Below are 57671 nucleotides of genomic sequence, written 5' to 3'. Positions count from 1 at the left end.
GCTGTGGCGGCCTTGACCACCAATCAGGCGCGCCGTCGCGAGAATCATCTGCCCGCGCTCTATCAGCAGCTGTTCCTGCTGCTCAATCTGTTCCCCGGCGATATCGACAAATACCGCATCGCGCTGACGCTGATTATCGGTCATCAGCGACTGCGTAATGCTGAAGTCCCGGTTAACGCGGAGCTTTCGGCTTATCACCGTCAGTTGCGATACACCGCCGATCGCGTGATTTCAGCCACTAGCGATGACAAGCGGCGCTACTACTTTGAGCGTTTGTTGAAGGAACTGGAGATTTATCAGGAAAAGCTCCATCACTATTCGGCACCGGAGAGCGTTACCGAACCGGTGAAACGGCTCTCGTTGATGCTGGATAAATACCAAAACACCCTCATCCAAATCTGAAATCGGCCGCTGCACGTTGCAGCGGCCTTTTTGATCCCACGCTGACACAAAACCCGATGATATTGGCATCTATACTTTCCTGACAGGATGCAAACTAGCAGGAGAAGAATAATGTCCACCTCTCTACAACAACACGCGCTGTTTAAAACCGGCTATTTCGCTGCGGGCCAGTGGCACAACGCCAGTGCCACCTTTGACGTCACTAATCCGGCAACCGGCGAAGTGCTGGCAAAAGTCGCACGCGCGGGTAAGGCGGAAACCGAGCGGGCCATCGCTGCCGCTCAGCAGGCTTTTCCGGCATGGCGTGATAAAACCGCGAAACAGCGCGCAGAGATTCTTAATCGCTGGTATCAACTGATGATTGAGAACAAAAGCTGGCTCGGGCAACTGATGACCGCCGAGCAGGGCAAACCCCTGAAAGAAGCCGAAGGCGAAGTCGAGTACGCCGCCAGCTTTATTCAATGGTTTGCCGAGCAAGCTAAACGTGCCAACGGCGAAATCATCCCGCCAGCAAAACCCGGATCACGCATTTTGGCAACACGTGAACCGATTGGTGTGGTGGCGGCTATCACGCCGTGGAATTTCCCGATGGCGATGCTGACACGCAAGCTTGGCCCGGCGCTGGCAGCAGGCTGCACCGGCATCATCAAACCGGCCAATAACACTCCGCTGTGTGCCTTTGCGTTAGCCGCGCTGGCGCAGGAAGCCGGTGTGCCCGACGGCGTATTGAATGCGGTGGCGGGCGATACTCATGCCATCAGCGACGCCATTATGTCGAGCCCGGCTGTACGTAAAATCTCGTTCACCGGTTCAACCGCCGTGGGCAAAACGCTGATGCGCAATGCCGCGGACACCATGAAGAAAGTCTCGATGGAGCTGGGTGGCAATGCACCCTATATCGTGTTTGAGGATGCGGATATTGAGGCGGCGGTACAGGGCGCAATAGCCAACAAATTCCGCAATGCGGGCCAGGTCTGTGTCAGCGTTAACCGCTTTTATGTACACAACGCGGTCTACGATCGTTTCGTCAATCAACTGGCCGATGCCGTGGGCAAGCTGAAAGTGGGTAATGGCGTAGAGGAAGGCGTGATAGTCGGCCCGCTGATCGAGCAGTCGGCGCTGGAAAAAGTAGAAGAGCACGTTAAGGATGCGCTGAGCAAAGGCGGTAAGTTGCTGATTGGCGGCGAGCGTCATCCGCTGGGAGGCAACTTCTGGCAGCCGACGGTGATTGCCGAGGCGCATGAGGGGATGAAGCTGGCCCAGGAAGAGACCTTTGGTCCGGTCGCCGCCTGCTTCCGCTTTGATGATGAAGCCGATGTCATTCAGCGCGCCAATAACACGGAATACGGATTAGCCGCCTATTTCTATACGCAAAATCTGCAACGGGTGTTCCGCGTCTCGGCGGCGCTGGAGGCCGGGATGATTGGCATTAATGAGTGCGCCGTATCCACTGAACTGGCACCGTTTGGCGGTGTAAAAGAGTCCGGTTTGGGACGTGAAGGATCGGTGCTGGGAATGGAAGAGTACCTGGAAGTGAAAGCGCTGCATATTGGTGGGCTTGCCTGACGGGCGGCCCTGCCTGCAAGAGGGAATCACAATGAGAACCGAGCGTTTTGATTTTGACGAAATCGTCGATCAAGCCCATTTCTATCGCCAGTTCAGCGATCGTTTTGCGCTGGCGGATCTGGCCATCAGCGATCTTGACGATCTCTGGGATGCGATACTTGGGGAGCAGTTGCCGTTGCCGCTGGAAATTGAGTTTGTGAATCTGGGGACAGGGCAGAAACGCCGGTATGGCGCATTAATCCTGCTGTTTGATGAAGCAGAAGAGGAGCTGGAAGGCCAGCTCCGCTTTAATGTGAAGTGACAAGCCGAAAAAGGGCCCCGGCGAGCGGGGCCAAAGGGTTCGTCAGAATTGACGAGGAATTATTTATACAGCTCGGCGGTCACGTGATAGCTGTCGCCGGTTTTCGCTTCAATCACTTTATAAGCACTGGCACCTTGTGCATCGGCTTTCTGAGAAAGCTCAGAACGGTAATCCATTGGCGAACCGCCGGTACCGCTGATGGTGATAGTGCTGCCGGTAGGTTGCAGATTTTGCGCCTGCTCATCCGTTACCAGTTGGGCTGCCGATGCACCAAAGGCAAACAAGGAAAGAAGGCTGGCGGCTGCGATGGTTACTTTGATTTTCATGATTTTTTCTCCTCGTTGTAATCAACAACCTGCGGCAAAAGGTGGGTGAGGCGGGTCGTCGATCAATTGTCTGGCGCCGTTCAGGCGCCCGACGTTCGATGTAATCTTATTTGTACAGTTCTGCAGTCACGTGGAAGGTGTCGCCACGATTATTCTCAATGATGCGGTAATGGCTGGCACTCTGAGCATCGGCTTTCTGCGACAGTTCCTGACGGACGTTGGTCTGATCACCGTCAACACCGCTTACGCTGATGGTCTGATTCAACGGTTGCAGTTGCTCGGCTTGTTCGTTAGAAACCAGGCTGGCAGCACTGGCACCGAAGGACAATACGGAAGCCAGACCTACGATGGCGATAGCTAATTTGGTTTTCATGATTCACTCTCCTGAAATGGGGTTTGGCAACCTGAGAGGCAAATGCGTCTCAAACGGGTCGCCGTTCACACTGCGTCTTGTTCAGTCAACTTATTTATAAAGCTCAGCGGTGGCGTGATAGCTGTCGCCGGTATTCGCTTCGATCACACGGTAGGCTTTAGCACCTTCCTGATCGGCTTTTGCATTCAGCTGCTCATGGATATCCATCGGAGAACCGCCCACGCCGCTCACACTGATGGTGCCGGCAGGTTGCAGATTCGCTGCCTGTTGGGCATTGATAGAATCTGCTGCAAAAGCACCAAATGACAGGGCAGATAGAACACTCAGGGTTGCGATAGTAGTTTTAACGTTCATGGTATTTTTCCTCGTCTTCTGTTTTTATCTTTTTCTTTCGTGTGATTTGCATCACAAAAACAAGTATAGATCTAATCACCCATGAAATTAATGTCTGGCTAATAATGTTTGGTTGTTATTCTTTATCCTTATGGCACCTTTTTAGAACTGGAAGTTATTAAAACCGGTTGATTCTTAACCATTGGCTGTTATTTATTCGTAAAAACAAGGATCTGCATCAAATTATCTTTTCGTGCGAAAGATCATGGTCGATCCCGCTGGCTGATACGCCATAAGAAGCTATAACCACTGAGCATAATATGTAAAGCAGTGTAAAATAGCGCGAATGGTTAAGAAGGGGAAAAGGTCGTACCAATATTTTGTCGGATGCAGAACCGGCAGCTATATCGATAACTTATTATTAAAAAAGGATTTTGTAACAAGCGTGGCGGGTAACGGATCATCAGGAAGGATGTTACCGGCAGATGATCTGCCGGTTAAGACCAGGGTTTTATAGTTCCTGTTCGAATAAAACCAGCACGGCATCGTGCAGCTGTTTTACGGAGAAACTACGCGCAGGGGTAATAAAGATGGTGTCATCCCCCGCGATAGTACCGAGAATGCCTTCCGCTTTACCGAGTGAATCCAGCAGGCGTGCAATCAGCTGCGCAGCACCCGGGCTGGTGTGAATCACCACTAAGGCATCGTTGTAATCGATATCCAGCACCAGATTCTTCAATGGGCTGGTGGTGGTCGGCACGCCAAGTTCGGCTGGCAAACAATAAACCATTTCCATTTTGGCATTACGGGTGCGCACGGCACCAAACTTTGTCAGCATACGAGAAACTTTTGACTGGTTGATGTTCTCGAAGCCGTCTTCCTGCAGCGCCTGTACGATTTCGCCCTGAGAGCTGAATTTTTCTTCTTTTAATAACGCTTTGAACGCTTTGATCAAGTCGTCTTGTTTTGATGGGTTTCGCATAAGCTACCAATAAAAGAGGGGTGCAGCAGGCAACAGGCCAGCAGCAGATAAATTATTATGCATTTAGATGAATTTTTATGCAATAAGCGTAGTGAGCGAATCGCGCTAATCAACTGCGGACAGGCATCATAGCAGAGTTTTGTGTTGCGCCAAAATCGCGGGCTGACGCGCAAAGCGAAGGTTGCAATGTTGTTATAGTATTGAAGTGGTAACAACTATATCGATGATCATTGCCGTCCATTGTCTTCTGGCTGCGATTGTATCATTCAGGCGACTTCTGAAGTGGAGATGTCTCGGGAGCCGATTGCGGCGTCATGTTATTGCGCGACAGGTTTGTCGCTATCGCCTGAGAAGTTGATTAAACTCGTAACCTGATGGATTTTCGGCATATCTCTGCCCCACCTTCATAAGGAGTTCAGGATGAAAGTTGCCGTTCTCGGTGCAGCCGGTGGTATTGGCCAGGCGCTCGCACTGCTGCTCAAAACTCAATTACCCGCAGGTTCCGCTCTCTCACTTTATGATATCGCCCCGGTCACGCCCGGGGTGGCGGTTGATCTCAGCCATATTCCTACCTCTGTGAAGGTGGAAGGGTTTAGTGGCGAAGACGCGACACCTGCGCTGCAGGGAGCCGATATTGTGCTGATTTCTGCGGGTGTGGCACGTAAACCCGGCATGGATCGCGCCGACCTGTTTAACGTTAACGCGGGCATTGTACGTAACCTGATCGAGCAGGTTGCCAGCACCGCGCCGAAAGCGCTGATTGGCGTGATCACTAATCCGGTTAACACCACGGTGGCCATTGCGGCTGAAGTGCTGAAGAAAGCCGGCGTGTATGACAAGAACCGTCTGTTTGGTGTCTCAACCCTCGACATTATCCGCGCCAACACCTTTGTTGCAGCGTTGAAAGGCAAGCAGCCCACCGAGATCGAGGTCCCGGTGGTGGGGGGGCACTCAGGCGTGACAATTTTGCCGCTGCTGTCGCAGGTTAAAGGCATCAGCTTCAGCGAACAGGAAGTGGCTGACCTCACTAAGCGTATTCAGAACGCCGGCACCGAAGTGGTGGAAGCGAAAGCCGGTGGTGGATCGGCGACCTTGTCAATGGGGCAGGCTGCTGCGCGCTTTGGTCTCTCACTGGTGCGTGCGCTACAGGGCGAAGCCAATGTAGTCGAATGCGCTTATGTTGAGGGAGATGGCGAATATGCGCGCTTCTTCTCCCAGCCGCTGCTGATCGGCAAGAACGGTATCGTGGAACGTCGCCCGTTGGGTTCTTTGAGTGCGTTTGAACAGCAAGCGCTCAGCGGCATGCTGGATACGCTGAAGAAAGATATCGCGCAGGGCGAAGAGTTTGTGAAGTAACGCTCAGCAGAAAAAACAGCGCCCGGTGATTGCCGGGCGTTGTCATTTATAAGCCGCCAGATTTAAAGGTTTGGCTGGACGGTGAGCCATTGCTGGCCGGCGTTTTACGTCCCAGCGTTTCCATACGCACCTGGAACGGTGGGAACGGCATCTCAATACCGTGCTCTTCAAAGCCACGCAGAATCAACTGATGCAGCTCATGACGCAGTGGCATGCGGTGACCCATCTCGGCAGCGTGCACACGCAGTTCAAACAGCTGAATACCTTGCTGCAAGTCTACCAGGAACACATCCGGTGTGGGCATATCCAGCACGTAGGTACAGCGCTCGGCCGCCTGCTTGAGAATGTTGGTGACTTCATCACTGTTGACGTGTGCCGGAGCCGGGATGGTCAGCACCACACGCGTGACAGAATCCGACAACGACCAGTTAACGAACTGCTCAGTGATAAAGGCCTTGTTAGGCACGATGATCTCTTTACGGTCCCAATCGGTAATCGTGGTGGCGCGGGTATTGATGCGGGTAATGCTGCCGGTCAGATCGCGAATGGTGACGGTATCGCCGATGCGAATTGGCTTTTCGAACAAGATAATCAGACCAGAAATAAAGTTGGCGAAGATCTCCTGCATACCAAAGCCCAACCCCAGACCTAACGCCGCCACCAGCCACTGCAGTTTTGCCCACTCAACGCCAATGATCGAGAAGCCGACTAATCCGCCAATCAGCATCAGCACGTATTTGGTCAGGGTAGTGATGGCATAACCGGTGCCAGGTGACAGGCTGATGTGTTGCAGCAACGCCAGTTCCAGCAGGGCAGGCATGTTACGCACCAGCTGAGTGGTGATAATGAACACCAGGATGGCAATCAGCACCGCGCCCAGCGTAATCGGCTGCACGCTCTCCACGCCCTGCACCGTGGTGCTGGCATCCCACAGTGGGATGTTGTCGAGGAAACTAAAGGCCGAGTGAATTTCTGACCACAGTACGATAACGGACACCAGCGCGATCAGCGTCAGAATGGATCGCACCAGGCGCAATGACTGCGCACTAATCTCATCCAAATCCAGGCTCGGCTCTTCAATTTCGATGGTATCGGCGTTGGCGGGCGTTTGTTGATCTTTCTCATCCTCACTGCGCGCACGGTTGGCCAGCATATCCGCGCGGCGTTGACGGGCGCGGTCGAAGGCGATGCGACGGCGTTGGATCAGCATCCAGCGGCGAATGATGTGATAAATCACCAGCAGGAAGAACCAAATGCCCACCGAGGTTTCCAGACGCGCCAGCAGTGCCTGTGCGGTCGCCAGATAGCCGATGCAGGAAGCCAATGCCGCTACCAGCGGGATGGCAATCATCAGGTTCCACAGAATACGGTTAACGAAGTTGTCGCCGTTGCCCTCTTTATCCAGATACAGCGGAATGCCTGCACGTTTAAGGCTGACGGTGACAATACTTAACGCACCGCAAATCAAAATGAAGCACAGGCGACCGAGCGTGCCGGAGAACTGCGGATCGTCGAGATTGGCAAAGGCAATCAGCAGCATGATCAGCGGCACAATCAGGCCAACCGTCAGCGAGTAGTAACGCATAGCACGCGCTACCCGCGCCTGCGGCCAGCGGAAGTGCACCACAAATAGCCCATCATGACGCGCAAAAGCAGCACTGATCATAAAGGCCCACAGCAGCGGCAGCGTGGCAGTGATGCCATCTCCAATCGCAACGGCAAACGGATAAGGCCAGGCGTGCTGTAAGCCAAAGCCCAGCGCGGCCCACAATACCGGCAGCGGCACCGCCACCAGAATCGACCAAAATACGGTGCGGAGCGTCAGGCTAAAGCGATCCTGAGTGACTTTTCCAACCTTGCTGGCGGAGCGTGCCATAAAGTCATTGAAATGACGGCGAGAGCTGATGCTAAAGCCCACCAACAGCACTGCGCAGATGATTGGCATCACGGTTTCTTTGCTGGTAAACATCATCGCCAGCGCTTTACCGAGTTGCCCCAGTGTATCCAGCGACAGCAGCCGGGTTAAGTCACGCGCCACGTCAATCGGATACTTCAAATCGATGGCGCTGACATCCGCCGTCCAGAACAGATAGCGGTGGGTGGCTTCTTTCACTTCCCCCAGCGCGTCCTGCAACTGGGTATTCGACACCTTCAGCTTGGTGATTTCCAGAATCAGCGTATCGCAGCCGGAGATCAGTGAATTGAGCAGTTCGCGCTGGGTTTTCAGCTGGGCATCGAGAATTCGGGTTTGCTCGCTGGTAAACGGCGTGCCATCGTCCTGCTTCTCCTTGCGCAGATCCTTTTGCCGCTCCAGTAAATCTTCATAATGCAGCCGTTGCACACGCAGTTGGCCCATCTCGCTATCAATCTGCTGCGACTTAGGCATATCCGGCAGTCTGGCGACCTGCGCACGTAGAGCTTCACCCAACAGATTCGATGCGCCCAGCCATTGTGATTGCTCGCGCAGGGTGCTGAGCGCCTGACGCACCTGCAGCGTCTGATTGGTGGCCAGGCGTTGTTGCGAGGCGACCAAATCCATACGCTGAGCTTGCGCATTCAGGTCGGCTGAAAGTTCACGGTTCACGCGGAATTGATCGCTGATCGAAGCCGGTAAATCGCCGCTGTTTTCCGCCAGCTGTTCAGTGCGTTCGAGCGCCAGTTCCGCTTCTCGCTGACGCTGATTATTCAGCTGATTGCGCAACGATTGCAGATAGTTATCCAGCTGCGTCACTTTACGCTGATGCACTTCCGCCCGCATACGCGCCAGCTCCTGGCGATTATTGGCGGAGAGCTGTGCCAGTTCTAACTCATCCACACGGGCTTTATTGGCGGCATTCTCGGCCAGGCGGGCATAAATCTGCGCCTGAGCCAGCGGCGTAGCGGCCGCAGAAAAGCCCTGAGCACGGCGATCGCTTTCGGTCATCGCCCGGCGTGCGTCAGTCTGCTGCTGCGGTAACTGTGAAAGTGAATCGCTAATCTCACGTGCGCGATCCTGCTCCTGTTGCGCCTGACGCCCTTCTTCCAGTAGCTGGCTGCTGATTTGCAGGATTTCCTGATCCAGTTCGGCGCTGCTCATGTTATTGCGCACCGTTTTACTGCCGTCGGTCAGTGTGGCGATCTGCTGACGCAGTTCACGTGCCAGCCGCGGAAAATCATCAATCACCTGCTGATACTGTTTAGCGCGCTCCAGCGATTCATCGCGCTCAGAGAGGAAATTGATGGCTGCTTCAATGGCCTGAACTTGCTCAGCTTGAGCAGGAGAGGCTTTGGCGGATTTGGCCGCATCCAGTTCCTGCTTCAACTGACTCGCGGGGGGAACGGTGGCTGCCAATACAGAACTGCTGAGCACCAGGCTCAGCAGTAGAGAGAGAAGAACGCGCACGGGAGAGGTTCCGGTTATTCAGCGAGCGGGGCGCTGTCGCCGGGCTGCGGCAGGGCAATCGCCAGCGGTTGGCCAAGGCGGGTTTTGCTCTCAGCTTCGAGACTCTCCGCCAGCTTCACGCGGCCCGGTGCGAACAGGTTAATCACCGTCGAACCGAGTTTGAAACGTCCCATTTCCTGACCTTTCAACAACACAACGGCCCCGTCATGATCCGCTGAAGGATAACGCCAGCGTTTAATCACCCCTTCGCGCGGTGGCGTAATGGTGCCCGCCCACACGGTTTCGATGCTGCCCACAATGGTTGCCCCTACCAGGATCTGCACCATCGGGCCATGATCGGTATCGAAGACGCAGATCACACGCTCATTGCGTGCAAACAGGTTCGGGATATTACGTGCTGTCAGCGGGTTGACGGAGTAAAGATCGCCCGGCACATAAATCATTTCGCGCAGAATACCGTTACAGGGCATGTGCACACGGTGATAATCGCGCGGGGCAAGATAGGTGGTGATGAACTCACCATCGACGAACTTTTCTGCCAGATCGTCGTTACCGGCCAGCAAGGCCTGCAACGAATAGTAATGGCCTTTCGCCTGGAAGATCTGATCGCCTTCAATGCGGCCTAACTGGCTCACCGCGCCATCAGCCGGCAGCGCCAGCAGGGTCGCATCGGGATCAATCGGGCGCGCACCCTCTTTTAGCGGACGCACGAAGAAGTCATTAAAGGTGCGATAGCTACCAGTATGGGGTTTGCTGGCTTCGGCCATATCCACTTTGTAGTACCAGACAAACATGTCGATGACCGCTTTGGTCAGCCAGCCACCGCGACGACTGGCGCCCCAGCCGGCAAGTTCGGTCAGCCCTTTTTTAGGCAGAATATGATTCAGGCCGAGTTTAAAACGATCAAACACCGTTGCCTCCTGGCTTAATTACGCTTGGTTTACACAAAAGGGGGCGGATTGTAGCAGCGCCCCGGTCAGTTGGCGAATGTGCCGTTGTACCCGTTAATCTTCGCTGGCGGAAAAGTTTTTACGCGTTTTTACCTGCGCCATACTCTCCAGAATCCGGTGGTAGTTATCGAAGCGCGAGATGTTGATTGTTCCTTCCTCTACCGCTTCGCGAATGGCGCAGCCGGGATCGGTATCATGCTTGCAGTCGCGGAAACGGCAACCGCCGATAAACTCACGGAATTCGACAAATCCACGGGTGATTTGTTCCGGCTCCAGATGCCATAAACCGAATTCACGTACGCCTGGAGAATCAATCACGTCGCCGCCGTGCGGGAAGTGATACAGGCGTGAGGCGGTGGTGGTGTGTTGGCCCAGACCGGAGTTATCAGACACATCGTTGGTCAGAATCTCATCGCCCGCCAATTCCAGTCCCAGCAAATTGTTTAGCAAACTGGATTTACCCACACCAGATTGACCCGCAAAAATACTCACGCGATCGGTTAAGGCCTGTTCCAGCTCCGCCAGGCCATCTTTGGCACGGCTGGATACCATCAACACGCGATAGCCAATTTTGCGATAGATATCCATCTGCTCATCCACAAACGCGCGGGCTTCCGCGTCGAGCAGATCGGTTTTGTTCAGGACCAGCAGTGGCTCAACGCCCAGGGTTTCACTGGCCACCAGATAACGATCGATGATATTGAGCGACAGCTCCGGCAGGATCGCCGACACAATGATGATCTGATCGATGTTGGCCGCGATCGGTTTGACGCCATCATAGAAATCCGGACGCGTCAGCACCGTTTTACGTTCGTGAACTGCTTCCACAATGCCTTTACCGCCGCCAATCGCCGCACGCCACAGCACACGGTCACCGGTGACCAGTGAGCGAATGGTGCGACGGATATTGCAGCGATGCACTTCGCCCACGCCATCTTCCACATCTGCGTGCATGCCGAAACGGCTGATCACCACGCCTTCGCTCGCTTCTCCAAACAGGTTGTCATCCGGTTCCGGCTTTTCATTCCGTTGCTGCAGACGACGCTGATGGTTAGCGCTTACGCGACGTTGTTGACCCTTCGACAGTTTATTTTTGCTCACGCATCCTCTCACGGCTTTCGCCAGGCTTCGCCCCGCTGGGCAAAACGTCTATGATACACCTGAAACGAGTGTAATGACGACTTTGGCAACAGGCGGGAAACGCATGACAGCTGGAAATGAAAATAATCTGATTTGGATCGACCTGGAAATGACCGGATTGGATCCGGAGCAGGATCGCATTATTGAGATCGCCACGATCGTCACCGATGCCAACCTGAATATCCTGGCAGAAGGCCCGGTGTTTGCGGTGCATCAGTCTGATGAGCAATTGGCATTGATGGATGAGTGGAATGTGCGTACGCACACCAACAGTGGCCTGGTAGAACGTGTGAAAGCCAGCCAATACGACGACCGTGCTGCAGAGCTGGCGACCATCGAATTTCTCAAGCAGTGGGTTCCGGCTAACACTTCTCCGATTTGCGGCAATAGCATCGGCCAGGATCGCCGCTTCCTTTTCAAATACATGCCGGAGCTGGAAGCCTACTTCCACTACCGTTATCTGGATGTCAGCACGCTGAAAGAACTGGCGCGTCGCTGGAAACCCGATATCCTGCCGGGCTTCAAAAAAGCGGGCAGTCACCAGGCGCTGGATGATATCCGCGAGTCCGTTGCCGAGTTGGCCTACTACCGCGAACACTTCTTGCAGCTTTAATCGCCTAAGGGTGCGCAGGAAATCATCAGGTTGCTGATTAAATCAGCAAACGCACTGAAAGCGCAAAATTTTGCTTTTAGACTCTTGCGACTGAAAGGATTTCTCGTATAATGCGCACCCCGTACCGGTGAAGAATTTATTACGGTGCGCAGCAGTAACACGAAGTTCCAGAATCAAGTATTTCGGTTTGCGGCAAGGCAGCAACTGAACGAATCACAGAGAGCTTACGTCAGTAAGTGACCTGTGTGAGTGAAGGAAGCTAACGCGGCAGCAAATTGAAAGACGAAGATTATGCGGGAATAGCTCAGTTGGTAGAGCACGACCTTGCCAAGGTCGGGGTCGCGAGTTCGAGTCTCGTTTCCCGCTCCAAATTTCGTTAGCAGTAACCTCTTTGCGGGAATAGCTCAGTTGGTAGAGCACGACCTTGCCAAGGTCGGGGTCGCGAGTTCGAGTCTCGTTTCCCGCTCCAAAATCTGTTTTAGTTAGTAGTAACCTCTTTGCGGGAATAGCTCAGTTGGTAGAGCACGACCTTGCCAAGGTCGGGGTCGCGAGTTCGAGTCTCGTTTCCCGCTCCAGATTTTCATATTCACTAATGTTATTTGCTCTCGGGCGTAATCAGACTTAAAACTGCTGCAGTCTTTATCGATCTCATGCGGCCTGGTTTTCTTTCTGGAAATTTTACGTACCGCATTAGCACCAACGATGCCTGTAGTCTGTTGCAGTTATCTTACAGGTTATCCACAATGCGCCTGCAACGTACCGACGGCGTTTTACCCTATCTGCAAAATTGTTTTGAACAGAGTTATCCACAAGCTCTGGACAAGCCCCTGCGCGCAATATTCTACTTAAATGTTTACAATAATCATTTAACTCATTGATTGTTAATGAATTAAAGGTATTTCAGTCTGTGAATAGTCTTGGTAGACGATATAATGATCCTCGTCACTATTCGGCTTTATAATTTTATTCACAGCATGTGGAAAAGGATTTTATCCTGCGTGATTGGTTAATCACGCATCACGGACCAGGCCTTTCTCGACGGCGCGCACTAAGCGCTGTTTCTTCGCGGGCTGAACATCCACGCTCTGTGCCGCACGCCTCTGTAATTGCTGCGTGATGGCCCAGTCAATATGCTCATCCAGCATGGCGTTTTCACCGCTACGCATTTGCAACGCCGCCAGATTTTCTTCTGCCCAGGGCGCATTGCCCAATGCTACTGCGATATTCCTCAGCCAGCGTAAGTGGCCGATGCGGCGAATCGCAGAGCCTTCAGTGACTCGCAAGAATTTCGCTTCATCCCACTTGAAGAGATCCACCAACGGCGGCGCGTGCAGCACCGCGCGCGGCGAGAAATCATCTTCATCGGTCAACTGACCATAACGATTCCACGGACAGATAAGCTGGCAATCGTCACATCCATAGATGCGGTTACCAATCAGCGGACGGAATTCTTCCGGTATCGCACCTTCCAGCTCAATAGTGAGATAGGAAATACAGCGCCGCGCGTCAACCACATAAGGCTCAACGATAGCGGAAGTCGGGCAAATAGTGATGCAGGCGACGCAGCGACCGCACTGTTCTTCCTGTGGCTGATCGACGGGCAACGGCAAATCAATCAGCAACTCGCCGAGAAAGAACCAGGAACCGGCTTCGCGATTGAGAATGAGCGAGTGTTTACCGGTCCAGCCCAAGCCTGCTTTGGCGGCAATCGGCCGTTCAAGGATGGGGGCGGAATCGACAAATGGGCGAAAGTTGAGTTCGCCACAATGCGCCTGAATCATTTCTCCAAGCTTTTTCAGGCGATTGCGCAATACTTTGTGATAATCGCGGCCCAGCGCATAGCGGCTGACATAGCCCAGCTGAGGATTTTTTAAGGTGCTGGCAAACGCCGCTTTGGCCGGAAGGTAGTTCATGCGCACGCTGATCACGCGCAGTGTGCCGGGCAGGAGTTCATGCGGACGCGCACGCATCATGCCGTGGCGCGCCATCCAGTCCATCTCTCCGTGATACTGCTTCTCCAGCCAATCCTGTAATTTGGGCTCTTCAGCGCTAAGATCGGTATCGCAAATACCAACCTGCTGAAAGCCGAGTTCGCGCCCCCACTGTTTAATTTGGTGGGCAAGCTGTTGAAGATCGAGAGGGTATGACATGAGAAACCAGGCAATTGAAGCAAACCCGCGCAGTTTACCACACTCTGTCTGGCCTGCGCAGGCGATAGGGCAACTGGAGCGCGATGCGGCGGATAGCCTGGGTTTAACCTTGTATGAATTGATGCTGCGCGCCGGACAGGCGAGCTACGAACGGGTGCGGGCGCAATGGCCGCAGGCGCAGCATTGGCTGATTCTGTGCGGACAGGGTAATAACGGGGGCGATGGCTATGTGGTGGCGCGGTTGGCACAGGCTGCGGGGCTAGAGGTGACACTGCTGGCATGTACCGGTAATAAGCCGCTGCCGGAAGAAGCGCAGCAGGCGCAAGAAGCCTGGCTGGCGGCGGGCGGGGTGATACATGCCCCGGATGCGTCATGGCCGCAAAACATTGATGTGATCATCGATGCATTGCTCGGTACCGGCATCAATCGTGCACCAGCCGCGCCTTACGCTGAATTGATTGATCTGGCCAATGCACATGCCGCGCCCATCTTCGCGATAGATATTCCATCGGGGTTGAATGCTGCCACTGGCACCACGCCGGGCAATGCCATCAACGCGGATGTCACCCTGAGTATGATTGTGTTGAAACCGGGATTGTTGACTGGTAAAGCTCGCGATCACGTGGGTCGATTACATTGTGATGCGCTAGGCCTGAACGCATTCCTCGCGGGCGAGACGGATCCCATTCAACGCTACGATGCGGCTGATCTGGTGCACTGGCTGAAACCACGAAAAGCCACTTCGCACAAAGGTGACCATGGACGTTTAGTGGTAGTGGGAGGGGATACTGGCACCGCCGGGGCGATTCGAATGACGGCGGAAGCGGCGCTGCGCAGTGGTGCTGGGCTTGTGCGCGTGCTCACGCATGAAGATAATATCGGCCCGATTCTGACCGCGCGACCGGAGCTTATGGTCGATGCGCTAAATGATGAAACGCTGGAACAGGCCCTGCAATGGGCAGACGTGATCGCTATCGGGCCCGGACTGGGACAACGTGAGTGGGCTCAGAAGGCACTGAAAAAAGTCGCGTCTAGTGAAAAGCCGATGCTTTGGGATGCTGATGCGCTTAACCTGCTGGCAATCAAGCCGGATTACCGTCAGAATCGCATCATTACTCCGCATCCTGGCGAGGCCGCACGGCTGTTAGGCGTGAAGACCAGTGAGGTCGAGCGCGACCGCTTACAGGCGGCGCAAACACTCGCTAAACGCTACGGCGGTGTGGTGGTGCTGAAAGGCGCAGGCACGATCGTGGCCAGCGCGGCAGGTGACATCGCGATTGCGGATGTAGGCAATGCAGGGATGGCATCCGGCGGCATGGGCGATGTCCTGAGCGGTATCATTGCGGCCATGCTGGGCCAGAAACTGACTTTACTTGAGGCAGCCTGCGCGGGCTGTGTCGCACACGGTGCAGCGGCAGATGCGGTTGCCCGGCAGCGCGGTACGCGCGGCATGTTAGCCACTGATTTGTTCGAACTGCTGTGGCAGTTTGTTAATCCAGAGATGATCCAACAATAAAGCATGAAAACCTGTGTTATCCCTTTGCCCGATGAGGCGGCAACCCTAAATCTGGGTGCGCAACTTGCCCGCGTTTGCAGCAGCGCGTTGGTGATCTATCTTTATGGCGATCTCGGCGCCGGTAAAACCACGTTTAGCCGCGGCTTTTTGCAGGCGCTTGGCCATCAGGGCAATGTGAAAAGCCCAACCTATACGCTGGTGGAGCCCTACGAACTCGGCTCACGCACGCTGTATCACTTCGATCTTTATCGCCTGGCCGATCCTGAAGAGCTGGAGTTTATGGGTATCCGCGATTACTTCAGCGGGGATGCATTGTGCCTGGTCGAATGGCCGCAGCAGGGCGCTGGCGTATTACCCGAGCCCGATCTGGCATTGACGCTGCGCTACGTGGACGCGGCGCGAGAAGCGGAGATCAGCGCGGTTTCTGCAGTGGGTGAAACGCTGCTGGCCCAGTTCCAGCAAGGCAGGGAGTCGGCATGACCGCATGGATGAAAGGGATTCTGCTGGCTGCGCTCTGTATCGTTTCTGCTTCTGCGTTATCTGCCACCTTGTCAGATATCAAAGTCGAAAACGGCGACAGTCAGGCAACCGTCACGCTGAGTTTTAATGGTCAACCCGTGTATGGTTTCTTCCCGCTGCATAACCCCAATCGTGTGGTGCTGGATATTCGGCAAAGTGGCGCGATTAAGGGCTTGCCGCTGAACTTTAGCGGCGAAAACATCGTACAACGCATTCGCAATAGCCAGCCGAAAGATAAACAGAGTATTCGTTTGGTGTTCGAACTGACGCAGGCGGCACACACGCGTGCCAGCACCCAACGTGACGGCAATCAGTATCGCGTGGTGTTTACCATTCGCGGTACGCAACCGGCAAAACGCAGCACTGCTGCCGCACCGGTGACCACCGCTCGCCAGAGCGAGAGTGCGGCGAATCCCTTTAATGCCAATCCGGTGACCACCGTCACCAACAGCAACACCACGGTACGTCCGGGTGGCGCCGTTTCACGCAATGACACGGTGATTGTGGCGATTGATGCCGGCCACGGTGGTCAGGATCCCGGCGCATCGGGCCAGCATGGCCTGCACGAGAAGAACGTCACCATTGCCATTGCGCGCAAACTGAAAGCGCTGATGGATCAGGACCCGATGTTTAAGCCCGTGCTGACGCGAAACGGCGATTACTTTATCTCGGTGATGGGGCGTTCCGAGGTGGCGCGAAAAGAGAATGCCAATTTACTGGTATCGATTCACGCCGACGCCGCGCCCAACCATTCGGCGACCGGCGCATCCGTTTGGGTGTTATCAAACCGCCGCGCCAATAACGAAATGGCGAACTGGCTGGAACAGAAAGAGAAGCAGTCCGAATTGCTGGGCGGTGCTGGTGATTTACTGGCAAACAGCCAGGCTGATCCTTACTTAAGCCAGGCGGTACTGGATCTGCAATTCGGGCATTCACAGCGCGTTGGTTATGATGTCGCGGTGAAAGTGCTGCAGCAACTGCGCGGAGTGACGCCGTTGCACAAACGTTTACCGGAGCATGCCAGCTTAGGCGTGTTGCGTTCACCGGATATCCCTTCTTTACTGGTTGAGACTGGCTTTATCAGTAACGCGGCGGAGGAGCGGCTGCTTGGCAGCAGCGCGTATCAGGAGAAAATTGCTCAGTCGATCTATAAAGGACTGCGCAACTATTTCCTCGCGCATCCGCTGCAATCCATCCCAAAGGAGGAAAACCGGCCGCTGGACAGCGCACCAGCGGTTAGCGTTGCCAGCAACCCGGCAACCGGTACCGTGCAATACACTGGCGCGACGCAGCGCCATACGGTGACGCGCGGTGAGACGTTGTCAGGTATTGCCGCCAAATACGGTGTCAGCATGGCAACTCTGCGTGACCTCAATAGCCTGAAACGCGATGTGGTGTGGGTCGGGCAACACTTGAAAGTCCCGGCAAAATCGGGCGTGAGCGTGACCGCTGCGAGTCGTCCTACCCGACACAAAGTGGTACGCGGTGATTCACTCACTGGGATCGCCGCTCATTATGGTGTCAGCCCCAAAGCCATCATGCAGGCGAATAATATGAAGTCGAGCAACGTGATGCTGGGGCAAAACTTAAAGATTCCACAATCCTGATTGCTGGCGCTGCGGCGCCAGTCTGCTTAAAGGATCACCACCATGCCAATACAGATTTTACCGCCGCAGCTGGCGAACCAGATTGCCGCCGGCGAAGTGGTTGAGCGCCCGGCATCGGTCGTAAAAGAGCTGGTGGAAAACAGTCTTGATGCCGGCGCGACGCGCATTGACGTTGATATCGAAAAAGGCGGCGCGAAGTTGATTCGCATCCGCGATAACGGTTGTGGCATCGCCAAAGCCGAACTGGCCATGGCATTGGCTCGCCATGCCACCAGTAAAATTGCTTCGCTGGATGATCTTGAGGCGATTATGAGCCTCGGTTTTCGCGGCGAAGCCCTCGCCAGTATCAGTTCGGTTTCACGCCTCACGCTAACCTCTCGCACCGCGGATCAACACGAAGCCTGGCAAGCCTATGCGGAAGGACGAGATATGGATGTCACGGTGAAACCTGCAGCACATCCTGTCGGGACGTCGCTGGAAGTGCTCGATCTGTTTTACAACACCCCGGCGCGGCGCAAGTTCATGCGCACTGAGAAGACCGAATTTACCCATATTGATGAAGTGATTCGCCGTATCGCGCTGGCGCGCTTTGACGTGGCAATTTCGCTGACCCACAACGGCAAGATGATTCGCCAGTATCGCGCGGTGGATCAGGAAGCGCAGCGTGAACGCCGTCTTGGCGCTATCTGTGGCACCCCCTTTATGCAACATGCTCTGCGCATTGACTGGCAGCATGACGATTTGGCGTTGCGTGGATGGGTGGCCGATCCCGCCGGGTCACGTCAGGTGACGGATCTGCAATATTGTTACGTCAATGGCCGCATGATGCGTGACAAGCTGATCAACCATGCGATTCGGCAGGCGTATCAGACGCAGTTGGGGGAAGATCAACAACCCGCTTATGTGCTGTATCTGGAGATCGATCCCCATCAGGTGGATGTCAATGTTCATCCCGCCAAGCACGAAGTCCGTTTTCACCAGTCACGGCTGGTGCATGATTTCATCTGGCAGGGCGTCATGAGTGCGTTGCAGGCGAGCCGTGCCGCAGAGTTGCCCATCGCGCATGCGGAAGAGCCCGCGCCAAAGTGGCAGCCAGAGAACCGACAGGCCGCGGGTGCGAATCACTTTGCGCAACCCGTGAGCCCATCACGCAATAGCACCAGCTCCAGCTCCAGCAGCAGCGGTGCGGCTGCGGCTGCGGCGGGAACGCACGCGGGTTGGCAGAATAAAGAGCCGGTGTATCGTGCACGTGAAGGGGCCGCCTACCAGCAGTTAATGAAAACGCCTGTGGCCGAAGCCCCTCGCGCCGCCGCGCCGCAACCGGCTCCCGTGCGTCAGCCTGAAGCACGCGAAGCGCCGTTGGCTGCACATGCGCAAAGTTTTGGTCGTGTGCTGAGCGTGATGCATGAGCAATATGCGCTGCTGGAACGGGGTCATCAATTACAGTTGTTGTCACTGAATGTGGCCTCACGCTGGCTGAAACAGGCCCAGTTACAACCGGGAGAAGAGGGCTTGAAACCTCAACCTTTACTGATCCCGGTCCGGCTGAAAATTGCCAAAGAAGAGTTGAATGTGATCGATGTTCAGGGCGCGTTATTGAGGCTGATGGGCATTGATTTACAACGAGAAGGTCAGCACGTCACCTTACGCGCCGTCCCTTTACCGTTACGCACACAAAATTTACAAATCTTGATTCCAGAACTGTTAGGCTACTTGGCCCGGCAGCAAGAGGTTTCTGCATCTGCGTTGGCCCAATGGCTGGCACGTCGTGATGATGCAGAACACGCTCACTGGAATCACTCGCAGGCGATTGCACTGCTGGCAGAGCTGGAAAGGCTATGCCCGCATCTGCTCAAGTCGCCGCCTTCAGGTCTGTTACAGACCATTGAGATTGAGAGCGCGATTAACGCGTTGAAGCATGAGTGAACTAAACCAGGCTAGCCGGCCAAAGGCAATTTTTTTGATGGGGCCTACCGCCTCCGGTAAGACGGCATTAGCGATTTCGCTGCGTCAGCAACTTCCGGTGGAACTTATCAGCGTTGACTCTGCCTTAATCTATCGCGGGATGGATATTGGCACGGCGAAACCGTCGGCAGAAGAGTTAGCACTGGCGCCCCATCGTTTGCTGAACATTCGCGATCCGGCGGAAGCGTATTCCGCCGCTGAGTTTCGTCGCGATGCGCTGGCAGAAATGGCGGAGATTACCCAAAAGGGTAAGATTCCGTTGCTTGTTGGTGGAACCATGCTCTACTTCAAGGCGTTGCTTGAAGGATTGTCGCCGTTGCCCTCGGCCGATCCCGAGGTGCGTCAGCGGATAGAGCAAATGGCGGCGGAGAAAGGGTGGGAAGCCCTACACCGCCAGCTGTGTGAAATCGATCCGGTCGCCGGTAGTCGTATTCATCCGAATGATCCGCAGAGACTTTCGCGAGCACTGGAAGTTTTTTTTATTTCGGGTAAAACTTTAACGGAACTGACAAAAACATCCGGCGAAGCGTTACCCTACGACGTGTACCAGTTTGCTATCGCTCCGGCAAATCGTGAACTGATACATCAACGCATTGCGTTGCGTTACGACCAGATGCTAGCGTCAGGATTTGAAGCGGAGGCTCGTGAACTGTTTGCACGAGGTGATTTGCATACGGATATGCCTTCCATTCGTTGTGTAGGTTATCGCCAGATGTGGTCTTATCTCTCTGGTGAAATCGATTACGACGAAATGGTTTATCGGGGAATTTGCGCCACCCGGCAGCTCGCTAAACGCCAGATGACCTGGTTACGTGGCTGGCCAAACGTCCATTGGTTAGACAGTGACGAGCCAGAATTAGCCCGTAATGCGGTGCTTCAGGTAGTTAGTGCGTAGCAGGGATGATTGTGTACAATTGGTCCGTTATCGTGCGCAAATTTTTACGCAGTTTTTCTGAACCACGGTTCTTAAAGTAACAAACAACAAGCATATAAGGAAAAGATAGAATGGCTAAGGGGCAATCATTACAAGACCCGTTTTTGAACGCATTGCGTCGTGAACGTGTACCGGTTTCGATCTATTTGGTGAATGGTATTAAGCTGCAAGGACAAATTGAATCCTTTGATCAATTCGTCATTCTGTTGAAAAACACGGTTAGCCAGATGGTGTACAAGCACGCCATCTCTACAGTGGTTCCTTCTCGTCCGGTTTCGCACCATAGCAACAACCCGGGCGGTAGCGGTGGCAGCAGCAATTACCACCATAGCGGAAGCAACCAGGGCGCTCAGTCGCAGCCACAACAAGACGGCGATAACGCAGAATAATTTTGCGCTGCCGTAAAGCCAGGGCTGGGGAGCGAAAGCGTTTTCCCGTCCTGGTTATTTTATTTTAGCGAGGTTATAGCTTGTTTGACCGTTATGATGCCGGTGAGCAGGCCGTACTGGTACACATCTGGTTCTCCCAAGACAAAGAGCTGGAAGATTTGCAGGAGTTCGAAACTCTTGTCTCTTCTGCGGGCGTCGAAGCGCTGCATGTGATTACTGGCAGCCGTAAAGCGCCACATCCCAAATATTTTGTCGGTGAAGGAAAGGCAGTTGAAATTGCCGATGCGGTGAAAGCGAGTGGAGCATCGGTCGTATTATTCGATCATGCCTTATCGCCTGCCCAGGAACGTAATCTCGAGCGAGTGTGTGAATGTCGCGTTGTCGACCGCACTGGCTTAATTCTCGATATTTTTGCTCAGCGCGCCCGTACCCATGAGGGTAAATTACAGGTCGAGCTGGCACAGTTACGCCACATGGCAACCCGTTTGGTGCGTGGATGGACGCACCTTGAGCGCCAAAAAGGCGGTATTGGTTTACGTGGTCCCGGTGAAACGCAGCTGGAAACGGACCGCCGCTTACTGCGTAATCGCATTAGTCTCATCCTTTCTCGCCTTGAGCGTGTGGAGAAGCAGCGCGAACAGGGCCGACAAGCACGCGCCAAAGCCGATGTGCCGACCGTTTCGCTGGTGGGATACACCAACGCCGGCAAATCTACCCTGTTCAATGCGGTGACGTCAGCCAATGTATATGCGGCCGATCAGCTGTTTGCGACTCTCGATCCGACACTGCGTCGCCTGAATGTGGCAGACGTGGGTGAGGTGGTTTTAGCGGATACCGTTGGGTTTATTCGCCACTTACCGCATGACTTAGTGGCGGCCTTTAAAGCCACACTGCAGGAAACACGTCAGGCGACGCTCTTGCTGCACGTGATTGACGCTGCCGATTTGCGCGTCAACGACAACATCGACGCCGTTAATGAAGTATTGGCAGAAATCGAATCGGATGAAATTCCCATGCTGTTGATTATGAATAAAATCGACATGCTGGACGGTTTTGTGCCGCGTATTGATCGTGATGAAGAGAATAAGCCGACACGCGTCTGGCTTTCTGCTCAGAGCGGTGAAGGTCTACCCTTACTTTGGCAGGCGCTGTCTGAACGCTTAGCCGGTGAAATTGCGCAGTATGATTTACGTCTGCCGCCAGAAGCGGGCCGTTTGCGCAGCCGCTTCTACCAACTGCAGGCGATTGAGAAAGAATGGAATGAAGATGATGGTTCTGTAGGTATGCACGTGCGAATGCCAATCGTTGACTGGCGTCGTTTGTGCAAACAGGAACCGTCATTAGCCAGTTATATTGTTTGATATTGCCCTAACGCCTTTACCTAACTTGTTGAAAATTGCTGCAATTATTTCTCTGGGCCGCAATTCGAAAGAGGAAGGGTAAAAAACGTAAATACAATAAATGGAGTAGAAACATGGCGTGGAATCAGCCCGGAAATAACGGACAGGACCGCGACCCGTGGGGAAGCAGCAATAATCAAGGCGGCAACTCTGGGGGAAATAAGGGAGGGCGCGATCAGGGGCCTCCTGATCTGGATGATATCTTCCGTAAGTTGAGTAAAAAACTCGGCGGACTGGGCGGTGGCAAACAGAGTGACAACAATGGCCAGCGCGGCGGCGGTAGCGGTGGCAAACTGGTTGGCATCGTTGCCGTAGCCGCAGTGGTCATCTGGGCTGCCAGCGGTTTCTACACCATCAAAGAAGCAGAACGTGGCGTTGTGACTCGTTTTGGTAAGTTCAGCCATCTGGTTGAACCGGGCCTGAACTGGAAGCCAACCTTTATCGATCAGGTGCGTGCCGTTAACGTTGAAGCCGTGCGTGAACTGGCCGCCTCTGGCGTGATGCTGACGTCGGACGAAAACGTGGTGCGCGTGGAAATGAACGTGCAGTACCGCGTAACCAATCCTGAGCAGTATTTGTATGCGGTCACCAGCGCTGACGACAGTTTGCGTCAGGCCACCGACAGTGCGCTGCGCGGTGTGATTGGTCGTTCTACCATGGATCGTATCCTCACTGAAGGCCGTACCGTGGTGCGTAGCGAGACGCAACGTGAGCTGGATGAAACCATCCGTCCTTACAACATGGGGATTACCCTGCTTGACGTCAACTTCCAGGCGGCACGTCCACCGGAAGAAGTGAAGGCCTCGTTTGACGATGCCATCGCCGCACGTGAAAACCGCGAGCAGTACGTGCGTGAAGCAGAAGCCTATTCGAATGAAGTGCAGCCGCGTGCGAACGGTCAGGCGCAACGTATTCTGGAAGAAGCCCGCGCTTACAAAGAGCGTACGGTGTTAGAAGCGCAGGGTGAAGTGGCACGCTTTGCTTTACTGCTGCCGGAATACAAAGCCGCACCGCAAATCACCAAAGAGCGTCTGTATATCGAAAGCATGGAACGCGTGCTGAGCCATACACGTAAAGTCCTGGTTAACGACCGTGGTAACAGCCTGATGGTGCTGCCACTGGATCAACTGATGCGTGGTGGTCAGATTTCTGGCAGCCAGGCTGGCCAGAAAAACACTAATTTGATGAAGCTGCCTTCGTCTGGCAGCAGTGCCAGCAATGATGACTCTTCGTCTTATAGTCCGAGCAGCATCATGGACCAGCGTCGCGCCAATGCGTTACGCAACGATACCCAGCGCGCAGGGAGGGAGTAATCGATGCGTAAGCCAATTATTGCCGTAATTATTGTCGTCCTGGTGGCGCTGTACGCATCGCTGTTCGTGGTGCAAGAAGGTGAGCGCGGTATCGTGCTGCGCTTCGGTAAAGTTCTGCGCGATAGCGAGAACAAGCCGCAGGTTTATGAGCCGGGTCTGCATTTCAAGATCCCATTCATTGAAACTGTGAAGTCGCTGGATGCACGTATCCAGACCATGGACAACCAGGCCGATCGCTTTGTTACCAAAGAGAAGAAAGACCTGATCGTTGATTCCTACATCAAGTGGCGTATCAGTGATTTTAGCCGCTACTACCTGGCAACGGGCGGTGGTGATGTTTCTCAGGCTGAAGTGTTGCTGAAACGTAAGTTTAGTGACCGTCTGCGCTCTGAGATGGGGCGCCTGGATGTGAAAGACATCGTGACGGATTCACGTGGTCGTTTGACTACCGACGTGCGTGATGCGTTGAACACCGGTACCGCAGGCAGTGATGACGAAGTGCAGACGCCAGCCGCAGATGATGCGATTGCCAGCGCGGCAGCCCGCGTAGAGCGTGAAACCAACAGCAGCGAGCCAGCACCGAACCCGAACAGTATGGCTGCCCTGGGTATTCAGGTGGTTGACGTACGCATCAAGCAGATCAACCTGCCAGCTGAAGTGTCTGATGCTATCTACAACCGTATGCGCGCTGAGCGTGAAGCGGTTGCCCGTAGCCAGCGTTCACAAGGTCAGGAAGAGGCTGAAAAACTGCGTGCTCAGGCGGATTACCAGGTCACACGTACTTTGGCTGAAGCCCAGCGTCAGGCATTGATTTCACGTGGTGAAGGTGATGCGCAGGCAGCAAAACTGTTTGCAGATGCTTTCGGTCAGGATCCTGATTTCTATGCCTTTATCCGCAGCCTGCGTGCTTACGAGAACAGCTTCTCTGATAACCAGGATGTGATGGTGTTGAGCCCGGATAGCGATTTCTTCCGCTTTATGAAGGCACCGACTAACACCGCGCGTTAAGAACTGATATAACCTTGAGGCCGACAATGTTGTCGGCCTTTTTTTTTGGGAAAAATAGAATGAACACAACCATCTGGATGGCGCTGGCATTAGTTCTGGTGCTGGAAGGGCTGGGTCCGATGTTTCTGCCGCGTATCTGGCGCCGCATGATTCTGTCTATGGCGCAGTTGCCCGATCGCATCCTGCATCGTTTTGGTGGTGGATTAGTGGTAGCGGGCGTGGTGATTTATTACATGCTGAGCGTGCACGCGAGCGCATAGCATTAAATTTGAGCGATAATGCACGGCTAAATTGTGTCTTGCAGTCGATGTTCCCCCCAACATGTTGTATTGATCAAAACGCGGGCAAAAAACCGCGCAATCGTATGCTAAAAGTGCTGAAAGTGAGCAAAACCGATGGTAGAATCCATTTTTAAGCAATCGGTGATTTTGAAAAAATGGGTAAGAACGTCGTCGTACTGGGCACCCAATGGGGTGACGAAGGTAAAGGTAAGATCGTAGACCTTCTGACTGAACGCGCGAATTACGTTGTGCGTTACCAGGGTGGCCACAATGCAGGCCATACACTTGTCATCAACGGTGAAAAAACCGTCCTCCACTTAATTCCATCTGGCATCCTGCGTGATAACGTGACCAGCATCATTGGTAATGGTGTTGTGCTGTCACCTGAAGCGCTGATGAAAGAGATGAAAGGCCTGGAAGAGCGCGGTGTGCCGGTACGTGAACGTCTGCTGATCTCCGAAGCATGTCCACTGATTCTGCAATATCACGTCGCGATGGACGTGGCGCGCGAAAAAGCGCGTGGCGCCAAAGCGATTGGTACCACCGGTCGTGGTATCGGTCCAGCTTACGAAGATAAAGTTGCACGTCGCGGTCTGCGCGTGAGCGACCTCTTCAATAAAGAAACCTTCGCCGTTAAGCTGAAAGAAATCGTCGATTTCTACAACTTCCAGCTGGTTAACTACTACAAAACTGATGCGGTTGACTACGAAAAAGTGCTGAGCGATACGTTGGCTGTGGCTGACATTCTGACCAGCATGGTGGTTGACGTTTCTGACCTGTTGGACGGTGCGCGCAAGCGTGGCGATCTGATCATGTTCGAAGGCGCACAGGGTACGCTGCTGGATATCGACCACGGTACTTATCCGTATGTGACCTCGTCTAACACCACCGCAGGTGGCGTGGCGACGGGCTCCGGTATTGGCCCACGTTATGTTGATTACGTGCTGGGTATCGTTAAAGCTTACTCAACGCGTGTTGGTGCGGGTCCATTCCCTACCGAACTGTTTGACGAAACTGGCGAGTTCCTGTGTGCACAGGGCCACGAATTTGGCGCGACCACCGGTCGTCGTCGTCGTACCGGCTGGCTGGATGCGGTTGCCGTTCGTCGCGCAGTACAGATCAACTCCCTGTCAGGTTTCTGCATGACCAAACTGGACGTGCTGGATGGCCTGAAAGAAGTGAAAATCTGTGTGGCTTATCGCATGCCGGATGGCCGCGAGATGACCACCACGCCACTGGCTGCGGAAGGTTGGGAAGGTATTGAGCCAATCTACGAAACCATGCCTGGCTGGAGCGAAACCACCTTTGGTGTGAAAACGCTGGAAGGTCTGCCACAGGCCGCGCGTGACTACATCAAGCGTGTAGAAGAAGTGACCGGTGTGCCGATTGATATTATTTCAACTGGCCCGGACCGTAGTGAGACCATGATTCTGCGCGACCCGTTCGACGCATAATCTTACATGGCCGGACACTGTCCGGCCTTTGTTTATCCGCTCTTTGACTCCGCTCACTCTCTTTTTTCTTGCAATTATCGATACTTGCTTAAGAAAAAACGCACCGGCTTCCACGCTCTGGTTTATCATCATACTTAAATACCACGCCGACCGGCGCATAACCCTAACGCCCGATGATTCACCGAGGTATATGTGCAGCTAACGAGTTTCACCGATTATGGTCTGCGTGCGCTGATTTACATGGCGACGTTGCCGGAAGGTAAGCAGACCAACATTACCGAAGTCACCGATACCTACGGGGTGTCGCGTAACCATATGGTTAAAATCATCAACCAACTCAGCCGGGCTGGCTTTGTCGCCGCGACACGCGGTAAAAACGGCGGAATTCGTTTAGGCATGGACCCGGAAAAAATCGTGATTGGTCAGGTTGTGAGAAAAATGGAGCCTTTGCAGCTGGTGAACTGTGAAGAGTGCGCCATCACACCGGCCTGTCGTCTGCGCAAGGCGCTGCACGATGCGGTCCAGTTATTCCTCAAAGAGCTGGATAACTATACGTTGGCCGATCTGGTCAAAGATAACGATTCACTGTACCAAATTTTATTGTCCGAACCGCCGGTGGCAATCCAAATTAAATGACATCGGAGGAACCGTAATGTCAAAAGATCCTTACCAGGATAGAGAAGCAGAAAAGTACGACAACCCCATTCCAAGCCGCGAATTTATTCTGGCGCTGTTAGAAAAGCGTGAGAAACCCATCAATCGCGATGAAATTGCCCAGGAATTGAATATCACCAGCGAAGAGCAGCTCGAAGCGCTGCGCCGTCGTCTGCGCGCCATGGAGCGTGACGGTCAGCTGGTGTTTACCCGTCGTCAATGTTACGCCCTGCCAGAACGCCTCGACTTACTGCGCGGCAAAGTGATTGGCCATCGTGATGGCTATGGCTTCCTGCGCGTCGAAGGCCAGAAAGATGATTTCTATCTCTCTGCTGAGCAGATGAAATTTTGCCTGCACGGTGATGTGATTCTGGCACAGCCAGGCAGCGCGGATCGAAAAGGTCGTCGCGAGGCACGCGTGGTGCGCGTGCTGGAACCCCGTAACAGCCAGATCGTTGGCCGTTACTTTACCGATGCCGGCACCGGTTTTGTGGTGCCGGATGACAGCCGCCTGAGCTTCGACATCCTGATTCCGCAGGAAGAAACCCAGGGCGCGCGCATGGGCTCGGTAGTGGTTGTAGAGATCGTCCAGCGCTCAACCCGTCGCACCAAAGCCATTGGTAAGGTCACCGAGATTCTCGGCGATAACATGGGCACCGGTCTTGCGGTCGATATGGCGCTGCGCACCCACGAGATCCCACATACCTGGCCAGAAGAAGTTGAGAAAGAGATTTCGAAACTGCAAGAACAGGTGCCTGAAGCGGCTAAGAAAGGCCGCGTCGATCTGCGTGAGTTACCGCTCGTCACCATCGATGGTGAAGATGCGCGTGACTTCGATGATGCCGTTTACTGCGAGAAAAAACGCGGTGGTGGCTGGCGTCTGTGGGTGGCGATTGCGGATGTCAGCTATTACGTGCGTCCAGGCACGGCGTTAGATGACGAAGCGCATCAGCGCGGCACGTCGGTTTACTTCCCGTCACAAGTGGTGCCGATGCTGCCGGAGATCCTCTCCAACGGTTTGTGCTCGCTGAACCCGCAGGTGGATCGTCTGTGCATGGTGTGCGAGATGACCATCTCTTCCAGCGGCAAGCTCACCGGCTATAAGCACTACGAGGCGGTGATGAACTCCCACGCGCGTCTGACCTACACCAAGGTGTGGAACATTCTGCAGGGCGATACCGAGCTGCGTGAGCAGTATGCCGCGCAGGTGAAACACCTTGAAGAGCTGCATCACATGTATCAGGAGCTGGAAACCGCACGTGAGCAGCGTGGCGGCATCTCCTTCGAAACGGAAGAGGCCAAATTTATCTTCAATGCGGAGCGTCGTATTGATCGCGTTGAACGTACCGTGCGTAACGATGCGCACAAGCTGATCGAAGAGTGCATGATTCTCGCCAACATCGCCTCGGCGCGTTATGTTGAGAAGCATCAGGAACCGTCACTGTTCCGCGATCACGATCGTCCAACCGAAGATAGCATCAAAAGCTTCCGCACCGTATTGAACGAGCTGGGCTTGAGCCTGCCAGGAGGCGCGAAACCGCAGCCTGTCGACTATGCCGAATTGCTCAAGCAAGTGGCCGATCGCCCGGATGCAGAGATGCTGCAAACCATGCTGCTGCGCTCAATGAAGCAAGCGGTGTACGATCCTGAAAACCGTGGTCACTTTGGCCTGGCGTTGCAGTCCTATGCACACTTCACTTCGCCAATTCGTCGTTATCCTGATCTGCTGCTGCACCGTGCGATTAAATACCTGCTGGCGAAAGAGCAGGGCACGCTGAAAGGCAACACTACGCCAAACGGCGGTTATCACTACGATATGCAGCAGATGTTGCAGCTCGGCCAGCACTGTTCGATGACCGAACGCCGTGCTGATGAAGCCACGCGTGATGTCGCGGACTGGCTGAAATGTGACTTTATGCAGGATCAGGTTGGCAACGTGTTTAGCGGCGTGATCTCCAGCGTGACCGGATTTGGCTTCTTCGTGCGTCTCAACGATCTGTTTATCGATGGTTTGGTGCACGTCTCTTCACTGGATAACGATTACTACCGTTTCGATCCAATTGGTCAGCGTCTGATTGGCGAATCTGGTGGCCGTACTTATCGTTTAGGCGATACGGTGGAAGTGCGTGTGGAAGCGGTGCACATGGATGAGCGCAAAATCGACTTTGCGCTCATCTCCAGCAAGCGCGTACCGCGCGGCGAGGGTAAAACCGAGCGCGAACGTGAGAAGCGCGGCGGCAAGCCGCCGGCAAGACGTCGTCGTGATGCGGGTAAAAAGGGCACCTTCGAGCCAGATTCAGCGTTCCGCAGCGAGAAGAAGCAGCATGCGCCTGCTGAAAAATCGGCTAAAACTGAGAAAAAAGGCAAAAAAGTCTCTGAGAAAACCCGTAAAATCGCCGCCGCCACCAAGGCCAAGCGCGGGTCGAAGAAGAAACCTAACGAAGCTTGAGGGTTGGCTCGCGAAGCCTGAAGACCTGATCGCACTTTGAAGGTGGGGTCGCCTTAAACGGCGCCCCAAAGTTAGGCTAGCGTGCTTTGATGGCGCCCGCTCGACAGATCATGGATAAGTGCGTAGTGATGGCGACTTTAAGTTAGTTCAGCGTGTTGTGACGACGAGCGTACGTTAAATCAGCACGTTTTGTAGGGTGCGCAGTTATGTGCACCGAAATTAATACTCAAATTTTCAAATCGATACATCCAACCTTGAGCAAACAAATGAGTGAAATAATTTTTGGTATTCATGCCGTGCAGGCGCTGCTGGAACGTGATCCTCAGCGTTTCCAGGAAGTCTTTATTCTCAAAGGCCGTGACGATCGTCGCCTGCAGCCGCTGATTGCCGCACTGGAAGCTCAGGGAATTGTGGTTCAGGTGGCTAACCGCCAATGGCTCGACAGCCAGGTGGAAGGCGGTGTGCATCAAGGTATCGTGGCACGCGTCAAGCAGGGTAAAAACTATCAGGAAGGCGATCTGCCGGATCTGCTGCAAAGCCTGGAAAAACCGTTTCTACTGGTACTGGATGGCGTTACCGATCCGCATAACCTCGGTGCCTGCCTGCGTAGCGCCGATGCGGCGGGCGTGCATGCCGTCATCGTGCCGAAAGATCGTGCCGCCCCGCTGAATGCCACGGCGAAAAAAGTCGCCAGTGGTGCAGCAGAGAACGTGCCATTGATTCGCGTCACCAACCTGGCACGTACCCTGCGTTTACTGCAGGAGTACAACATCTGGGTGGTTGGCACCGCAGGTGAAGCCGATCACACCGTGTACCAGAGCAAAATGACTGGCCCGATGGCGTTGGTGATGGGTGCGGAAGGCGAAGGCATGCGTCGTCTGACCCGTGAACACTGCGATGAGCTGATCAGCATCCCAATGGCGGGCAGCGTCTCTTCACTGAACGTCTCTGTCGCCACCGGCGTCTGCCTGTTCGAAGCGGTACGCCAGCGTTTGGCGTGATCCCCACCGCAAAAGTGTTTCTGAGCCAGGCATAACTGCACATCCCCCTCATACTTGAACCATGCGTTTTATGAGGGAGATGCCACATTATGACCTGGACAACCCACAGCGTTTTCAATCAGCCCCATCCTCTCAGTAACAGCAATTTATTCACCCGCGATATCGCTTTGTGCGAGGCAGTGGCACGTGAGGGTGCTGGCTGGGACCGCGAATGGCTGGCCTCTGTCGGACTGCAACTCGGCAGCGCGGAATCGCTGGAATTAGGTCGGCTGGCGAATACCCAACCGCCTGAGCTGCAGCGCTATGACGCACGCGGTGAACGGCTGGACGAAGTGCGCTTTCACCCGGCCTGGCATCTGCTAATGCAGGGACTATGCGCCAGCCGCTTGCACAACCTCAGCTGGCAGCCCGATGTTCAGCCTAATGCGATGGTAGCGCGTGCCGCGCGCTTTATTCTGCATGCTCAGGTCGAAGCGGGTTCACTCTGCCCTGTGACCATGACCCACGCCGCCATTCCGCTACTGCAAAATCATCTGCCGGAGGCCTACGCGGATTGGCGCGAGGCGCTGCTGAGCGATCGCTACGATGCGCATCACCTGCCGGGCAACAAAAAGCGCGGCCTGTTGATTGGCATGGGCATGACCGAGAAGCAGGGCGGAACCGATGTGCTCAGCAACAGCACGCGCGCGGAACCGATTGGTGTGCACGGCACAGGCGAGCCTTATCGCATCACCGGTCACAAATGGTTTTTCTCTGTGCCGCAAAGCGATGCGCATCTCATTCTGGCGCAGACTTCGCAAGGGCTGAGCTGTTTCTTTCTGCCGCGTCTGCTGCCTGATGGCACGCGCAACGCCATTCGCATCGAGCGCCTGAAGGACAAGCTAGGCAACCGCTCCAACGCCAGCGCCGAGGTGGAATTTCAGGATGCGATTGGCTGGCTGATGGGCGAAGAGGGCGATGGCGTGCGGCTGATCCTGAAAATGGGCGGCATGACACGCTTTGATTGCGCATTGGGCAGCCATGGCTTAATGCGCCGCGCCTTATCGATTGCCCTGCATCACGCGCAGCAGCGTCAGGTGATGGGCAAAAACCTTAGCGATCAGCCATTAATGCGCACCGTGCTGGCGCAGCAGGCATTGCAGTTAGAGGGGCAAACCGCGCTGCTAATGCGATTAGCGCGTGCATGGTCCACCCCCGCCAGCGAGCACGAACGTTTATATGCGCGACTGTTCACCCCCGCCGCCAAGTTTGGCATCTGCAAAGCGGGCATGCCGTTTGTGGCAGAATCGATGGAAGTGCTGGGCGGCATCGGCTATTGCGAAGAGAGTGAACTGCCGCGTCTGTACCGTGAGATGCCGGTTAATAGCATCTGGGAGGGTTCTGGCAACGTGATGTGCCTCGACGTGCTGCGCGTGCTGGGTCGCCAGGCGGACGTCATGACCATGCTCAACGATGAATTTGAAGCGGTAAAAGGTAGCAATCGCCACTTTGATCGTCGCTGGCGCCAGTTAAGGCTGCAGCTCAACCATGTGCGGGAAGGTATGGCACGTGAGGTGACGCAGGAACTGTTACAACTGGCGAGCGCGGCGATTCTGTTAAAAGTGGCAGAACCGCCGTTGGCTGATGGCTGGTGCGATCAACACCTGGATATGCGGGGGCGGCGTTCGTTGAGTGACGACCTCTGCACGCGCTTACTGTTGCGCGCCAGCGCTGGTTGAAGGCGCACCATAGAGAATCGCAGTACCGTACCAAAAACCGGGCAGCGTGGTTTCATCCAGCATCAGGATTTGGTAGTAAACCGCGCCCGCCTGATTCGCGCGTGCGGCCAGTGCGCGCTCGGCATCATCCGGTGAACCACGGGTAGAGACCGTAATATTGCCCAGCTTGCGCAAGCCATAGCTTTGCGCGCGGCTGATTTCCTGCGCGTGGCTGGTGGGCGGCGGTGGGGCTTCCGGCGTGGTTTTAAACGCAGCACATCCGGTTAGTAATAGGCTCAGCACCAGTAAAAAGCGACGCATAACACGCTCCTGGAAAGGAAGATGGCTCCAGTTTAGGCCATATTCCTTCTTCACATCAGTCTTTAAGATGAAAAACACTCACCAGCTGCGTCAAATGATGACCTTGCTGGCTTAGCGTCTGCGCGGTGGTTTCCGATTGGGTGATCATATCGCTGCTTTGGTGCGTCGCCTGGCCAATATGATTCATCGCCAGATTAACCTGACCAATGCCCGCTGCCTGCTCTTGTGCGGCGATATTGATCTCGCCCATCAGCGTTTTCACCTGCTCAATATGGCTGACGATATGCTGCATCGCATCACGCGTTTGCTCCGACAGCGTATGCCCAGCCGCCACTTTATCGATGGAAGTGGCGATCAAGTTATCGATCTCTTTAGCCGCATTGGCACTGCGCTGCGCCAGCGCACGGACTTCCGCTGCCACCACGGCAAAGCCTTTGCCGTGCTCACCGGCACGCGCCGCTTCCACCGCCGCGTTAAGTGCCAGAATATTGGTTTGGAAAGCGATCGATTCAATCACATGGGTGATATCAGCAATGCTCTGTGAAGCCACGCGGATCTCCGCCATAGTTTCGACCGAGCGTGCCACCGTACTGCCGCCATGATTGACGGTGCTGGCCGCTTCACCGACCAGCGCCATCGCCTGGCGGACGTTGGCCGCGGTTTGCGCCACCGTCGCGCCAAACTGCTCCATGCTGGCAGAGGTCTCTTCCACGCTACTCGCCTGACGATTGATCTGTTCGCTAATGCTGGAGCTGCTGGCGGCGATAGTGTCAGTGCCACGACTGATATCGCGTGCCGCATAGCGAACCTGACTCACCACTTTTTCCAGCCCATCGCCGATACCGTTTATGGCCGCGACCAGTTGACCGATTTCGTCACGGCGGGTGGAATCCAGATGCGCCTGCAAATTACCGGCCGCATACTGCTCTGCCAGATGAATCACCTGCTGCAACGGGCGCGTAATAGCGCGTCGGCTGTACCAGATAAAGCCCACGGCAAAAGCGATGACCAGGGCAAGCCCAATGACGATAAACAGGTTACGGCTCTGGGTTATCGGGGCCAGCAGGCTGGCACGACTCACTTCTCCGGCAATAATCCAGTTCCAGCCCGGCAGTTGCTGCCACGCCAATAACTTAGTCTCGCCATCGAGCTCAATACTCATTAACCCTTTTGGCTGGGTTAACAGTTGCTGCTGGACGGTCTGATCCCAACGCGGCAATTTGCCTTCTGATTGACGATCAAACAGATACTGTCCCTGCGTGCTGCCGGTGGCACCGTTCAACACAAAGAAGTTGCCACTGTCGCCGAGATGGCGCGCCAGCACTTTGTCGCGCATCAGGGCGTATTGAGTATCGATCTGTACGCCAACGAACAGAATAGCGATCACCGCGCCGCTCTCATCCTGCACCGGCTGATACTGGGTGATATAACGATGGCCAAACAGCGTGGCCAGTCCGCGATAAACTTCGCCCTGATTGACGTTGCGCCATGCCGCGCTGCTGCGATCCAGTTTGGTGCCGATGGCGCGGTTACCGTCCTGTTTTTTCAGCGAGGTAGCAATACGGACATAGTCTTCACCGTCACGCACAAAGATGGTCGACACCGCACCGGTGCGATCGAGAAAATCATCCACCGCGATTTGATCGAGGTTGAGGGTTTTCAGCCCGGCGCGCAGCGTAGGCGTGCTGAATTCGCCGACCTGAATGCGATCGTTCTCATCACGACTAAAGCGCTTGGGCAGGAAGCTCTGGAAAAGTTTGGTGTAGTTCGCCACTTCTTCAGACAACGTGGCGTTAAACATGGTGGCCATTTCATTAATGCCCAGCACCTGATTTTGCATATCGTCAGTCGCCAGCTGCTCCAGTTGACGGGCCGCGTTATGACTCAGTGTTAGGGTCAGGGTAAACAGCACAATCGCCACGCTTAAAGACGTCAATACAGACAGTTTAATGCCGAGACCCATGGCGCTGAGAGAGAGACGCTTCATAAAGTACCTATTTCAAGACTATTGGAGGGGTACAAGATCAACGGCAAATGCGGCAAAAGGTTTAGTACAGAAATTATTCTGATTAAATGTGAAGTCGCTCGCGTTTTGTCGCTCAGCGCTTACACTGTGACGGGTGATAATCATTCTCAACGGAGGCGGTATGATTGAGTTGGCAACGGAAAACCTGGCAGGTATTGAGTGTATCCATGCGGCTCCCGCAGGACAGCGGCAGGCACGGTTACCCACCATCCTGTTTTATCACGGCTTTACCTCATCCAAAGAAGTGTACAGCTACTTCGCGGTGGCGCTGGCGCAGGCTGGGTTCCGCGTCGTGATGCCGGATGCCGACATGCACGGCGCGCGCTACAACGGGGATACTGAAGCGCGTATGACGCACTTTTGGGAGATCCTCAAACAGAACATCGACGAAGTACCACAGTTAGAAGCGGCGCTGCGTGAGAAAGATTTGATTGCCGATGAGCGCTTTGCAGTGGCTGGTGCTTCGATGGGCGGCATGACGGCGTTGGGCGCGATGGTGCGCTATCCGCAGATTCATAGCGTCGCTTGTATGATGGGCTCCGGTTACTTTATGCAGCTCAGCCACACGCTGTTCCCACCGCTGGTGGCGCGCACGCCAGAACAGAAAGAGGCCTTCGCTGCTCGCCTCGCGCCGCTGGCACCTTACGATCCCAGCCAGCAACTGGATAAGCTGGCCAATCGCCCGCTGCTGTTATGGCACGGTGAAGCCGATGAGGTGGTGCCGTTCGCTGAAACCGTCCGGCTGGAGAAAGCGCTGCGTGAAGCCGCGTTGAACGAAAAAATGACCTACCTGTCGGAAAAGCACATCGGCCACAAAATCACGCCTTCAGCCCTGACTGCACTGGTGAGTTTTTTCAAACATCAGCTGTAGAAACAACTCGGGCTGGCAAAGTGAGCCAGCCCGTTACGTCATCCGATTTACAGTTGTGAAGACAGACGATCTGCTGCACTGGTATTCGCACTGACTGGGTTACTGCCAGGCGCATCCAGCCGGTTGACATAGACATAGCCTGAAGCCGCATTGCTGCTGTTACTTCTCATCTGCTGCGCGTAGTCAGCGGAGCTGGCGAAAGCGGGTGGAGACAGGAAGAGACCCAGTAAAGTGGCGAAAATGATGGTTTTCATATTCGACTCCTCACTCCAGGGATTACACTCTCAGACGCCGCGAATAAGCCAAACCGTTGCGCCTGTAAATAGTTTAGTTCTTCGCCACATTGATGCCAGATCGCCCTGTTGAACGCCTCCATCAGCAATTTTGAATAAACCCTCGCTAACCCGCTGAATCTTAATCCTTAGCACAAAAGGTGCGCTTAACTGGCACGACCCACGCGATTTGATGAATTGTGCGCTTGAGTTTCCAGGGGGACGCCAGTATGATTACGCGTCAATTTTTCAGCTGCATTCAGAGGTGTGTTTCATTTAAATGATTCACAACCTATAACGTTCCTTGCTTCCATGGGCCGCAGCTGACCCCGACAGGAGGCTGAATAATCCGTAAGGAGCTATCGATGCGTCATTACGAAATCGTATTTATGGTCCATCCTGACCAGAGCGAACAGGTTCCAGGTATGATCGAGCGTTACACTGGTGCTATCACCGGTGCACAGGGCACGATTCACCGTCTGGAAGACTGGGGCCGCCGTCAGCTGGCTTACCCAATCAACAAACTGCACAAAGCTCACTATGTTCTGCTGAACGTAGAAGCACCGCAGGAAGTGATTGACGAGCTGGAAACTAACTTCCGCTTCAACGACGCCGTTATCCGCAGCATGGTTATGCGCGTTAAGCACGCGGTAACTGAAGCATCTCCGATGGTTAAAGCGAAAGATGAGCGTCGTGATCGTCGCGAAGACTTCGCTAACGAATCATCAGATGACTCAGATGCTGGGGATTCTGAAGAGTAATCCGACATGACGGCAAATCGACTGCGCCTGTCAGGCACTGTGTGCAAGACGCCAGTTCGAAAAGTCAGTCCGTCAGGGATTCCTCACTGCCAGTTCGTGCTTGAGCACCGTTCTGTGCAGGAGGAAGCCGGTTTTCACCGGCAAGCCTGGTGTCAGATGCCGGTGATTATCAGCGGCAGCACCCATCAGGTGATTACTCAACATATAACGGTCGGTACGCAACTCGTTCTCGAAGGTTTCATTAGCTGCCATCAGGCACGCAATGGTCAGAGCAGAATGGTGTTACATGCCGAGCAGATTGAATTGATAGATTCTGGAGACTAGCCAAATGGCACGTTATTTCCGTCGTCGCAAATTCTGCCGTTTCACCGCGGAAGGCGTTGTAGAGATTGATTACAAAGACATCGCTACACTGAAAAACTACATTACCGAAAGCGGTAAAATTGTCCCGAGCCGTATCACCGGTACTCGTGCAAAATACCAGCGTCAGCTCGCTCGTTGCATCAAGCGCGCTCGCTACCTGTCCCTGCTGCCATACACTGATCGTCATCAGTAATTGGTAGTTGTCCATTAACGACTTTAAGAGGATAAGGTAATGCAAGTTATTCTGCTTGATAAAGTAGCAAACCTGGGCAGCCTGGGTGATCAGGTTAACGTTAAAGCGGGCTACGCTCGTAACTTCCTGGTTCCACAGGGCAAAGCTGTTCCTGCTACCAAGAAAAACGTTGAGTTCTTCGAAGCGCGTCGCGCTGAACTGGAAGCCAAACTGGCTGACGTTCTGGCTGCTGCTAACGCACGTGCAGAGAAAATCAACGCACTGGGCACCGTTACCATCGCGTCTAAATCAGGCGACGAAGGTAAACTGTTCGGTTCAATCGGTACCCGCGACATCGCTGATGCAGTAACTGCAGCTGGCGTTGAAGTGGCTAAGAGCGAAGTGCGTCTGCCAAACGGCGTTCTGCGTTCTACCGGTGAGCACGAAGTTGACTTCCAGGTTCATAGCGAAGTGTTCGCTAAACTGGTTGTGAATGTAGTGGCTGAGTAATTTTTTACTCGGTAACGCGAAAACGCCGGCCATGTGCCGGCGTTTTTGTATCTGCGATTTACTGAGCGCGGATAAAGCTGCCGTCGGGCTGGCGAGTAAATAACACCGGGCCGTTGCTGCCATCCACCGTTAATCCTGTCACCACGCCTTGCGCGTTCTGACGAACCTTCACCTGCTGGCCATTCTTCAATGCGCTAAGCGGCTGATCGTCACCCTCGACGCGTGCCATCGCGAACACATCATTCACCGGCAGATTATTGTCGCGGAACAACTGTGCCAGCGTCTGACCTGATGCCACCGTGTAGTTATGCCATTCGCCCTGAGAATCGGTTTTCGGTTGGGTGTTCTGCGGCTGCTTGTTATCGTAAATCTCTGCCTGTAACGGCACCTCTTTGCTGCTGTTATCTGCCGGGCGCTCAATCGGATATTGCGGCGTACTGCTCGGCCAGAGAAACGCTAATAGCAGAACCAGTAAGGCAATCACAATGCCACGGCGATGGAAGGCCGGTAGCGGGTTCATCCAGCGCACATCATCCAGCAGATGCCAGACGCGCAGCAGCACGGCGGGAACGCGGGAAGGGGTATCAGAAGCCATTCGTGAATCCTCCTCGCTGGCGGCCTTGCGCGAAAATTGCGGCAGCCAACGTTGCAACCTCGATAAAGTAAAAGCACGCGGTGCGCGCGTCCTGCGGCGTCGTGGGGCGATCTGGCCCATGTATTCTCTCTTTCTTAGCGCTGTACGACGAAAACGTTGCCACAGCTATAGTATGGGCAATGCGGGCGCGAAGTGCCTGCCAGCATTGAAAAATTTGACCTGCGTATTGTTTCTCTTTCCCTGGTAAATGTCATCTGCGGCGCTGCAGATTTTACGCCAGCCGCCTGCGCTGTTATGCTGCCGTTTCTATTTTCTCCGGGATTAAGGAATCAAGATGACCACCCCTTCATTCGACAGCGTCGAATCACAAGCAAGTTACGGTATCGGTTTACAGGTCGGCCAGCAGCTGCAGGAATCTGGACTGCAGGGCCTGCAGCCAGAAGCACTGCTCGCGGGTCTGCGCGACGCGCTGGAAGGGAACTCACCGGCTGTGCCTGTTGACGTGGTACATCGCGCGCTGCGTGAAGTGCACGAACGTGCAGAAGGCGTGCGCCGTGAGCGTGTGGAAGCCATGGCGGCTGAAGGCCATAAATTCCTGGAGCAGAATGCGCAGCGTGAAGGCGTGAGCAGCACGGAATCTGGTCTGCAGTTCAGCGTAATCGCTCAAGGTGATGGCCCGATTCCATCACGTCAGGATCGTGTCCGTGTACACTACACAGGCAAACTGATCGACGGTACGGTATTTGATAGCTCAGTGGCACGTGGCGAACCGGCTGAATTCCCGGTAAGCGGCGTGATCGCGGGCTGGATTGAAGCGCTGACCCTGATGCCAGTGGGTTCTAAGTGGGAATTAGTGATTCCACAAAACCTTGCCTACGGCGAACGCGGTGCTGGCGCATCCATCCCGCCATTCAGCACCCTGGTATTCGAAGTCGAGCTGCTGGAAATTCTGTAATCTGAATTTTTCGTAGTGGATGGCCAGTCGTGAATGACTGGCCATTTTTTTGCCAATCTTACTGCTTCTGCAAATCTACCTGCCAAATCGCAAAACCGATCTCGTCACTGCCCACGGCTTTCATCGGATAATCAGCGTACTTCTCAATAAACTGCGTGGCTTTCTCGCCCGGTGCGGTTTCAAAGCGAATATCCAGCGGCGTATCACTGTGAATCGGCGCTAAACGCCAGTTATGATCGGCCTGCGGTTTCACTTCGCCGTGTACTTTGGTTTCGCTGCTGATATAAGCCGCGACCACTGAACGGTTCTCATCTGGTGAAGCAAACGCCACGTATTTATCGCCGGTGCCGGCAAACTTCCCGCCGTAAGCACGATAGTTGTTAGTGGCGACGAGGAATACCGCATTAGGGTCGATGGGCTTACCCTGCCATATCAGATCCTTAATGCGTGAAGCGTCTTTGTTAATCAACGTACATTCGCCGTCATAGCGTGCAGGCTGCGTCACATCGATTTGGTAATCGACGCCATCAATCACGTCGAAGTTGTAGGTGCGGAAATCCCAGTTAATCAGTGCCTGCGGTTTACTGCTGTGCGGATCGATCTGATTAAACTGCGCGGCTGAGCATTCCAGCCACTCTCTCACCTGTGCACCGGTGACTTTCATCACCACCAGGGTATTCGGATAAAGATACAGGTCGGCGGCATTGCGGAAGGTCAGTTCACCTTTCTCTACTTCGGTATAGCTGGCGGGATCGTTTTTACGCCCACCGGCTTTAAACGGTGCGGCAGCCGAAAGCACTGGCAAGCGGCCGAGATCGGGATCGCCCTGAATAAAGTGCTCAACATAGGCGCGCTGGGCATTATTCACGATCTGCACAGTGGGATCGTCCTGCACCAGCGACAGATAGCTGTACATTACATCGGCGGATTTACCGATAGGCTTAGCAACAAACTCACGCGTGGCACGGTGATCCTGCTCCAGCACTTTCACCAGACCGCTGTCTTCTGCGGCCAGTGATTTTTTAGCAACCGGATCGTAAATGGGCCGCGCTTCAGCCTTGCCCTGCATGACCTGCCACTTGCCGCCTTCGTTATTCAGCACCAAATCGACCACGCCGAGATGATCGCCCCACATGCCGGGCATCACTGCCGGAACACCGTTCAGCGTGCCTTGAGCAATGTCAGCGCCTTTAATGGCTGCGAACTCTTTGCTGGGGAACACCGCATGCGCGTGACCAAACATAATGGCGTTAATCCCTGGCACCTGGCTGAGGTAGTAGACGGAATTCTCTGCCATGGCGTGATAAGGCTCACTGCTTAAACCTGAGTGCGGAATGGCGATGATTATTTCAGCACCTTTTGCGCGCATTTCCGGCACATAGCGCTTCGCTGTTTCCGTGATGTCATCAACGCGCACTTTGCCCTGCAGATTGTTGCGATCCCACACCATAATCTGTGGTGGAACGAAGCCGATGTAGCCAATTTTTAAGCGATGCGGGTTACCGCTGCGGTCGGTAACGGTGGTTTCTTTGATGAGATAGGGGGTTAACAGCGGTTTTCCGCTTTTTTCATCGATAATGTTGGCATTCACATAGGGAAAGCGTGCCCCGGCAATCGCTTTCTGCAGATAGGGTAAGCCGTAATTGAATTCGTGATTGCCTAAGTTGCCTACTGCGTAATCCAGCGTGTTCATCGCTTTATATACCGGATGCACATCGCCTTTTTTCAGCCCCTTAGCGGCCATGTAATCGCCCAGCGGGCTGCCCTGAATGATGTCGCCGTTATCGACCAGCACACTGTTTTTTGCTTCTGCGCGTGCCTGTTGAATCAGCGTGGCGGTGCGCACCAGGCCAAATTTCTCAGTTGGTGTGTCTTTGTAGTAATCGAAATCCATCATATTACTGTGTAGATCGGTGGTTTCCAGAATGCGCAGATCCACTGTAGCGGCTTGCACCGTGGCCGCCGTCACACACAGCGCCAGTAACGACATGCTCGCTTTGAACATGATTTGCTCCTTGTCTGATCTAATGGGCCTCTCAAAATAATGTAAAACAATGACGAATTATCATTTCAATTTGTGATGTGTCTCAGACTTTCACACATCAGCAGGCTTCGCTGTCCGCTAAAAAGGGATTCAGTATCACGCCATAGCCGCCAACCTTGAACTATGGTATTGATAATCATATAGATTGCCGTTTCAGACAGTTCAGCCGCAAAGCATGGGAACACAACTGCTAAAATGTGTAGAGGTGAGCTGTTGATGTCTGACAGGCAGAATCAGCGGAAAAGAGGTGAAGAATGTTAGATAAAATTAGCCAATTGGCGCGTGAAGCAGGCGATGCGATTATGCATGTCTATGCGGGTGAGCAGCCTATGGATGTGACGCGCAAGTCAGATGATTCGCCGGTCACGGCTGCCGATCTCGCGGCGCACAAAGTCATCGTGGAAGGGTTGGCCGCGCTCTCCCCAGAAGTGCCGGTGTTATCAGAGGAAGATCCGCCGAGCTGGGCGGTGCGTCAGAACTGGAAAAAATATTGGCTGGTGGATCCGCTGGATGGCACCAAAGAGTTCATCAAGCGCAACGGTGAATTCACCGTCAATATTGCCCTGATTGAAAACGGCAAACCGGTGTTAGGTGTGGTCTATGCGCCCGCGTTGGGTGTGATGTATTCGGCCGCTGATGGCAAAGCCTGGAAAGAAGAGGGCGGCCATAAAACGCAGATTCAGGTGCGCGAGGCGCGTCCACTGCTGGTGGTTGTCAGCCGTTCGCATGCAGATAAAGATGAAGAGCTGAAAGAGTATCTGACGCAGTTAGGCGAACATCAAACCACGGCAATTGGCTCTTCACTGAAATTCTGTCTGGTGGCGGAAGGTAAAGCGCAGCTCTATCCGCGTTTTGGGCCAACCAACATTTGGGATACCGGAGCAGGTCACGCGGTGGCGATTGCGGCGGGAGCCCACGTGCATGACTGGCAGGGTAAAACTCTCGACTACACACCACGCGAATCCTTCCTGAATCCGGGTTTCCGCGTCTCGCTGTTTTAGTTCCTGACGCGCACTTTGCGAAAGAAGCCTGTGTTTTCGCTATTCATTCCGGGATGAATATAGAACACAAGCCGGGCAACACAGGGTCGCCATTAATGGCGACCTCCGTTTTTACTGCAACAGCTCACGGATGAGTTTCATCGCCTGCTGCACTTCATCCTGCGTAAGTGCACCCTCTTTGGCATATCGCACATGCCCGGTCTTATCCAGTACCACAATTGCCGAACCCCCTTTCTCCAACTGCCAGACCTTACGCACGTTGCCGTTGCTGTCGACGATAAATTGCGACCACGGATATTGCTGCTTGTTGCTCTCAATACTGCTGCGCACAAACATCCCCGTGCCGGGAATCGCATCGTCGGTGTTCACAATGGTGGTAGTCTGGTAACGGTCATGCGGGAATTTCGCCGCTTTGATCGCCTCAATCAGCGCGGCATTCTGTTCTTTGGCCGAAGAACGCCCGGCAATATGTAAGGTGACACGCACTTTTCCACTCAGCTGCGCGCTATTCCACGGTTGGTAGCTAAACTTATCTTGTTGATAAAGCAGTTCGCCTCTGTCGCTCACGCCCACTGGCGGAACACGATCGCCGATCTTAAAAGCATGGGCTGAGACAAGGCTGGGAACCAGCAGTGCCAGGGCTAACACAGAGTGTGCCAAACGCATGGTGATACTCCTTAGTGATCCGACCAGTTATTCATGTTTTTGCAATATTAGGTGTGGATGATGCGCCTGTCGCGATGAGTTAACAGCTTTGCAACCCACGCCACAATTCCTTAATGAGTGAAGGTTTATACTGGGTTTTGTGAACGGCATAACAGAGTGTTCTGTAATAATGTGTCAATTCAGTAAAAAATTCACCTTTTAGGAACATACGTAACGATTGGTGTTCTATAGTTATGCCTCATTTGCGCTTCATGGGTTCGTACCGGATTTGGCAACGACGAAGCGTAGTACATCTGTTCAGGAGTTAGACAGTATGAAAATCTTCCAGCGCTATAATCCGCTGCAAATTGCGAAATACGTAAAAACGCTTTTTAAAGGAAGGTTGTATATCAAGGATGTTGGCGCGTTTGAGTTCGATAAAGGCAAAGTGATGTTGCCCCGCGTCAAAGATAAACAGCACCTTAGCGTGATGTCCGAGATCAACCGCCAGGTCCTGCGTTTGCAAGCCGAGTACAACTAAGAAGTAAAAAAGAAAGGGCGTCATGCAATCAGGCGCCCTCAGTAGCGGCGCGAGAAATCGCGCCTTGTTTTTTCTGCCGCCCGGTACTACGGCGACTCCAGCTCATCAGTGGCGCTCTTCGTCACACTCAGCACCGGTGGACGATCGTCAATACGCGTCACCAGCAGCTGATCGATGCGATAACTGTCGATATCTACCACTTCAAACTTGTAACCTGAGAACTTGACGAAATCGGTGCGTTTCGGGATTTTGCGCAGCATGTACATCATAAAACCACCAATGGTTTCATAGTTGCCGGACTGTGGGAAATCATCGATATCCAGCACGCGCATCACGTCATCAATCGGTGTGCCGCCTTCAACCAGCCATGAGTTCTCATCACGTGCCACAATCTGCTCTTCCTGACCCTGGCCGACCAAATCACCCATCAGCGTGGTCATCACGTCGTTGAGGGTAATGATCCCCACCACCAGCGCGTATTCGTTCATGATTACCGCGAAGTCTTCGCCAGCAGTTTTAAAGCTTTCCAGCGCTTCAGAGAGCGTTAATGTGTCCGGCACAATCAGCGCAGAGCGAATCTGCACGCCGCTGCTCAGGGTCAGGCTCTGATTGCCCAGCACGCGCAGCAGCAGCTCTTTGGAATCGACATAACCGACGATATGATCGATGTCGCCATCACATACCAGAAATTTTGAGTGCGGATGCTGGGCGATTTTGGTTTTGAGGCTGTTTTCATCTTCGTGCAGATCAAACCACACCACGTTCTCGCGTGACGTCATCGAAGACGGCACGGTACGCGATTCCAGCTCAAAGACGTTTTCGATCAGTTCGTGTTCCTGTTTACGCAGCACCCCAGCCAGAGCACCGGCTTCCACCACCGCGTAAATATCGTCGGAGGTGATGTCGTCTTTACGCACCATCGGCAGCTTGAAGATGCGGAAAAACACGTTGGCCAGCCCGTTAAACAGCCACACCAGCGGACGCATCACCAGCAAGCAGAAGCGCATCGGGTTGATGATGCGCAGCGCCACCGCTTCCGGCGCGATCATCCCCACACGCTTCGGCGTTAAATCGGCAAACAAAATAAACAGGCTGGTGACCACGGTAAAGGAACAGATAAAGCTGAGCTGATCGGCCAGTTCAGGGGCCATAAAGCGGCTAAATAAACTGCTGAAGGCGGGGGAAAACGCGGCATCGCCGACAATACCACCGAGGATGGCCACGGCATTGAGGCCAATCTGCACCACGGTGAAGAACATGCCAGGCTGTTCCTGCATTTTCAGCACGCGCTGCGCATTGATGTTGCCTTCATCGGCCAGCAGTTTAAGTTTGATCTTACGGGCAGCCGCCAGCGAGATCTCAGAAAGAGAAAAGAATGAACTGATCACAATCAGTAAAAGAATGACAAGTAAGCTATCGAGCATAAAAGATCCGTTGGGTTAATCACTTGTCATTTTTGGCCTGGGCAGCGCAGGAGAACATCCAGTATTCGCCTGTCATACAGGGCTATCCGTGCCAAAAATGTCTGCGCCATTTCGACAAGGAACGTTAACGTCGGGGCAGAAAGGAAAGCAGGTCATGCCTGCTGGGTGCTGATTATAGCAGCAGCGCTTATGCCGCCGCCAGAGGCGCGCACAAGGAGGTCGGAATAATCCGAGTGCGCTCCCCTCAGTCGCAGAAGTGCGGCTTCGGTGTTGTATCGCTCCCCCCATTTACCGACAATAGGAAATGATTTGGCTTAGTGACCATTTTTCCTCAGCCATCCGCCAAAAAGAGCGGCTATGCTGATGGGTAAGCGAGTGGTGGTGATAGCCTCCGATGAGAAATAACGCCCCTGCGGAATAAGGGGCAGGCATTATTAACAGGAGTAAGCGTGCCGCGATTGCATATTTATTGTTTGGCCAGCCTGTTGCTTGCTGCACCTGCCGTTGAGGCAGCGAAAGTGCGCTTGCAGCTGGAGGGGCTAACCGGGGATTTACAGAAGAACGTCAGGGCGCGCTTGTCCACCATTGGAACTGACGAAGTGTCGAGTGATGGGCGCTTCCAGGCGCGTGTCTCGCAGGCGATTAAAGAAGGCTTGCGGGCACTCGGTTATTACGAACCCGAAATCGATTTCGAATCACGTCCCGCGCCGCCGCAGGGCGGTCGACCGGTGCTGATCGCCCACGTTAAGCCGGGCGAACCGGTGAAAATCGGTGGCAGCCACATCGTGGTCGAAGGTGCGGCGAAAAACGATGATGACTATAAAGCCTGGGTGAAGCAGGGCACGCCGAAAATCGGCACCCAGCTCAATCACGGCGAATACGACAAATTTAAAAATGGCTTCTCCAGCCTGGCACTGCGTAATGGTTACTTCGACGGTGACTTTAAGCAAAGCCAGCTTGGCGTTTCGGTCGAAAGACGCGAAGCATTCTGGGATATCGATTACGACAGTGGCCCGCGCTACCGTTTTGGCGATGTCAGCTTCCAGGGCTCGCAAATCAACGAAGCCTATCTGCGGAATCTTGTGCCGTTCAAAAAGGGCGACCCTTACAGCTCGCGCGATTTAGCGGAATTAAACCGCCGCTTGTCAGCCACGGGCTGGTTTAACTCGGTGGTCGTTGCCCCGGAATTCGACAAAGGTCGTCAGACCAAAGTGCTGCCGCTGAATGCCGCCGTTTCGCCACGCGTTGAAAACACCATCGAAGCCGGTGTCGGCTATTCCACCGATGTCGGCCCGCGCCTGAAAGGCACGTGGAAAAAGCCGTGGATCAACAGCAGCGGTCATAGCCTCACTGCCAGCTCCTATATTTCCGCACCTGAACAACAGCTCGATCTCAGCTATAAAGTGCCCTTGCTGAAAAGCCCGTTGGAGCAGTATTACACCTTCTCCGGTGGTTTGAAGCGTACCGATCTCAACGACACCAAAGCCGATACCACCACGCTGGGCGTGTCGCGTAACTGGGACAGCAGCTCCGGCTGGCAGCGCGCGGTTAACCTGAAGTGGAGTCTTGATCACTTCACCCAAGGCAGTGTCACCAACACCACCATGCTGCTCTATCCGGGCGTGAGTTTGAGCCGCACGCGTTCACGCGGTGGCTTGATGCCGACCTGGGGCGATTCGCAGCGTTATTCCGTCGATGTCTCCGATACCACCTGGGGATCGGATGTCGACTTCCTGATCCTGCAGGCGCAAAACGTCTGGATCCGTATGCTGGGCGAGAAAAATCGCTTTGTGGTACGCGGTAACCTGGGCTGGATCGAGACCAACGACTTCGACAAAGTTCCGCCGGATCTGCGCTTCTTCGCCGGGGGCGACCGCAGTATTCGCGGCTATAAATACAAAGATGTCTCGCCACGCGACAGTGACGGCAAGCTGACCGGTGCCTCCAAAATGGCCACTGGCTCGCTGGAGTATCAATACAACGTGACCGGCAAGTGGTGGGGCGCGGTGTTTGTCGATTCCGGTGAAGCGGTAAACGACATCAAACAGAGTGATTTTAAAACCGGTGCTGGTGTTGGCGTGCGCTGGGCTTCTCCGGTCGGGCCAATCAAATTTGATATCGCACGGCCGATTGGCGATGACAAGGAACATGGTTTGCAATTCTATGTAGGACTGGGGCCTGAACTATGAAGCTGTGGAAAAAGGTCCTGATTGGATTCGGTATTTTTTTGGTGGTGCTGTTTGGCAGTGTGGCATTTCTGATTGGCACCACACCCGGATTGCATCTGGTGCTGAAAGGTGCCGATCGCTGGGTGCCCGGTTTATCGATCAACAAAGTCGAAGGTGGCTGGCGCGATCTGACGCTGAGTGGTGTGAAGTATGAGATGCCGGGCGTCAGCGTGGATGCTGGACGCTTCCATTTGGCGCTCAACCTGAACTGCCTGCTGCACTCGTCGGTGTGCGTGAATGACATCGGCTTGCAGGATGTCAGCGTGGTGGTCGACAGCAAGAAAATGGCCCCGGCCGCTGCACCACCGCCGCAGGAAGAGAGCGGTAGCACCAACCTGACCACGCCGTATCCGATAACGCTCAGCAAGGTCGGGCTGCACAACATCAACGTCAAAGTGGATGACACATCCATCTCGCTGCTGGACTTCACCACCGGCCTCAACTGGCAGGGTCGCGCGCTGACGTTAACCCCAACGCATATTCAAAGCCTGCTGATAGCGCTGCCGAAGGCGGCGAAAGTGGTTGATGAGCAAGTGGTGCAGCCGAAAGTGCAACAGCCGCAGCCGGATGAGAAACCCTTGGGTGAAACGCTGCAAGAGATGTTTGCCAAACCGCTGTTACCCGAACTGCCTGACTTCCAGCTGCCGCTGGATATTACCGTTCAGGAGCTGCTCGGCGAACAGCTGCGCCTGACCGGCGATAGCGATGTGTCGATTACCCGTCTGTTGCTGAAAGCCAAAACCGCTGACCGCCATCTTCAGTTAGAAACCTTTGACATCGATTCACCGCAAGGGCAGGTGAATGCCAGCGGTGATGCGCAGCTGGCGGATAACTGGCCAGTGAATTTCGCGCTGAATGGATCGCTGAATCTCGATCCGATCAAGGGCGAGAAGATCAAAATGAACCTCAGCGGGGCGATGCGTGAAGAGCTTAAGCTGGGGCTGAATCTCTCTGGCCCGGTCCGCGCACAGCTGGATGCCGCTGCGCAACCGGCGGTGGCGGGTCTGCCACTGTCACTGAAACTCACCAGCCCGGAGTTGCGCTGGCCGCTTACCGGCCCGGTGCAGTATCAGGCGGATAACCTCGATTATCAGTTCAAAGGCAAAGCCACTGATTATGTGATGTCACTGCGCACCGCTGTGAAAGGCGAAGCCGTGCCGCCGGCGACCATTGCGCTTGATGGCAAAGGCAACGTGCAGCAGTTCAGTCTGGACAAGCTGCGCGTGGCGGCACTGCAGGGTAACGTTGATTTAACCGCGCTGGTGGACTGGAGCAAAGCCATCAGCTGGCGCAGCGAACTGACGCTATCCGGCATCAACACCGCCAAACAGTACCCGGACTGGCCTGCCAAACTCGACGGCAAAATCGCCACGCGTGGCAGCCTGTACGGCGGAAGCTGGCAGCTGAGCGTGCCGCAGCTGGAGCTGAAAGGGAACGTGAAGCAGAACGCCGTCAGCGCCAATGGCTCACTCACCGGCAACAGCTATAACCAGTGGAAAATCCCGGGCATTAATATCGCGCTGGGCCGCAACCATCTGGACGTGAAAGGTGAACTGGGCGACACGCTCAACCTGGATGCCAATATCGATGCACCGCACCTGGATAACGCACTGCCGGGACTCGGCGGCGTGGCGAAAGGCACGGTAAAAGCACGCGGCACCTTGCAGGCACCGCAGCTGCTGGCCGATCTCACTGCAACCGGCTTGCGCTGGCAGCAACTGCAGATTCGTCGTGTGGCGCTGGAAGGAGATGTGAAATCCAGCGATCAGATCGCCGGTAAGCTGCAGCTGCGCGTTGAGCAACTGCAACAGGACGCGCTGAAGATCAATCTGTTGACGCTGAATGCGGACGGCAACGAGAAGCAGCATCAGCTCAAGCTGAACGTGCAGGGCGAGCCGGTCTCCGGCCAGTTGGCGCTCAACGGCAGCTTTGATCGCAAAACTGAACGCTGGCAGGGCAATCTCAACAACACCCACTTTGATACCCCGGTGGGCGAATGGCGTCTGACGCGTGCGATGGCGATTGATTACCTCAACACTAAGCAGACCGCCTCTATCGGGCCACACTGCTGGCAGAACCCGAACGCGCAGCTGTGCGTACCCGAGCCGATTGAAGCCGGGGCCAGCGGTCACGCCCATGTGGTGCTGAACCGCTTTGATCTGGCGATGATCAAACCGTTCCTCACCGATGCCACCAAACTGAACGGTGTGTTCAGTGGGGATGCGCGTGTGAACTGGACCGCCGACGGCGCGCTGCCAACCGGTACGGTCTCGCTGAAAGGTAACGGCGTGAAAGTCGAACAAGACGTGCAGGGCAACACGCTGCCGATCGCCTTTGACACGCTTAACCTGAATGCCGCGATGCGCAACGGTCGTGCCCAACTCGATTGGCTGATTCACATCGTCAACAACGGCCAGCTGAGCGGTAATGTGCAGATTGCCGATCCGCAAACCCGTCGCCAGCTGTCAGGTAATATTGGTATCAGCAATCTGTCGCTGGCGATGTTCAATCCGGCGTTGATGCAGGGTGAAAAGATTAAAGGCAACCTCAACAGCAACTTGCGTCTGGGCGGCACACTGCAACAGCCGCAGGTGTTTGGCCAGTTGGGGTTGAGCGATGTCAACGTGCAGGCCAGCTTTATGCCGGTCACACTCACCTCCGCCAATCTGAACATGGTGTTCAATGGCATGAGTTCGACGCTTAACGGCCTGTTACAGACGACGCAGGGCAACCTCAATCTGGGCGGCAATGCCGACTGGAGCCAGCTGGATAACTGGCGTGCGCGCATCACCGCGCAGGGCAACCGTATTCGTGTCACCGTGCCACCGATGGTGCGTATGGATGTCTCGCCAGACCTGGTGTTTGAAGCCACGCCAGCCGCGTTTAATCTTGATGGCAAAGTGGATATTCCGTGGGCGCGCATCACGGTGCAGGAAGTGCCGGAAAGCGCCACTGGCGTCTCCTCGGATGAGGTGATGCTGGATAAAGATCTCAAGCCGATTCAACCGAAGACCGCCGCCATTCCGATCAACAGCAACCTGGTGATCCATGTCGGTAACGATGTGCGGCTGTCAGCCTTTGGTCTAAAAGCCAAGCTGAATGGCGATCTTAAACTGGTGCAGGATAAAACCGGTCTGGGCTTAAACGGACAGATCAATATTCCTGATGGCCGCTTCCACGCTTACGGGCAGGATCTGATTGTGCGTAAAGGCGAGTTGCAGTTTGCCGGGCCGCCAGATCAGCCGTACGTTAACCTTGAAGCGATACGTAACCCGGAAGCCACCGAAGATGATGTCACCGCCGGTATTCGCGTCACCGGCCTGGCCGATGAGCCGAAAGTCGAGGTGTTCTCTGACCCCGCCATGTCGCAGCAGGAAGCGCTTTCTTACTTATTACGCGGTCAGGGACTCAGCAGTGATGGCGACAGTAATGCATTAACTTCAGCACTTGTGGGGTTAGGGGTTGCACAAAGTGGTCAGGTTATGGGTAAAATCGGCGAGACATTCGGCGTCAGTAACCTCGCGCTTGATACCACCGGTGTAGGCGACAGCCAGCAGGTGCAGGTGAGCGGTTATGTACTGCCGGGTCTACAAGTAAAATACGGTGTTGGCATATTTGATTCACTGGCGACGTTAACCTTGCGTTACCGCCTGATGCCCAAACTCTATTTGGAAGCCGTGTCCGGTCTCGATCAGGCACTGGATTTGCTCTATCAGTTTGAGTTTTAGCAATGCGAATAATTGTCTACGGCAGTTTACGGCGCAAACAGGGAAACAGTCACTGGATGACGAATGCGCAATGGCTCGGCGACCATCAGATTGAAGGGTTTGCGCTCTACAATCTGGGTCACTATCCGGGCGTCGTTGAAGATGAGGGAACCGTCTTCTGCGAAGTGTATCGCATCGACGCCAGCACGCTTGGCGAACTCGATGCCTTGCGCACCAAGAATGGCGAATACAAACGCCAACTCATCCAGACGCCTTACGGCAGTGCCTGGCTGTATGTCTATCAGCGTTCGATTGCGGGTCGCACCCGCATTGCGAGCGGTGACTGGCTAAAGCGCGACGACGCACCCGAGGCATAAATAAAAACACCGTCCATTGGACGGTGTTTTTTTATGCTTGCGAGGCAGAGAAGATTATTTCTTCTGTGCGCGCTCGTAAGAAGAGATGATTTCAGCTTTGGCCGCTTCAGCGTTGTCCCAGCCGTCAACTTTTACCCATTTGCCTTTTTCCAGATCTTTGTAGTGCTCGAAGAAGTGGGTGATCTGCGCTTTCAGCAGTTCTGGCAGGTCGTTCACATCTTTGATGTGATCGTATTCTTTGCTCAGTTTGGTGTGCGGAACCGCAACCAGTTTGGCATCTTCGCCAGACTCGTCGGTCATTTTCAGCACGCCAACTGGACGGCAGCGAATCACTGAGCCCGGCACCAGCGGATACGGGGTTGGTACCAGCACGTCAACCGGATCACCATCCAGAGACAGGGTGTGGTTGATGTAACCGTAGTTGCACGGATAGAACATGGCGGTAGACATGAAACGGTCTACAAACAGGGCGCCAGACTCTTTGTCCACTTCATATTTGATCGGATCGGCATTCGCTGGGATCTCGATAACGACATAGATATCTTCTGGCAGTTCTTTACCTGCAGGCACCTGGTTCAAACTCATCTGGCTTTCCTTCATTGGTCGTATGTTGAGTGACGGCTATTATAGCCAACTGACTCTGAAAGTATGCCCCCTTTTTGGCGTTTCGGAATGCTCCAACGGCCTACTTCGCGGTGACAAACAGCGAGACAATCCCTGCAGCAATCAGTGGTCCGACCGGCACACCACGGAAAAACGCCACGCCAATCACGGTGCCGATTAACAATCCACCAATCACTGATGGCTGCACGCTCATAAAACTGACGCCGCGCCCGCCCAGCCAGGCAACAAACACCCCGACAATGATCGCCACGATCGATTGCCAGTTAGCAAATGACTTCAGCAAGGATGAAGCGGGCAACGTCCCACTTGCCAGTGGCGCCATCACTGCGACAGTTAGAATAATAATGCCGATCTGAATGCCCTGTTTTTCCACATACGGGAAGAACTGAGACAGCGGTGTCAGCTTGATGGCGAGCAGGATCAGAATGGAAATGGTAACGGCACTGTTATGAACGAAATAGCTCAGGACGGCGAGGCAGACCAGAATGATGGTAGAGGCATAAGCAGCCATGTTTTCTCCCTGAAGATGGATGGATGCGCAGGTCAGTGCCTGCGCTGACGTTTTTTTAACGCCACCATTTATCAACAATCATCGGGATTGGCGCAACTGCCTTTGTTCATTGATTGCAACATTAAAGCCTGATTCCGCACCAGATTAACGCCCTGAGCCCCGATGGAAAGGGCTGCCATGCTGCCCTGGCGACTCATAAAATAGCTGCGGCTGGCCTCCATCCAGCTATCGCGATAGGCCAGCCACGCGCGTTGGGCAGCACGTAATTTGTCTTTAGGTTCGCCAGTTAATTTTTTCATCATCTGGTTGTACTGCATATTCATCTCTTTATCCCAGGCCTTATTGGCGCTGCCGTAGCACTGGGACATGCCCGCGGTGCTGGATTCCTTGTCCAGACACTGCTGTAGCTGCTGGTCGAGCGGATGCGTCTGCGCCATAACCATACTACTGGCGAACAGACAGGCAATCGGGAGCCACTTTTTCATCATTTCATTCCATCATTTTTGCGCAGCGGACTTCAGAAAAGCTGAAGGGTAAGCGAACGTCGGCAGATTGACCATCAACATTGGATAAAGTTTCTGCGACCAGCTGCCGATAATCTCTCCGTTTTAGGGCCAGTGGAGTTCTGCCTTTTCATACACACGGGAATGATCATGATCAGACAACTATCAATACGTACCGCTTTACTTGCGTTGTTGGCCATCATGACGGTGATGCTGTTAGCCGTCAGCGCCATGGGCATCTATGCCATTAATGCTGGAAATCAATCTCTGGATGCGCTGAACCGCATTCAGGGGATTGAACTCAACAAGCTCTACCAAAGCCGTTCAGATTTAATGCGCGCCCGCGCCAATGCGGCGCTGGCCGTTCGTAAGATCGAAATTGGTCTGTTGGATGACGGCGCCAAAGTCACGCAGCAGGCGCAAGCCGCAGTGGACAGTTCTCACCAGTTCCTCAAAGCATTTGTCGATGCAGGCACCGTAACAGCGCATGGTAAAACTCTGGCCGATGCGATTGTGGCGACCTACAACGTCTACGATAAAGAAGGCATCACGCCCATGATGGATGCCTTAAAAAAACAGTATACCGATGAGTACTATCAGGTGCTGGAAGGCAAACAATCACAGCTGGCAGCAAACTATTCGAAGGCGGTGAATGATTTCAGTATTTACGCCGATGAAGTCTCTGCGGCACGCCTCAAGCAGGCGACTGACAACGAAGTCCGGATGAAGGTGATGATTGGCGTGGTGATGGTACTGACACTGCTGCTGATCGTACTGGCCTGGCAGTTGTTGCGTCGCTCGCTGCTGCGTCCTTTGGACAACGCAATCGTGCATCTGGAACAGATTGCGGCGGGCGATCTCTCGCAGCCTTTACCTGCCGCAGGCAAAAATGAAATTGGTCGCCTGAATCAGGCCCTTTCCGATATGCAGCTGGCGCTGCGTGATTCGGTGAGTCAGGTGCGTGAAGCCAGCATGCAGATTGATGTGGGCAGCCGTGAACTGGCGGCGGGCACTGTGCATCTGTCGCAGCGCACCGAAGAGTCCGCTGCTTCGCTGGAGCAAACGGCCGCCAGCATGGAGCAGCTGACCGCCACCGTCCGTCTTAACGCCAGTAACGCTCAGCAGGCCAATCAGTTGGCCAGCAATGTATCGACCAGCGCCGATCGTGGCGCAGAGGTGGTGGGTTACGTGATGGAGAAGATGCAGGAGATCACCCAAAGCTCTAACCGCATCGGCGACATCCTCAGCGTGATTGATGGTATCGCCTTCCAGACCAATATCCTCGCGCTGAACGCCTCGGTGGAAGCCGCGCGTGCTGGCGAGCAGGGCCGAGGCTTTGCCGTGGTCGCTAACGAAGTGCGTACGCTGGCTGGCCGTAGTGCGACCGCCGCTAAAGAGATTCGTGAGTTGATCAGCGAATCACAAACGCGTGTTAAAGAGGGCAGCGACATGGCGACACGCGCTGGTGAAACCATGGATGAAATCTCCAGCGAAGTGATGCGTGTGACCTCACTGATGAAAGAGATCTCTATTGCCTCGGAAGAGCAGAGCCGTGGGATTGAGCAGGTGAATCAGGCGGTGACGCAGATGGATGAAGCCGCGCAGCAAAACGCCGCGCTGGTGGAAGAAGCCAGTGCCGCCACGCAGTCGCTGGAAGCGCAGTCACAGCAGTTGCAGGAATCAATGGCGCAGTTCCGCGTGGTCGCCGCGTAAAAACAGGTGCAACGTGCTTATGGCGCGTTGCTACTTATCTCTTCAGCAAAGCGCAGGATCATGTCTGCTAATTGGTCATCTTCTGCCAGAAAATAGGCGGCGGGGATCTCCAGCGCTTTCGCCAGCAGTTGCAGCGTCAGTAAATCGGGCTGATGCACACCGACTTCATAACGATTGATGCGCGCACTGGCGGAAAACTCTTCAATGCCAGCGGCAATCCCTAACCCTTTTTGCGAAAAACCCTTCACCAGACGCACCTGTTTCAGGCGTCTACAGAAGGTTTTTTGCAGGGAAGAGGTCGGTTTCATGCCTACGAGAATCGTAGATTTGCTGCTTGTCAGATACTACGAGTAACGTAGTATCGTTATGGCAACCTATAACGAGAACTAAGGAGAGTGACGTGGGTGAAAGCAAGCAGGACTGGCATCAGGCCGATATTATAGCCGCCTTACGCAAGAGAGGGACTTCATTAGCCGCCGTATCACGTGAAGCGGGGTTGTGTTCGACCACTTTGGGCAATGCCTTAATCCGACCCTGGCCCAAGGGCGAATGGCTGATTGCCGAAGCGATTGGCATCGCACCGGATGAAATCTGGCCCAGCCGCTACTACTCCGCGCAGGGTGAATTGATTGATCGGCAAGCAAAGCGACGAAAATAACCCAATAAAAAGCCCGCTCATTATTGGCGGGCTTCTTCACATCACATCAGCTTATTCGTGGCTGTCCGGGAACTCACGCATAAAGCGCTCAACGTCATCCACCATCGCATCGTTACCGCAGAAGAACGGGCAACGCTGGTGCAGGGTTTCAGGCTGGATGTCGAGGATACGGTTGGCACCATCGCTGGCTTTACCACCGGCTTGTTCCGCCAGGAATGCCATCGGGTTGCACTCATACAGCAGACGCAGCTTACCTTTCGGGTGGCTGGCGGTGCTTGGATAGAGGTAAATACCGCCTTTCAGCAGGTTACGGTGGAAGTCTGCCACCAGTGAACCGATGTAGCGCGAGGTGTATGGGCGCTTGGTGGCGATATCTTCTTCCTGACAGAACTTCAGGTATTTCTTCACGCCCTGCGGGAAGCGAATGTAGTTACCTTCGTTGATGGAGTAGGTGTAGCCTTTCTCCGGGAAGGTCATGCGCTCATGGCTCAGACAGAACACGCCCAGTGACGGATCGTATGTAAACGCATGCACGCCCACACCGGTGGTGTAAACCATCATGGTGGAAGAACCGTAAACCACGTAACCGGCCGCAACCTGCTTGTTGCCCGGCTGCATAAAGTCAGCTTCGGTGATCGGCGTACCCGGCTCACTGATGCGGTGGTAGATGGAGAAGATGGTGCCGACGGAAACGTTCACGTCGATGTTGGAAGAGCCGTCCAGCGGATCCATCAACACCACGTATTTACCGTCTTCTGAGCCTTCAAAGATGACGAACTCATCTTCTTCTTCGGAAGCGATACCGGCAACCACACCACGCGCTTTCAGGGCAGCTTTCAGTTTTTCATTCGCGAAGAGGTCCAGCTTCATCTGCTGTTCGCCCTGCACGTTTTCCACGCCGCTGGCACCGAGGATATCCACCAGACCCGCTTTGTTGATGTCGCGGTGGATAATCTTGGCTCCGAGCTTAATGGAGGAAATCAGCGCCGTCAGTTCACCTGTGGCGTGTGGAAAGTCGTGTTGCTTCTCGACGATGAATTCGCCTAACGTTTTCATAACACATTCCCTGAATCTACGATGGAGTGGCAGCAGCTTTAACACGCTACCAACGTATGAGCGCAGTTTAGCCGATTGAACTTTAAAAACCATAGTCCTAATCCGTTTCTTCCCACTCTGCTCGGGGTTACACTGTGCGCCGAACTTTTGAGTAATGGATCTCTTTATGCGTATTCACATCCTTGGGATTTGTGGCACTTTCATGGGCGGACTGGCAATGCTGGCCCGTTCGCTAGGGCATGAAGTGACCGGCTCTGACGCCAATGTCTACCCGCCGATGAGCACCTTGCTGGAACAGCAAGGCATTGAATTGACAGAAGGTTATGATGCCAGTCAGCTCGATCCGCAGCCGGATCTGGTGATCATTGGCAACGCCATGACGCGCGGCAATCCGTGTGTGGAAGCGGTACTGGAACGTAACATTCCTTACCTCTCTGGCCCGCAGTGGCTGCATGATTTCGTGCTGCGTGACCGTTGGGTACTGGCCGTGGCCGGAACCCATGGCAAAACCACTACCGCAGGCATGGCAGCGTGGATTCTGGAGGCCTGTGGCCTTGAACCGGGCTTTATCATTGGTGGAGTGCCAGGAAACTTCGAGGTTTCGGCAAAATTAGGAAAAAGTCCATTCTTCGTGATTGAGGCGGATGAATACGACAGCGCGTTCTTCGACAAGCGTTCCAAATTTGTCCATTACTGCCCGCGCACGCTGATCCTTAACAATCTCGAATTCGATCACGCCGATATCTTTGATGACTTGCGCGCGATTCAGAAGCAGTTCCACCATCTGATTCGCATCGTGCCGGGCCAGGGCAAAATCCTGCTGCCGGAGCACGATAACAATCTTAAGCAAGTGATGGCGATGGGCTGCTGGAGCGAGCAGGAAACCGTCGGCGACAACGGCCACTGGCAGGCGAAAAAACTGACGCCGGACTCTTCGCACTGGGAGATCTGGCTGGACGGCGAGAAAGTCGGTGAAGTGAACTGGGCGCTGGTCGGCGAGCACAACATGCACAATGGCCTGATGGCGATTGCGGCCGCGCGTCACGTCGGGGTGAAACCGGTGGATGCCGGTGAAGCGTTGAGCAGCTTTATCAATGCGCGCCGTCGTCTTGAGCTGCGTGGTGAAGTGAATGCCATCAAAGTGTATGACGATTTTGCCCATCACCCCACCGCGATTCTGGCCACGCTGGCGGCGCTGCGCAGCAAAGTCGGTGGTACCGCGCGTATTCTGGCGGTACTGGAGCCGCGATCCAACACCATGAAGATGGGCGTGAGCAAAAACGAGCTGGCCCCGTCTCTGGGTCGCGCCGATAACGTGTTCCTGTTCCAGCCGCACCACATTCCATGGCAGGTGTCTGATGTCGCGGAAGCCTGCATCCAGCCGGCGAAGTGGAGCGCGGATATCGATACGCTGGTGGAAATGGTGGCAAAAGAAGCCCAGCCAGGTGATTCCATTCTGGTGATGAGTAACGGCGGGTTTGGTGGCATTCACCAGAAACTGCTGGAGAGATTGGGACGTTGATGGCGTGGCGACCCTTTAATCGGGGTTGCCACTGGGTTTGATGACGCTCTGTTAACCGCCCAAACTAAAAAGGGTCGCCCACTGGCGTAATGCCGATCAGTTAAGACAAAAATGATCGGTTGAATGATCCGGCAGTTCTGCAAAAATCCGTAATCTCTCAGGGATTACGGATTTTTTTATGCTTCTCAGTCAGGCTCTCGATATCGTTCA

54 protein-coding genes and 3 tRNA genes (1 of these 57 running past the window's edge) are annotated in these 57671 nt (G+C 54.4%); 37 read left to right on the top strand and 20 right to left on the bottom strand.

What is annotated here, in order from left to right:
- From aaeB to FD737_RS20485, 3 genes are all read left to right on the top strand, one after another.
- Positions 1-402, top strand: the end of a protein-coding gene (gene aaeB / locus FD737_RS20495) for a p-hydroxybenzoic acid efflux pump subunit AaeB (RefSeq protein WP_160834434.1). The gene continues 1551 nt to the left of window position 1, outside the view; only the last 402 of its 1953 coding nucleotides appear in the window; its start codon lies beyond the left edge, outside the window; it ends in the stop codon at positions 400-402.
- A 111-nt stretch (positions 403-513) separates the two neighbouring features.
- Positions 514-1968, top strand: coding sequence for an NAD-dependent succinate-semialdehyde dehydrogenase (locus FD737_RS20490; RefSeq protein ID WP_160834433.1), 1455 nt, complete (start codon positions 514-516; stop codon positions 1966-1968).
- 31 nt (positions 1969-1999) lie between these two features.
- Entirely contained in the window at positions 2000-2269 is a 270-nt protein-coding gene (locus tag FD737_RS20485; protein WP_034831139.1) for a hypothetical protein, read from the top strand.
- 59 nt (positions 2270-2328) lie between these two features.
- On the opposite strand, the gene yhcN (FD737_RS20480) is transcribed toward FD737_RS20485, so the two are convergent.
- From yhcN (FD737_RS20480) to argR, 4 genes are all read right to left on the bottom strand, one after another.
- On the bottom strand, positions 2329-2595 hold the full coding sequence (gene yhcN / locus FD737_RS20480) for a peroxide/acid stress response protein YhcN (RefSeq protein WP_160834432.1): 267 nt from the start codon (positions 2593-2595) through the stop codon (positions 2329-2331).
- Between the two features lie 106 nt (positions 2596-2701).
- Positions 2702-2968, bottom strand: coding sequence for a YdgH/BhsA/McbA-like domain containing protein (locus FD737_RS20475; protein ID WP_160834431.1), 267 nt, complete (start codon positions 2966-2968; stop codon positions 2702-2704).
- Positions 2969-3058: 90 nt separating this feature from the next.
- Positions 3059-3322, bottom strand: coding sequence for a peroxide/acid stress response protein YhcN (gene yhcN, locus FD737_RS20470; RefSeq protein ID WP_034831133.1), 264 nt, complete (start codon positions 3320-3322; stop codon positions 3059-3061).
- Between the two features lie 490 nt (positions 3323-3812).
- Positions 3813-4283: a transcriptional regulator ArgR gene (gene argR / locus FD737_RS20465; protein WP_034831131.1), complete on the bottom strand. Its 471-nt coding sequence runs from the start codon at positions 4281-4283 to the stop codon at positions 3813-3815.
- A gap of 420 nt (positions 4284-4703) precedes the next feature.
- Here argR and mdh point away from each other — a divergent pair, with 420 nt between their 5' ends.
- On the top strand, positions 4704-5639 hold the full coding sequence (mdh, locus tag FD737_RS20460; RefSeq protein ID WP_160834430.1) for a malate dehydrogenase: 936 nt from the start codon (positions 4704-4706) through the stop codon (positions 5637-5639).
- A gap of 46 nt (positions 5640-5685) precedes the next feature.
- On the opposite strand, the gene mscM is transcribed toward mdh, so the two are convergent.
- From mscM to rsgA, 3 genes are all read right to left on the bottom strand, one after another.
- On the bottom strand, positions 5686-9021 hold the full coding sequence (gene mscM, locus FD737_RS20455) for a miniconductance mechanosensitive channel MscM (protein ID WP_160834429.1): 3336 nt from the start codon (positions 9019-9021) through the stop codon (positions 5686-5688).
- A 14-nt stretch (positions 9022-9035) separates the two neighbouring features.
- Positions 9036-9932: an archaetidylserine decarboxylase gene (asd, locus tag FD737_RS20450; RefSeq protein ID WP_034829399.1), complete on the bottom strand. Its 897-nt coding sequence runs from the start codon at positions 9930-9932 to the stop codon at positions 9036-9038.
- A 93-nt stretch (positions 9933-10025) separates the two neighbouring features.
- On the bottom strand, positions 10026-11072 hold the full coding sequence (rsgA, locus tag FD737_RS20445) for a small ribosomal subunit biogenesis GTPase RsgA (RefSeq protein WP_034829385.1): 1047 nt from the start codon (positions 11070-11072) through the stop codon (positions 10026-10028).
- A 103-nt stretch (positions 11073-11175) separates the two neighbouring features.
- Here rsgA and orn point away from each other — a divergent pair, with 103 nt between their 5' ends.
- The 4 genes from orn (at position 11176) to FD737_RS20425 (ending at position 12299) form a co-directional block, all read left to right on the top strand.
- A complete protein-coding gene (gene orn, locus FD737_RS20440) occupies positions 11176-11724 on the top strand; it encodes an oligoribonuclease (RefSeq protein ID WP_034829381.1) in 549 nt (182 codons plus the stop codon).
- 293 nt (positions 11725-12017) lie between these two features.
- Positions 12018-12093 (top strand) — tRNA-Gly (locus FD737_RS20435).
- A gap of 24 nt (positions 12094-12117) precedes the next feature.
- Positions 12118-12193 (top strand) — tRNA-Gly (locus FD737_RS20430).
- 30 nt (positions 12194-12223) lie between these two features.
- Positions 12224-12299 (top strand) — tRNA-Gly (locus FD737_RS20425).
- Between the two features lie 435 nt (positions 12300-12734).
- Here FD737_RS20425 and queG read toward each other — a convergent pair.
- Complete coding sequence (queG, locus tag FD737_RS20420) at positions 12735-13874, bottom strand: tRNA epoxyqueuosine(34) reductase QueG (protein ID WP_097119483.1); 1140 nt, start codon at positions 13872-13874, stop codon at positions 12735-12737.
- Here queG and nnr point away from each other — a divergent pair.
- The 15 genes from nnr to FD737_RS20345 all read left to right on the top strand — a co-directional run bounded on the left by nnr (position 13873) and on the right by FD737_RS20345 (position 32082).
- Entirely contained in the window at positions 13873-15390 is a 1518-nt protein-coding gene (nnr, locus tag FD737_RS20415; RefSeq protein ID WP_097119484.1) for a bifunctional ADP-dependent NAD(P)H-hydrate dehydratase/NAD(P)H-hydrate epimerase, read from the top strand. The two genes, queG and nnr, sit on opposite strands and share 2 nt — an antisense overlap.
- 3 nt (positions 15391-15393) lie before the next feature.
- A complete protein-coding gene (gene tsaE, locus FD737_RS20410; protein WP_034829377.1) occupies positions 15394-15870 on the top strand; it encodes a tRNA (adenosine(37)-N6)-threonylcarbamoyltransferase complex ATPase subunit type 1 TsaE in 477 nt (158 codons plus the stop codon).
- Between the two features lie 8 nt (positions 15871-15878).
- The gene (gene amiB / locus FD737_RS20405) at positions 15879-17516 is read left to right on the top strand and encodes an N-acetylmuramoyl-L-alanine amidase AmiB (protein WP_370523126.1); all 1638 of its coding nucleotides are present in this window, start codon (positions 15879-15881) and stop codon (positions 17514-17516) included.
- Positions 17517-17558: 42 nt separating this feature from the next.
- Positions 17559-19442, top strand: a complete 1884-nt coding sequence (mutL, locus tag FD737_RS20400) for a DNA mismatch repair endonuclease MutL (protein ID WP_160834427.1) — start codon at positions 17559-17561, stop codon at positions 19440-19442.
- Positions 19435-20376 carry a tRNA (adenosine(37)-N6)-dimethylallyltransferase MiaA gene (gene miaA, locus FD737_RS20395; RefSeq protein ID WP_160834426.1) on the top strand — a complete coding sequence of 314 codons (942 nt, stop codon included), beginning with the start codon at positions 19435-19437 and terminating at the stop codon, positions 20374-20376. The genes mutL and miaA overlap by 8 nt, the downstream gene beginning before the upstream one ends.
- 110 nt (positions 20377-20486) lie before the next feature.
- Entirely contained in the window at positions 20487-20804 is a 318-nt protein-coding gene (hfq, locus tag FD737_RS20390) for an RNA chaperone Hfq (RefSeq protein ID WP_034829366.1), read from the top strand.
- Between the two features lie 80 nt (positions 20805-20884).
- The gene (gene hflX, locus FD737_RS20385; RefSeq protein ID WP_097119487.1) at positions 20885-22165 is read left to right on the top strand and encodes a ribosome rescue GTPase HflX; all 1281 of its coding nucleotides are present in this window, start codon (positions 20885-20887) and stop codon (positions 22163-22165) included.
- Positions 22166-22278: 113 nt separating this feature from the next.
- Positions 22279-23517 (top strand): FtsH protease activity modulator HflK, encoded by a 1239-nt coding sequence (gene hflK, locus FD737_RS20380; protein WP_034829354.1) that lies wholly within the window; start codon positions 22279-22281, stop codon positions 23515-23517.
- Between the two features lie 3 nt (positions 23518-23520).
- On the top strand, positions 23521-24525 hold the full coding sequence (gene hflC, locus FD737_RS20375) for a protease modulator HflC (RefSeq protein WP_034829352.1): 1005 nt from the start codon (positions 23521-23523) through the stop codon (positions 24523-24525).
- A gap of 59 nt (positions 24526-24584) precedes the next feature.
- Positions 24585-24785 carry a DUF2065 family protein gene (locus tag FD737_RS20370; protein WP_034829350.1) on the top strand — a complete coding sequence of 67 codons (201 nt, stop codon included), beginning with the start codon at positions 24585-24587 and terminating at the stop codon, positions 24783-24785.
- Between the two features lie 176 nt (positions 24786-24961).
- Positions 24962-26260 (top strand): adenylosuccinate synthase, encoded by a 1299-nt coding sequence (locus FD737_RS20365; protein WP_097119488.1) that lies wholly within the window; start codon positions 24962-24964, stop codon positions 26258-26260.
- Positions 26261-26452: 192 nt separating this feature from the next.
- Positions 26453-26896, top strand: coding sequence for a nitric oxide-sensing transcriptional repressor NsrR (gene nsrR, locus FD737_RS20360; RefSeq protein ID WP_034829346.1), 444 nt, complete (start codon positions 26453-26455; stop codon positions 26894-26896).
- 16 nt (positions 26897-26912) lie between these two features.
- Positions 26913-29363, top strand: coding sequence for a ribonuclease R (rnr, locus tag FD737_RS20355; protein WP_160834425.1), 2451 nt, complete (start codon positions 26913-26915; stop codon positions 29361-29363).
- 266 nt (positions 29364-29629) lie between these two features.
- Entirely contained in the window at positions 29630-30364 is a 735-nt protein-coding gene (gene rlmB, locus FD737_RS20350; protein ID WP_034829342.1) for a 23S rRNA (guanosine(2251)-2'-O)-methyltransferase RlmB, read from the top strand.
- Between the two features lie 89 nt (positions 30365-30453).
- Entirely contained in the window at positions 30454-32082 is a 1629-nt protein-coding gene (locus FD737_RS20345) for an isovaleryl-CoA dehydrogenase (protein ID WP_160834424.1), read from the top strand.
- On the opposite strand, the gene bsmA is transcribed toward FD737_RS20345, so the two are convergent.
- Entirely contained in the window at positions 32056-32382 is a 327-nt protein-coding gene (gene bsmA / locus FD737_RS20340; RefSeq protein WP_097119492.1) for a biofilm peroxide resistance protein BsmA, read from the bottom strand. The two genes, FD737_RS20345 and bsmA, sit on opposite strands and share 27 nt — an antisense overlap.
- Before the next feature lie 55 nt (positions 32383-32437).
- Positions 32438-34369, bottom strand: coding sequence for a methyl-accepting chemotaxis protein (locus tag FD737_RS20335; RefSeq protein ID WP_160834423.1), 1932 nt, complete (start codon positions 34367-34369; stop codon positions 32438-32440).
- Positions 34370-34529: 160 nt separating this feature from the next.
- On the opposite strand from FD737_RS20335, the gene yjfP reads away from it, so the two are divergent.
- Positions 34530-35279 (top strand): esterase, encoded by a 750-nt coding sequence (yjfP, locus tag FD737_RS20330; RefSeq protein ID WP_097119493.1) that lies wholly within the window; start codon positions 34530-34532, stop codon positions 35277-35279.
- A 47-nt stretch (positions 35280-35326) separates the two neighbouring features.
- Here the strand turns inward: yjfP and FD737_RS20325 are convergent, their stop codons facing one another.
- Positions 35327-35533, bottom strand: a complete 207-nt coding sequence (locus tag FD737_RS20325; protein ID WP_034829327.1) for a hypothetical protein — start codon at positions 35531-35533, stop codon at positions 35327-35329.
- 383 nt (positions 35534-35916) lie between these two features.
- On the opposite strand from FD737_RS20325, the gene rpsF reads away from it, so the two are divergent.
- From rpsF to rplI, 4 genes are read left to right on the top strand one after another with little or no spacing between them, the layout of a single operon-like run.
- Positions 35917-36312, top strand: coding sequence for a 30S ribosomal protein S6 (gene rpsF / locus FD737_RS20320; RefSeq protein ID WP_034829324.1), 396 nt, complete (start codon positions 35917-35919; stop codon positions 36310-36312).
- A gap of 6 nt (positions 36313-36318) precedes the next feature.
- Positions 36319-36636, top strand: coding sequence for a primosomal replication protein N (gene priB / locus FD737_RS20315; RefSeq protein WP_034829319.1), 318 nt, complete (start codon positions 36319-36321; stop codon positions 36634-36636).
- Positions 36637-36640: 4 nt separating this feature from the next.
- Entirely contained in the window at positions 36641-36868 is a 228-nt protein-coding gene (rpsR, locus tag FD737_RS20310) for a 30S ribosomal protein S18 (RefSeq protein ID WP_002210155.1), read from the top strand.
- Between the two features lie 39 nt (positions 36869-36907).
- Complete coding sequence (gene rplI / locus FD737_RS20305) at positions 36908-37357, top strand: 50S ribosomal protein L9 (RefSeq protein ID WP_034829315.1); 450 nt, start codon at positions 36908-36910, stop codon at positions 37355-37357.
- A gap of 58 nt (positions 37358-37415) precedes the next feature.
- Here the strand turns inward: rplI and FD737_RS20300 are convergent, their stop codons facing one another.
- On the bottom strand, positions 37416-38072 hold the full coding sequence (locus tag FD737_RS20300; RefSeq protein WP_160834422.1) for a LysM-like peptidoglycan-binding domain-containing protein: 657 nt from the start codon (positions 38070-38072) through the stop codon (positions 37416-37418).
- A gap of 214 nt (positions 38073-38286) precedes the next feature.
- Between FD737_RS20300 and fklB the strand changes: the two genes are divergently transcribed.
- Positions 38287-38907, top strand: coding sequence for an FKBP-type peptidyl-prolyl cis-trans isomerase (gene fklB / locus FD737_RS20295; protein WP_038644441.1), 621 nt, complete (start codon positions 38287-38289; stop codon positions 38905-38907).
- 58 nt (positions 38908-38965) lie between these two features.
- Here the strand turns inward: fklB and FD737_RS20290 are convergent, their stop codons facing one another.
- Positions 38966-40912 carry a bifunctional 2',3'-cyclic-nucleotide 2'-phosphodiesterase/3'-nucleotidase gene (locus FD737_RS20290; protein WP_160834421.1) on the bottom strand — a complete coding sequence of 649 codons (1947 nt, stop codon included), beginning with the start codon at positions 40910-40912 and terminating at the stop codon, positions 38966-38968.
- Between the two features lie 293 nt (positions 40913-41205).
- Between FD737_RS20290 and cysQ the strand changes: the two genes are divergently transcribed.
- Positions 41206-41952 (top strand): 3'(2'),5'-bisphosphate nucleotidase CysQ, encoded by a 747-nt coding sequence (gene cysQ, locus FD737_RS20285; protein ID WP_160834420.1) that lies wholly within the window; start codon positions 41206-41208, stop codon positions 41950-41952.
- Positions 41953-42063: 111 nt separating this feature from the next.
- Here cysQ and FD737_RS20280 read toward each other — a convergent pair whose 3' ends face one another.
- A complete protein-coding gene (locus tag FD737_RS20280; protein ID WP_160834419.1) occupies positions 42064-42618 on the bottom strand; it encodes a YtfJ family protein in 555 nt (184 codons plus the stop codon).
- A 313-nt stretch (positions 42619-42931) separates the two neighbouring features.
- Here FD737_RS20280 and FD737_RS20275 point away from each other — a divergent pair, with 313 nt between their 5' ends.
- Entirely contained in the window at positions 42932-43138 is a 207-nt protein-coding gene (locus FD737_RS20275) for a DUF1107 domain-containing protein (protein WP_031280153.1), read from the top strand.
- Positions 43139-43224: 86 nt separating this feature from the next.
- Here the strand turns inward: FD737_RS20275 and FD737_RS20270 are convergent, their stop codons facing one another.
- Complete coding sequence (locus FD737_RS20270; RefSeq protein WP_034829259.1) at positions 43225-44562, bottom strand: hemolysin family protein; 1338 nt, start codon at positions 44560-44562, stop codon at positions 43225-43227.
- A 449-nt stretch (positions 44563-45011) separates the two neighbouring features.
- On the opposite strand from FD737_RS20270, the gene FD737_RS20265 reads away from it, so the two are divergent.
- The 3 genes from FD737_RS20265 to FD737_RS20255 are packed head-to-tail and all read left to right on the top strand — an operon-like array spanning position 45012 to position 50874.
- Positions 45012-46751, top strand: coding sequence for an autotransporter assembly complex family protein (locus FD737_RS20265; protein WP_160834418.1), 1740 nt, complete (start codon positions 45012-45014; stop codon positions 46749-46751).
- Positions 46748-50518, top strand: coding sequence for a translocation/assembly module TamB domain-containing protein (locus tag FD737_RS20260; protein ID WP_160834417.1), 3771 nt, complete (start codon positions 46748-46750; stop codon positions 50516-50518). Before FD737_RS20265 ends, FD737_RS20260 begins: the two co-directional genes overlap by 4 nt.
- Positions 50519-50520: 2 nt before the next feature.
- A complete protein-coding gene (locus tag FD737_RS20255; protein ID WP_034829253.1) occupies positions 50521-50874 on the top strand; it encodes a gamma-glutamylcyclotransferase in 354 nt (117 codons plus the stop codon).
- A 54-nt stretch (positions 50875-50928) separates the two neighbouring features.
- Here FD737_RS20255 and ppa read toward each other — a convergent pair whose 3' ends face one another.
- The 3 genes from ppa to FD737_RS20240 form a co-directional block, all read right to left on the bottom strand.
- Positions 50929-51459, bottom strand: a complete 531-nt coding sequence (ppa, locus tag FD737_RS20250; RefSeq protein WP_034829250.1) for an inorganic diphosphatase — start codon at positions 51457-51459, stop codon at positions 50929-50931.
- A 100-nt stretch (positions 51460-51559) separates the two neighbouring features.
- On the bottom strand, positions 51560-52009 hold the full coding sequence (locus tag FD737_RS20245; protein ID WP_038644476.1) for a DUF441 domain-containing protein: 450 nt from the start codon (positions 52007-52009) through the stop codon (positions 51560-51562).
- Positions 52010-52080: 71 nt separating this feature from the next.
- A complete protein-coding gene (locus tag FD737_RS20240; protein WP_097119504.1) occupies positions 52081-52494 on the bottom strand; it encodes a lysozyme inhibitor LprI family protein in 414 nt (137 codons plus the stop codon).
- Positions 52495-52665: 171 nt separating this feature from the next.
- On the opposite strand from FD737_RS20240, the gene FD737_RS20235 reads away from it, so the two are divergent.
- Entirely contained in the window at positions 52666-54225 is a 1560-nt protein-coding gene (locus FD737_RS20235) for a methyl-accepting chemotaxis protein (protein WP_160834440.1), read from the top strand.
- Between the two features lie 17 nt (positions 54226-54242).
- On the opposite strand, the gene FD737_RS20230 is transcribed toward FD737_RS20235, so the two are convergent.
- Positions 54243-54533: a helix-turn-helix domain-containing protein gene (locus tag FD737_RS20230; RefSeq protein WP_097119505.1), complete on the bottom strand. Its 291-nt coding sequence runs from the start codon at positions 54531-54533 to the stop codon at positions 54243-54245.
- A 92-nt stretch (positions 54534-54625) separates the two neighbouring features.
- Here FD737_RS20230 and FD737_RS20225 point away from each other — a divergent pair, with 92 nt between their 5' ends.
- On the top strand, positions 54626-54883 hold the full coding sequence (locus tag FD737_RS20225; protein WP_097119506.1) for a helix-turn-helix transcriptional regulator: 258 nt from the start codon (positions 54626-54628) through the stop codon (positions 54881-54883).
- Between the two features lie 51 nt (positions 54884-54934).
- Here the strand turns inward: FD737_RS20225 and fbp are convergent, their stop codons facing one another.
- The gene (fbp, locus tag FD737_RS20220) at positions 54935-55939 is read right to left on the bottom strand and encodes a class 1 fructose-bisphosphatase (protein ID WP_034829242.1); all 1005 of its coding nucleotides are present in this window, start codon (positions 55937-55939) and stop codon (positions 54935-54937) included.
- Positions 55940-56105: 166 nt separating this feature from the next.
- Here fbp and mpl point away from each other — a divergent pair, with 166 nt between their 5' ends.
- The gene (mpl, locus tag FD737_RS20215) at positions 56106-57461 is read left to right on the top strand and encodes a UDP-N-acetylmuramate:L-alanyl-gamma-D-glutamyl-meso-diaminopimelate ligase (protein WP_045832883.1); all 1356 of its coding nucleotides are present in this window, start codon (positions 56106-56108) and stop codon (positions 57459-57461) included.
- The last annotated feature ends 210 nt before the right edge of the window (positions 57462-57671 follow it).

It is taken from the genome of Pantoea sp. Seng, from assembly GCF_009829935.1.
Classification (GTDB): Bacteria; Pseudomonadota; Gammaproteobacteria; order Enterobacterales; family Enterobacteriaceae; genus Pantoea; species Pantoea communis.
The sequence above is the reverse complement of the archived record's forward strand: the minus strand, read 5'-3'. Positions and strand labels throughout refer to the sequence as shown.

Bases quoted from the DNA above. Each gene is read 5' to 3' on its own strand.
- hfq (WP_034829366.1), top strand. From the start codon at position 20,487: ATGGCTAAGGGGCAATCATTACAAGACCCGTTTTTGAACGCATTGCGT.
- FD737_RS20290 (WP_160834421.1), bottom strand. From the start codon at position 40,912: ATGTTCAAAGCGAGCATGTCGTTACTGGCGCTGTGTGTGACGGCGGCC.
- rpsR (WP_002210155.1), top strand. From the start codon at position 36,641: ATGGCACGTTATTTCCGTCGTCGCAAATTCTGCCGTTTCACCGCGGAA.
- hflK (WP_034829354.1), top strand. From the start codon at position 22,279: ATGGCGTGGAATCAGCCCGGAAATAACGGACAGGACCGCGACCCGTGG.
- cysQ (WP_160834420.1), top strand. From the start codon at position 41,206: ATGTTAGATAAAATTAGCCAATTGGCGCGTGAAGCAGGCGATGCGATT.
- rlmB (WP_034829342.1), top strand. From the start codon at position 29,630: ATGAGTGAAATAATTTTTGGTATTCATGCCGTGCAGGCGCTGCTGGAA.
- FD737_RS20240 (WP_097119504.1), bottom strand. From the start codon at position 52,494: ATGAAAAAGTGGCTCCCGATTGCCTGTCTGTTCGCCAGTAGTATGGTT.
- FD737_RS20260 (WP_160834417.1), top strand. From the start codon at position 46,748: ATGAAGCTGTGGAAAAAGGTCCTGATTGGATTCGGTATTTTTTTGGTG.
- FD737_RS20475 (WP_160834431.1), bottom strand. From the start codon at position 2,968: ATGAAAACCAAATTAGCTATCGCCATCGTAGGTCTGGCTTCCGTATTG.
- FD737_RS20325 (WP_034829327.1), bottom strand. From the start codon at position 35,533: ATGAAAACCATCATTTTCGCCACTTTACTGGGTCTCTTCCTGTCTCCA.
- FD737_RS20490 (WP_160834433.1), top strand. From the start codon at position 514: ATGTCCACCTCTCTACAACAACACGCGCTGTTTAAAACCGGCTATTTC.
- FD737_RS20245 (WP_038644476.1), bottom strand. From the start codon at position 52,009: ATGGCTGCTTATGCCTCTACCATCATTCTGGTCTGCCTCGCCGTCCTG.
- FD737_RS20280 (WP_160834419.1), bottom strand. From the start codon at position 42,618: ATGCGTTTGGCACACTCTGTGTTAGCCCTGGCACTGCTGGTTCCCAGC.
- FD737_RS20270 (WP_034829259.1), bottom strand. From the start codon at position 44,562: ATGCTCGATAGCTTACTTGTCATTCTTTTACTGATTGTGATCAGTTCA.
- miaA (WP_160834426.1), top strand. From the start codon at position 19,435: ATGAGTGAACTAAACCAGGCTAGCCGGCCAAAGGCAATTTTTTTGATG.
- bsmA (WP_097119492.1), bottom strand. From the start codon at position 32,382: ATGCGTCGCTTTTTACTGGTGCTGAGCCTATTACTAACCGGATGTGCT.
- argR (WP_034831131.1), bottom strand. From the start codon at position 4,283: ATGCGAAACCCATCAAAACAAGACGACTTGATCAAAGCGTTCAAAGCG.
- FD737_RS20230 (WP_097119505.1), bottom strand. From the start codon at position 54,533: ATGAAACCGACCTCTTCCCTGCAAAAAACCTTCTGTAGACGCCTGAAA.
- FD737_RS20345 (WP_160834424.1), top strand. From the start codon at position 30,454: ATGACCTGGACAACCCACAGCGTTTTCAATCAGCCCCATCCTCTCAGT.
- yjfP (WP_097119493.1), top strand. From the start codon at position 34,530: ATGATTGAGTTGGCAACGGAAAACCTGGCAGGTATTGAGTGTATCCAT.
- rpsF (WP_034829324.1), top strand. From the start codon at position 35,917: ATGCGTCATTACGAAATCGTATTTATGGTCCATCCTGACCAGAGCGAA.
- FD737_RS20485 (WP_034831139.1), top strand. From the start codon at position 2,000: ATGAGAACCGAGCGTTTTGATTTTGACGAAATCGTCGATCAAGCCCAT.
- queG (WP_097119483.1), bottom strand. From the start codon at position 13,874: ATGTCATACCCTCTCGATCTTCAACAGCTTGCCCACCAAATTAAACAG.
- nnr (WP_097119484.1), top strand. From the start codon at position 13,873: ATGAGAAACCAGGCAATTGAAGCAAACCCGCGCAGTTTACCACACTCT.
- mutL (WP_160834427.1), top strand. From the start codon at position 17,559: ATGCCAATACAGATTTTACCGCCGCAGCTGGCGAACCAGATTGCCGCC.
- FD737_RS20370 (WP_034829350.1), top strand. From the start codon at position 24,585: ATGAACACAACCATCTGGATGGCGCTGGCATTAGTTCTGGTGCTGGAA.
- FD737_RS20255 (WP_034829253.1), top strand. From the start codon at position 50,521: ATGCGAATAATTGTCTACGGCAGTTTACGGCGCAAACAGGGAAACAGT.
- FD737_RS20365 (WP_097119488.1), top strand. From the start codon at position 24,962: ATGGGTAAGAACGTCGTCGTACTGGGCACCCAATGGGGTGACGAAGGT.
- mpl (WP_045832883.1), top strand. From the start codon at position 56,106: ATGCGTATTCACATCCTTGGGATTTGTGGCACTTTCATGGGCGGACTG.
- rplI (WP_034829315.1), top strand. From the start codon at position 36,908: ATGCAAGTTATTCTGCTTGATAAAGTAGCAAACCTGGGCAGCCTGGGT.
- yhcN (WP_034831133.1), bottom strand. From the start codon at position 3,322: ATGAACGTTAAAACTACTATCGCAACCCTGAGTGTTCTATCTGCCCTG.
- FD737_RS20300 (WP_160834422.1), bottom strand. From the start codon at position 38,072: ATGGGCCAGATCGCCCCACGACGCCGCAGGACGCGCGCACCGCGTGCT.
- orn (WP_034829381.1), top strand. From the start codon at position 11,176: ATGACAGCTGGAAATGAAAATAATCTGATTTGGATCGACCTGGAAATG.
- fklB (WP_038644441.1), top strand. From the start codon at position 38,287: ATGACCACCCCTTCATTCGACAGCGTCGAATCACAAGCAAGTTACGGT.
- hflC (WP_034829352.1), top strand. From the start codon at position 23,521: ATGCGTAAGCCAATTATTGCCGTAATTATTGTCGTCCTGGTGGCGCTG.
- mdh (WP_160834430.1), top strand. From the start codon at position 4,704: ATGAAAGTTGCCGTTCTCGGTGCAGCCGGTGGTATTGGCCAGGCGCTC.
- amiB (WP_370523126.1), top strand. From the start codon at position 15,879: ATGAAAGGGATTCTGCTGGCTGCGCTCTGTATCGTTTCTGCTTCTGCG.
- priB (WP_034829319.1), top strand. From the start codon at position 36,319: ATGACGGCAAATCGACTGCGCCTGTCAGGCACTGTGTGCAAGACGCCA.
- yhcN (WP_160834432.1), bottom strand. From the start codon at position 2,595: ATGAAAATCAAAGTAACCATCGCAGCCGCCAGCCTTCTTTCCTTGTTT.
- fbp (WP_034829242.1), bottom strand. From the start codon at position 55,939: ATGAAAACGTTAGGCGAATTCATCGTCGAGAAGCAACACGACTTTCCA.
- FD737_RS20275 (WP_031280153.1), top strand. From the start codon at position 42,932: ATGAAAATCTTCCAGCGCTATAATCCGCTGCAAATTGCGAAATACGTA.
- tsaE (WP_034829377.1), top strand. From the start codon at position 15,394: ATGAAAACCTGTGTTATCCCTTTGCCCGATGAGGCGGCAACCCTAAAT.
- FD737_RS20335 (WP_160834423.1), bottom strand. From the start codon at position 34,369: ATGAAGCGTCTCTCTCTCAGCGCCATGGGTCTCGGCATTAAACTGTCT.
- ppa (WP_034829250.1), bottom strand. From the start codon at position 51,459: ATGAGTTTGAACCAGGTGCCTGCAGGTAAAGAACTGCCAGAAGATATC.
- rnr (WP_160834425.1), top strand. From the start codon at position 26,913: ATGTCAAAAGATCCTTACCAGGATAGAGAAGCAGAAAAGTACGACAAC.